The 57671-nt window shown below is 42.2% G+C and carries 51 protein-coding genes, 1 other RNA gene and 1 pseudogene (1 of these 53 running past the window's edge); 8 read left to right on the forward strand and 45 right to left on the reverse strand.

Annotated features, from left to right (window positions below):
• The 3 genes from LI162_RS09965 to LI162_RS09975 form a co-directional block, all read right to left on the reverse strand.
• Positions 1-257 (reverse strand): zinc-ribbon domain-containing protein (locus LI162_RS09965; RefSeq protein ID WP_227156450.1); only part of this gene is annotated, 257 nt, incomplete at its 3' end.
• Positions 258-368: 111 nt separating this feature from the next.
• Positions 369-3122, reverse strand: coding sequence for a translation factor GTPase family protein (locus LI162_RS09970; RefSeq protein ID WP_020436090.1), 2754 nt, complete (start codon positions 3120-3122; stop codon positions 369-371).
• A 178-nt stretch (positions 3123-3300) separates the two neighbouring features.
• Positions 3301-4356, reverse strand: coding sequence for a polysaccharide deacetylase family protein (locus LI162_RS09975; protein WP_020436091.1), 1056 nt, complete (start codon positions 4354-4356; stop codon positions 3301-3303).
• 255 nt (positions 4357-4611) lie between these two features.
• Between LI162_RS09975 and LI162_RS09980 the strand changes: the two genes are divergently transcribed.
• Positions 4612-5190, forward strand: a complete 579-nt coding sequence (locus LI162_RS09980; RefSeq protein ID WP_020436092.1) for a TetR/AcrR family transcriptional regulator — start codon at positions 4612-4614, stop codon at positions 5188-5190.
• A 164-nt stretch (positions 5191-5354) separates the two neighbouring features.
• On the opposite strand, the gene LI162_RS09985 is transcribed toward LI162_RS09980, so the two are convergent.
• The 15 genes from LI162_RS09985 to tadA all read right to left on the reverse strand — a co-directional run bounded on the left by LI162_RS09985 (position 5355) and on the right by tadA (position 19472).
• Complete coding sequence (locus LI162_RS09985; RefSeq protein ID WP_020436093.1) at positions 5355-6017, reverse strand: V-type ATP synthase subunit D; 663 nt, start codon at positions 6015-6017, stop codon at positions 5355-5357.
• A 43-nt stretch (positions 6018-6060) separates the two neighbouring features.
• Positions 6061-7434: a V-type ATP synthase subunit B gene (locus tag LI162_RS09990; RefSeq protein ID WP_117860742.1), complete on the reverse strand. Its 1374-nt coding sequence runs from the start codon at positions 7432-7434 to the stop codon at positions 6061-6063.
• The gene (locus LI162_RS09995) at positions 7435-9201 is read right to left on the reverse strand and encodes a V-type ATP synthase subunit A (protein ID WP_015527970.1); all 1767 of its coding nucleotides are present in this window, start codon (positions 9199-9201) and stop codon (positions 7435-7437) included.
• Positions 9198-9524: a V-type ATP synthase subunit F gene (locus LI162_RS10000; protein ID WP_226871333.1), complete on the reverse strand. Its 327-nt coding sequence runs from the start codon at positions 9522-9524 to the stop codon at positions 9198-9200. The genes LI162_RS09995 and LI162_RS10000 overlap by 4 nt, the downstream gene beginning before the upstream one ends.
• Positions 9517-10491, reverse strand: coding sequence for a V0D/AC39 family V-type ATPase subunit (locus LI162_RS10005; protein ID WP_020436095.1), 975 nt, complete (start codon positions 10489-10491; stop codon positions 9517-9519). The genes LI162_RS10000 and LI162_RS10005 overlap by 8 nt, the downstream gene beginning before the upstream one ends.
• Before the next feature lie 18 nt (positions 10492-10509).
• The gene (locus LI162_RS10010; protein ID WP_055148626.1) at positions 10510-11112 is read right to left on the reverse strand and encodes a V-type ATP synthase subunit E; all 603 of its coding nucleotides are present in this window, start codon (positions 11110-11112) and stop codon (positions 10510-10512) included.
• Positions 11113-11139: 27 nt separating this feature from the next.
• A complete protein-coding gene (locus LI162_RS10015) occupies positions 11140-11625 on the reverse strand; it encodes a V-type ATP synthase subunit K (protein ID WP_015527973.1) in 486 nt (161 codons plus the stop codon).
• Positions 11622-13652, reverse strand: a complete 2031-nt coding sequence (locus tag LI162_RS10020; RefSeq protein ID WP_227156452.1) for a V-type ATP synthase subunit I — start codon at positions 13650-13652, stop codon at positions 11622-11624. The genes LI162_RS10015 and LI162_RS10020 overlap by 4 nt, the downstream gene beginning before the upstream one ends.
• 36 nt (positions 13653-13688) lie before the next feature.
• Positions 13689-13997 (reverse strand): hypothetical protein, encoded by a 309-nt coding sequence (locus tag LI162_RS10025; protein ID WP_195942363.1) that lies wholly within the window; start codon positions 13995-13997, stop codon positions 13689-13691.
• 404 nt (positions 13998-14401) lie between these two features.
• Positions 14402-14896 carry a tRNA (cytidine(34)-2'-O)-methyltransferase gene (locus LI162_RS10030; protein WP_055173076.1) on the reverse strand — a complete coding sequence of 165 codons (495 nt, stop codon included), beginning with the start codon at positions 14894-14896 and terminating at the stop codon, positions 14402-14404.
• Between the two features lie 22 nt (positions 14897-14918).
• Positions 14919-15914, reverse strand: coding sequence for an AIR synthase-related protein (locus LI162_RS10035; protein ID WP_227156454.1), 996 nt, complete (start codon positions 15912-15914; stop codon positions 14919-14921).
• A 177-nt stretch (positions 15915-16091) separates the two neighbouring features.
• Entirely contained in the window at positions 16092-17834 is a 1743-nt protein-coding gene (locus LI162_RS10040; protein ID WP_055173140.1) for a B12-binding domain-containing radical SAM protein, read from the reverse strand.
• A gap of 207 nt (positions 17835-18041) precedes the next feature.
• Positions 18042-18527, reverse strand: coding sequence for a DUF2798 domain-containing protein (locus tag LI162_RS10045; protein WP_055148618.1), 486 nt, complete (start codon positions 18525-18527; stop codon positions 18042-18044).
• Positions 18528-18631: 104 nt separating this feature from the next.
• Positions 18632-18893: signal recognition particle sRNA large type (ffs, locus tag LI162_RS10050), an RNA gene on the reverse strand.
• Positions 18894-18980: 87 nt separating this feature from the next.
• Positions 18981-19472, reverse strand: coding sequence for a tRNA adenosine(34) deaminase TadA (gene tadA, locus LI162_RS10055; protein ID WP_015527980.1), 492 nt, complete (start codon positions 19470-19472; stop codon positions 18981-18983).
• Positions 19473-19571: 99 nt separating this feature from the next.
• Here tadA and LI162_RS10060 point away from each other — a divergent pair, with 99 nt between their 5' ends.
• Complete coding sequence (locus tag LI162_RS10060) at positions 19572-20453, forward strand: hypothetical protein (RefSeq protein WP_117499263.1); 882 nt, start codon at positions 19572-19574, stop codon at positions 20451-20453.
• A 78-nt stretch (positions 20454-20531) separates the two neighbouring features.
• Here the strand turns inward: LI162_RS10060 and LI162_RS10065 are convergent, their stop codons facing one another.
• The 24 genes and pseudogenes from LI162_RS10065 to garD all read right to left on the reverse strand — a co-directional run bounded on the left by LI162_RS10065 (position 20532) and on the right by garD (position 46826).
• Positions 20532-21419, reverse strand: a complete 888-nt coding sequence (locus LI162_RS10065; RefSeq protein ID WP_227156455.1) for a hypothetical protein — start codon at positions 21417-21419, stop codon at positions 20532-20534.
• 65 nt (positions 21420-21484) lie between these two features.
• Positions 21485-22294, reverse strand: coding sequence for a M15 family metallopeptidase (locus LI162_RS10070; RefSeq protein ID WP_055160752.1), 810 nt, complete (start codon positions 22292-22294; stop codon positions 21485-21487).
• A gap of 89 nt (positions 22295-22383) precedes the next feature.
• The gene (locus tag LI162_RS10075; RefSeq protein WP_055160481.1) at positions 22384-24003 is read right to left on the reverse strand and encodes a bifunctional diguanylate cyclase/phosphodiesterase; all 1620 of its coding nucleotides are present in this window, start codon (positions 24001-24003) and stop codon (positions 22384-22386) included.
• A gap of 217 nt (positions 24004-24220) precedes the next feature.
• On the reverse strand, positions 24221-24637 hold the full coding sequence (gene atpC, locus LI162_RS10080) for an ATP synthase F1 subunit epsilon (RefSeq protein ID WP_227156462.1): 417 nt from the start codon (positions 24635-24637) through the stop codon (positions 24221-24223).
• A gap of 24 nt (positions 24638-24661) precedes the next feature.
• A complete protein-coding gene (atpD, locus tag LI162_RS10085) occupies positions 24662-26056 on the reverse strand; it encodes a F0F1 ATP synthase subunit beta (RefSeq protein ID WP_015527987.1) in 1395 nt (464 codons plus the stop codon).
• 73 nt (positions 26057-26129) lie between these two features.
• Complete coding sequence (gene atpG / locus LI162_RS10090; protein ID WP_015527988.1) at positions 26130-27020, reverse strand: ATP synthase F1 subunit gamma; 891 nt, start codon at positions 27018-27020, stop codon at positions 26130-26132.
• Between the two features lies 1 nt (position 27021).
• Complete coding sequence (gene atpA, locus LI162_RS10095) at positions 27022-28530, reverse strand: F0F1 ATP synthase subunit alpha (protein WP_181984662.1); 1509 nt, start codon at positions 28528-28530, stop codon at positions 27022-27024.
• A 5-nt stretch (positions 28531-28535) separates the two neighbouring features.
• Positions 28536-29072, reverse strand: coding sequence for an ATP synthase F1 subunit delta (gene atpH, locus LI162_RS10100; protein ID WP_055160490.1), 537 nt, complete (start codon positions 29070-29072; stop codon positions 28536-28538).
• The gene (atpF, locus tag LI162_RS10105; protein ID WP_054753251.1) at positions 29053-29538 is read right to left on the reverse strand and encodes a F0F1 ATP synthase subunit B; all 486 of its coding nucleotides are present in this window, start codon (positions 29536-29538) and stop codon (positions 29053-29055) included. The genes atpH and atpF overlap by 20 nt, the downstream gene beginning before the upstream one ends.
• Positions 29539-29599: 61 nt before the next feature.
• The gene (atpE, locus tag LI162_RS10110) at positions 29600-29824 is read right to left on the reverse strand and encodes an ATP synthase F0 subunit C (protein WP_015527990.1); all 225 of its coding nucleotides are present in this window, start codon (positions 29822-29824) and stop codon (positions 29600-29602) included.
• Positions 29825-29866: 42 nt separating this feature from the next.
• Positions 29867-30526, reverse strand: coding sequence for a F0F1 ATP synthase subunit A (locus tag LI162_RS10115; protein ID WP_055148644.1), 660 nt, complete (start codon positions 30524-30526; stop codon positions 29867-29869).
• 772 nt (positions 30527-31298) lie between these two features.
• Positions 31299-31889 carry a Maf family protein gene (locus tag LI162_RS10120; RefSeq protein ID WP_020436123.1) on the reverse strand — a complete coding sequence of 197 codons (591 nt, stop codon included), beginning with the start codon at positions 31887-31889 and terminating at the stop codon, positions 31299-31301.
• 302 nt (positions 31890-32191) lie between these two features.
• Positions 32192-32593 (reverse strand): DUF5300 domain-containing protein, encoded by a 402-nt coding sequence (locus LI162_RS10125; RefSeq protein ID WP_020436124.1) that lies wholly within the window; start codon positions 32591-32593, stop codon positions 32192-32194.
• 232 nt (positions 32594-32825) lie between these two features.
• Entirely contained in the window at positions 32826-33683 is an 858-nt protein-coding gene (locus LI162_RS10130; protein ID WP_227156464.1) for an aldo/keto reductase, read from the reverse strand.
• Positions 33676-34902: an NAD(P)-dependent oxidoreductase gene (locus tag LI162_RS10135; protein WP_020436126.1), complete on the reverse strand. Its 1227-nt coding sequence runs from the start codon at positions 34900-34902 to the stop codon at positions 33676-33678. The genes LI162_RS10130 and LI162_RS10135 overlap by 8 nt, the downstream gene beginning before the upstream one ends.
• A 94-nt stretch (positions 34903-34996) precedes the next feature.
• Entirely contained in the window at positions 34997-35887 is an 891-nt protein-coding gene (gene garR, locus LI162_RS10140; RefSeq protein WP_020436127.1) for a 2-hydroxy-3-oxopropionate reductase, read from the reverse strand.
• Between the two features lie 18 nt (positions 35888-35905).
• Positions 35906-36994 carry an iron-containing alcohol dehydrogenase family protein gene (locus LI162_RS10145; protein WP_227156472.1) on the reverse strand — a complete coding sequence of 363 codons (1089 nt, stop codon included), beginning with the start codon at positions 36992-36994 and terminating at the stop codon, positions 35906-35908.
• A 31-nt stretch (positions 36995-37025) separates the two neighbouring features.
• The gene (locus LI162_RS10150; RefSeq protein ID WP_117915926.1) at positions 37026-37976 is read right to left on the reverse strand and encodes a hydroxyacid dehydrogenase; all 951 of its coding nucleotides are present in this window, start codon (positions 37974-37976) and stop codon (positions 37026-37028) included.
• 18 nt (positions 37977-37994) lie between these two features.
• Positions 37995-39320, reverse strand: coding sequence for an enolase C-terminal domain-like protein (locus LI162_RS10155; RefSeq protein WP_055148596.1), 1326 nt, complete (start codon positions 39318-39320; stop codon positions 37995-37997).
• Between the two features lie 158 nt (positions 39321-39478).
• The gene (locus LI162_RS10160) at positions 39479-40366 is read right to left on the reverse strand and encodes a dihydrodipicolinate synthase family protein (RefSeq protein ID WP_015528000.1); all 888 of its coding nucleotides are present in this window, start codon (positions 40364-40366) and stop codon (positions 39479-39481) included.
• Positions 40367-40386: 20 nt separating this feature from the next.
• Positions 40387-41799 (reverse strand): GntP family permease, encoded by a 1413-nt coding sequence (locus LI162_RS10165; RefSeq protein ID WP_118110509.1) that lies wholly within the window; start codon positions 41797-41799, stop codon positions 40387-40389.
• A 14-nt stretch (positions 41800-41813) separates the two neighbouring features.
• Positions 41814-42713 (reverse strand): annotated as a pseudogene (gene garR / locus LI162_RS10170) (2-hydroxy-3-oxopropionate reductase); the annotation flags it as partial.
• Between the two features lie 449 nt (positions 42714-43162).
• Positions 43163-45088, reverse strand: coding sequence for a sigma 54-interacting transcriptional regulator (locus LI162_RS10175; RefSeq protein WP_117915922.1), 1926 nt, complete (start codon positions 45086-45088; stop codon positions 43163-43165).
• 220 nt (positions 45089-45308) lie between these two features.
• Positions 45309-46826, reverse strand: a complete 1518-nt coding sequence (gene garD, locus LI162_RS10180; RefSeq protein WP_118142476.1) for a galactarate dehydratase — start codon at positions 46824-46826, stop codon at positions 45309-45311.
• A gap of 219 nt (positions 46827-47045) precedes the next feature.
• Here garD and LI162_RS10185 point away from each other — a divergent pair, with 219 nt between their 5' ends.
• The 3 genes from LI162_RS10185 to LI162_RS10195 all read left to right on the forward strand — a co-directional run bounded on the left by LI162_RS10185 (position 47046) and on the right by LI162_RS10195 (position 50774).
• Positions 47046-47960 (forward strand): LysR family transcriptional regulator, encoded by a 915-nt coding sequence (locus LI162_RS10185; RefSeq protein WP_196020516.1) that lies wholly within the window; start codon positions 47046-47048, stop codon positions 47958-47960.
• Between the two features lie 76 nt (positions 47961-48036).
• Positions 48037-50142: a M28 family peptidase gene (locus tag LI162_RS10190; protein ID WP_227156474.1), complete on the forward strand. Its 2106-nt coding sequence runs from the start codon at positions 48037-48039 to the stop codon at positions 50140-50142.
• Positions 50139-50774, forward strand: a complete 636-nt coding sequence (locus LI162_RS10195; RefSeq protein WP_118174250.1) for a GNAT family N-acetyltransferase — start codon at positions 50139-50141, stop codon at positions 50772-50774. The genes LI162_RS10190 and LI162_RS10195 overlap by 4 nt, the downstream gene beginning before the upstream one ends.
• On the opposite strand, the gene LI162_RS10200 is transcribed toward LI162_RS10195, so the two are convergent.
• Entirely contained in the window at positions 50761-51897 is a 1137-nt protein-coding gene (locus tag LI162_RS10200; protein ID WP_227156476.1) for a glycerate kinase family protein, read from the reverse strand. The genes LI162_RS10195 and LI162_RS10200 overlap by 14 nt on opposite strands.
• A 312-nt stretch (positions 51898-52209) precedes the next feature.
• On the opposite strand from LI162_RS10200, the gene LI162_RS10205 reads away from it, so the two are divergent.
• On the forward strand, positions 52210-53292 hold the full coding sequence (locus tag LI162_RS10205; RefSeq protein ID WP_055173115.1) for a CdaR family transcriptional regulator: 1083 nt from the start codon (positions 52210-52212) through the stop codon (positions 53290-53292).
• Positions 53293-53382: 90 nt separating this feature from the next.
• On the opposite strand, the gene LI162_RS10210 is transcribed toward LI162_RS10205, so the two are convergent.
• Complete coding sequence (locus tag LI162_RS10210) at positions 53383-53802, reverse strand: hypothetical protein (protein WP_226865731.1); 420 nt, start codon at positions 53800-53802, stop codon at positions 53383-53385.
• 352 nt (positions 53803-54154) lie between these two features.
• Here LI162_RS10210 and LI162_RS10215 point away from each other — a divergent pair, with 352 nt between their 5' ends.
• Together LI162_RS10215 and LI162_RS10220 are read left to right on the forward strand one after the other, a co-directional pair.
• Positions 54155-55207, forward strand: a complete 1053-nt coding sequence (locus LI162_RS10215; protein ID WP_015528011.1) for a D-alanine--D-alanine ligase family protein — start codon at positions 54155-54157, stop codon at positions 55205-55207.
• On the forward strand, positions 55207-56592 hold the full coding sequence (locus LI162_RS10220; protein ID WP_226901077.1) for a UDP-N-acetylmuramoyl-tripeptide--D-alanyl-D-alanine ligase: 1386 nt from the start codon (positions 55207-55209) through the stop codon (positions 56590-56592). Before LI162_RS10215 ends, LI162_RS10220 begins: the two co-directional genes overlap by 1 nt.
• A gap of 134 nt (positions 56593-56726) precedes the next feature.
• On the opposite strand, the gene LI162_RS10225 is transcribed toward LI162_RS10220, so the two are convergent.
• Positions 56727-57671: the 3' portion of an NUDIX domain-containing protein gene (locus tag LI162_RS10225; RefSeq protein ID WP_226901076.1), read on the reverse strand. The gene runs 75 nt beyond the window's last position; the window shows 945 of its 1020 coding nt (coding positions 76-1020); its start codon lies off the right edge, out of view — the gene reads right to left on this strand; the stop codon is at positions 56727-56729.

Genomic DNA, 57671 nt, shown 5'->3' on the forward strand with positions numbered 1-57671 from the left:
GGCTGCACATCTTCTTCTGGCTGCACTTTTTCTGCCGGCTGCACATCTTCTTCTGACTGCACTTTTTCTGTCGGCTGCTGTACCTCTGCTGTATCTTCTGTTATGTTATCTATTGTCTCTTCCTTTACCTGTGATACAGGTTCCATCTTCTGTACCGGCTGCTTCGCCCCGCAATTCGGGCAAAACTTACAACTATCCGGTATCTCCTGATAACAGTTCATACATCTCATCATCTCTACCTCGCTTTCATAAGTCACAATTCTCACTTTCCCAGAGCACTGACCAATTTGCTCACTTGTTCGTTTTGCGACTTTATTTCTTATATCATAACATTAATATCACCAAAAAACTTGTATCTTCATTAAAAATTAACACTTTTCTTTTCCCAAACGGATTTCTTCCATCTGTTTTGCAGTTTCCTCATCAAGATAATCCAGAAGATAATTTTTCAGATTTACCTGCCTGCCCAGATGCTCTCCTCTGAGTTCTTTTAATGCCAACTCAACCTCTTCTTTCAGACCTGGCGCAGACATTCTGTGAGCCCCCTGCCCCATGATGATCACCTGCTCAAGTCCATCTGATGTGGCTACTGTTACATCTGCATTCTTCGCAATCCTGCGGACTGTCTTCTCAATATATTGATCTGCTGTTTCTGCTTCTTTCGTATAGACGATATAAATGTTATGATATTTCATCACTTCACCCGGATTCCCCTCTACTTTATAAGCATCATACACAAGGATCAGGGTACATTTGCGGAATCCCTGATAGTTACTTAGAATATCTGCAAGCTTTCCTCTTGCTGCACCAATATCTCTTTCTGAAAGTTCTTTCAGTTCTTCCCATGAAAAAATTATATTATAACCATCTACCAAAAGGTATTCTTCTGTTCCGGCTTTCGCTCTCCGGCGCGCTTCCCACTTCGGATCCTGATAAGCGCTTCCCGGCTCTATTGTCTTTTCCTTTGCCCGGACAGTTACAGGACCTGTAGAACGATTCTTCTTCGGATCCGGTGTACGGACATAGATCGCATCCAACTCTTCCTGTGTCAGTTCAATACTGGAGTGCCTGCGTTTTGGAAGTGTCACCTCCATTACATCCATTTCATCATCATTTCCTGATTCCAATGTATGTTCCATATGCATATATTCTTCAACTTCATCCCAATCTACAACAAATCCTGCTCCATGTGCACAGAATACAGAACCTGTCGGATTCGCCAGATCTGCCTCCGAATCATAGGTTGACGCTGCCAGAACTTCTTCCTGATTATGACAAATATCATAACCTTTCAACGAAACTGCCATTCTTCCACGTCCACCTGTATAGGCTGTGAATTCTTTCTGATATCCACGCATCAGGGACACCGGTGCACTTCCTGTCAGCACGGTTGTCTCTTCTTCTATCATCGGTGTTCCGAATTTGCCGGACATATTTTGGATATCCGTCATAGCTCGTCCTACATTTTCTGATGGAAGTTCCATTCGGAATTCATAATATGGCTCCAGAAGAATACTGTCTGCTTTCTTTAATCCCTGACGCACTGCACGATAAGTTGCCTGACGAAAATCTCCGCCTTCCGTATGTTTCTGATGTGCACGTCCGGAAGTCAGCGTAATCTTCATATCCGTGATTGGTGAACCTGTCAGCACACCTTTGTGTTCCTTCTCTTCCAGATGTGTCAGAACAAGCCGCTGCCAGTTTCTGTCCAGAATATCTTCACTGCACTCTGCTGCAAACTGCATTCCGGATCCACGTTCTCCCGGTTCTATGCGCAGATGCACTTCTGCATAATGACGTAATGGTTCAAAGTGTCCCACACCTTCTACCGGTGCTGTGATTGTCTCTTTGTAAACAATACTCCCTTCACCGAATTCTACCAGCACACCAAAACGTTCCTTTATCATCCGCTGTAAAATCTCAATCTGCACATCTCCCATCAGCTGTACATGAATCTCAGAAGTCTGTTCTTCCCATACAATATGAAGTTCTGGTTCTTCTTCCTCTAAAATCTTTAGGTTCAAAAGCATCTTATGTACATCACAGTCATCCGGAAGAAGGATCTGGTATGTCAACACCGGCTCTAATACCGGTAAATCTGACTCTTCTTCTGCTCCGATTCCCTGCCCGGGTCTTGTATTTTCCAATCCTGTCACTGCACATACTCTTCCGGCTTCTACTTCCTGGACAGCCTCAAATTTCTCACCGGAGTAGATCCGGATCTGATTGATCTTTTCATTCAGTCCTTCCACTACATCTTTTACTTTCAGTCTTCCACCTGTCACTTTCAGATAGGTCAGACGGTTTCCCTGATTATCCCTTGCAATCTTATAAACCTTTGCCCCAAACTCTGCCGGATAAGTCTTATCTTTTATATACAGATCAAGTCCATCCAAAAGTTCTTCCACACCTTGAGAATGTAGTGCCGAACCAAAATAACATGGAAACACCTGACGGTCTGCAACTGCTTTTTGTACTTTATCCAGAGAGATTCTTCCCTCTTCCAGATATTCTTCCATCATATCATCTTCACAGACAGCCAGCTCTTCCAGCACCTCTTCCACTGCGCTCTCTTTCGTATGTAAATATACTTTTCCACCCGGACAGTCGGATTCTGTCATGATATCCACAAATGGAACGACATTTTCCCCAAAACGCTTGCGGAGTTCTTTCAGAAGTTTTTCACCATCCGTTCCTTCCTGATCCATTTTATTCACAAAAAGAAAGGTCGGAATGTGATATCTTTTTAATAACTTCCATAATGTCTGTGTATGTCCCTGCACACCATCTGCTCCACTGACAACAAGCACCGCGCAATCCAGAACCTGCAGAACGCGTTCCATCTCCGCAGAAAAGTCCACATGTCCCGGTGTATCAAGAAGTGTGATCGTGCGATCCTTCCACCGGAATACTGCCTGCTTGGAAAAAATAGTGATCCCACGTTCTCTTTCCATCTGATCTGTATCTAGAAACGCATCTTTATGATCCACTCTGCCAAGCTTCCTGATTGCTCCGGCATGATAGAGCATGCTTTCTGACAATGTCGTCTTTCCGGCATCCACATGCGCTACAATACCTATATTTATATATCTGTCCGGCTTATTTTCTGAGTTATTCCCCATAAAATCTGCCCCTTTCATTGTTTTTTCGGTGTTCGGCGTGTCAATAAGTATAAATTGCTTATTTGTGCGAGCACAAACGCAATTTATACTTTTGACACTTACATCATATCATAAGAAAGAAAAGGAGTCGACTGCTCTTCTTTACAGCCAACTCCTGCTTTTCTTTCTCTGTTATCTTCTAATTATTCACTGAATGATGCACGACCAGACTATCCCTGTCAATTGCCTTGAAAGAATACCCCAGATTCTTATAATATTCCATCACTGTCGGAAGTGCCTGAATGGTAGACTCCTTCGCCTCTGTGTCATGGAACAGGAGCATCACTTTGGTATACTCATCCGTCTCTGACTGTGCGATGATCTGATCTGCCGTAACCGTTCCTCCGTCTCCACTGCTCACATTCCAGTCATAATACTGGTATCCCTTATCCAGCACCTGCTGTGTCAGCTGTGTCATAATTCCTGCCGAATATTTTTTTGAAATAGAATTCGATGCGCCTCCTGGAAAACGGATAAAGCATGGAACAAATCCAAGCTGTTCCTTTGCCACCTCTCCTATTTTCTCAAGATCATCAAAATAAGCATCCACAGATGCATAGACCTGATCATATTCATGCGTATAGCTGTGAAGTCCAACTGTATGTCCCTCATCATAAACCTTCTTGATCATAGGAAAATAATCCGGCTGCTGGGCAGTAATGAAAAAGGTAGCTTTCGCATCATACTGATCCAGAATATCAAGCACACGCTGCGTATTTGCAGACGGACCATCATCAAATGTCAGATAAACGACTTTCTCATCATCCTGCGGATCCATGGTTCCAACTGCAACTCCCGGCTGAAGAGACATGGACTTATCTCTTTCTGCCTTTGCTGCCTCTTCTGCTTTTTTCGCCTCTTCTTCGGCTTTTTTCTTCTCTTGTGCTTCTTTCTCTTTCTGTATTTCTACCTGACGTAAAGCTGCTGCTTCCCGCGCATTTGCCACCATACATACACCTGTTCCGACAATCGCAAAAAACACAAGACCTACCAGTATGTTGAAATAAATATTGTTCTCCTGACGCATTCTTTTATAACTATGCCAGACACTCACCAGTACATCTTTTATCTTTATCAACATTTCCTTTATCTTTTGCTGCATTCTCTCTCCCAATCCCTCTGCGTTACTGTAAACAACGCTCTTTTTCTTACGGATATTACTGACATCACTATTTCCAGCATCTTTCGCATACAATATCCGTATAATTATATATATTATAAACCATACTTCTTAAATATGTAGTAATGATTCATTAAGAATTATTCGAAAAATGTTACATTTCTGTTACTCACTATCCTGCACTACTTTTCACACTACATGAGACCAGCAATGCATCCCCATCCATCCGTATTTGACCATTTTCTTTACAGGTGTTAAAATAACTTTACAGATAAGCAATCACCGCATTCGTATGATCTGCCACAGAACACAGAAAGGAGAATATCCGCAATGGAAGATAAGCGTATCACCAAAACAAAACGTGCTTTAAAGTCTGCTCTTTTGGAGCTTTTAACCACACAGGCTTTTGATGTAATTTCAATCACGGAATTATGTAAGATTGCCAATGTCAGCCGGATCACTTTCTACACACATTATAAAGATAAATTTGCTCTCCTTGACGACATTTTCAATGATATGCTGATTATTGGAAAAGAAGGATACCATCGCAGACAAGAGGAAAACAATCCTGAAAACAATCTCACACAGGGATATCTGAACGTTTTGGACAGTATTTTGTCTCTTTACTATGAACGTTATGATTTTTTCCGGCATGTCGTACCGGAGACAAATCCTTACCTGGCTTTTCGATTTTATCGGATCCTTTTAGACACGGTAGAATCTCATACAGATAAGCTGAAAGCTTCTTATTCTTTAAAATATTCTGCAAGACAGATTGCCGGATTCATCTGCTTTGGTCTGTTCGGATTTATCAGTGAGTCTTATACATCAAAAGTACCGTTAGAACAGGTTCAGGCCGGAGCAAGACAACTTTTAACAGATCTTCTGCAATCCAAAATTCTTGTATAATGTTTTGCATTTGTAACTGTTCAGAGCCAAGCAAAATTTCAAAAAAAGATGTAAAATGCATGCATTTTTAGATTTAAACATGAAAAAGAACATGCCCCACAGTTTCAAGACTTCTTAAACAGAAGCTTTTATTCTCTGGTCATGTTCTTTTTTATTTTTAATAGTTACGCCTCTTTTTCTTTGTAATGATGCGCCTCTTCAAGCATCATATCTTTCACTTTCATCAGTCGGATCTGTGTACTACGCTCATTCTCATCCAGTTTCATCGTAATGTATTTGATACTTTCCTCTGTCTCTGGAATGATAACATGCTCCAGTGCATTTACACGACGTCTTGTCTTCTCAATCTCTGCCGCCATCAGCTGACATGCTTTTTCACATTCTGCAAGTCGGATCATATCTGGGAGGATATCTGATAAAGACTTCACTGCTCCATCAAGATCACTGGAAGTAAATGCAAATCCATAAGAATAGATATCATTTTCATCCGCTGTTCTTGTTTTGGATGTGAAGGTCGGAATCTCAACGCTCATAACATTCTTCTCATCAACTATAAGTCCAACTTCCTGCTTCGGAGCCATCAATGCAGTATTCAGTGCTGCCTCTGACATTCCGGCCCGGGCAATAACAAAATTACGGTTCGCAGAGAGAATTCCTTCTTCTACACGAAGTCTCACTTCCATATTTTCTCGGACAAGATCCAGATACTGGCGCATCAGCTCATCACGCTTATCTTTCAAAAGCTTGTGACCACGAATGGCTGTAATCCGCTTTTTCTTCAAACGGGTTAGTTCCATACGGGTTGGATTCACTTGTTTCGCAGCCAATACCGCCACCTCCTCTTTCTATCTTCGATTATTCTGTCTGTTCTTACTCTTTGTCGTAATATTCATCCAGATATTTATCGTCAATTCGTTTGAGTTCGGTACGCGGCAGCATGCGAAGCAGCTTCCATCCGATATTCAATGTTTCCTCAATGCTTCGGTCTGTCTGATATCCCTGAGATACATATTCTTTCTCAAATGCATCTGCGAAACGTGCATATTTCAGATCAATTTCTGTCAGTGCGGCCTCTCCCAGGATAACCATCAGCTCTTTTGCATCTTTACCACGCGCATAAGCAGCAAACAACTGATTCATTGTATTGGAATGATCTGCTCTTGTCTTACCTGCTCCGATTCCTTTATCTTTCAGACGGGACAGAGATGGAAGAACATCAATTGGAGGTGTTACTCCTTTTCTGTAAAGCTCACGACTTAAGATGATCTGTCCTTCCGTGATATATCCTGTCAGGTCAGGGATTGGATGAGTCTTGTCATCCTCAGGCATTGTCAGGATCGGGATCATTGTGATACTTCCCTTCTTGCCATTCTGACGCCCTGCTCTTTCATACAGTGTTGCAAGGTCTGTATACAGATATCCCGGATATCCACGACGTCCAGGAACTTCCTTTCTGGCTGCGGATACCTCACGCAATGCATCTGCGTAGTTTGTGATATCTGTCAGAATAACAAGGACATGCATATCCTTTTCAAATGCAAGATACTCCGCTGCTGTCAGCGCCATACGTGGTGTTGCGATACGCTCGATTGCCGGGTCATTCGCAAGGTTTACAAACAATACTGTTCTGTCGAGTGCTCCTGTCTCACGGAAGCTTTCGATAAAGAAGTTAGACTCCTCGAAAGTAATACCCATAGCAGCAAATACAACCGCAAAGTTTTCATTTGTTCCAAGTACCTTTGCCTGACGGGCAATCTGTGCTGCCAACTGTGCATGCGGCAGACCAGATGCTGAGAAGATTGGAAGCTTCTGTCCACGAACCAGTGTATTCAATCCATCAATTGCAGATACTCCTGTCTGGATAAACTCCTCCGGGTAGCATCTGGCCGCCGGATTCATCGGAAGACCATTGATATCCATTCTGGCATCCGGAAGGATCTGCGGACCCTCATCAATCGGATTACCAAGTCCATCAAAGACACGTCCAAGCATATCTTCTGATACGCCAAGTTCCATGCTTCGTCCAAGAAATCGGACTTTGCTGTTGGAGAGGTTAATACCTGTTGAACTTTCAAACAGCTGCACAAGGACATCGCTTCCGTTCACTTCCAGAACTTTACATCTTCTAGTCTCTCCGCTCGCCAGCTCGATTTCTCCAAGCTCATCATATGTTACGCCTTCTACTCCATGCACCAGCATCAGAGGTCCGGCCACTTCCTGAATGGTTCTATATTCTTTTGGCATTTAACCTTCCTCCTTTACAAATGCTGCTGCGATTTGAGCGCTTAATGTCTCATCAACCTGTTTAAATTCTTCGTCAAGCTTATCTTCTGTCACATATTTAAAACGTCCGATCTGCTCTCTGACCGGCATTGAGATCAGCTTCTGAAGTGATGCACCATCTTTTAATGCATCGGTTGCTCTGTCAAAGAATTCGTTAACGAGAACCATCATCATGTGCTGTTTCTTCAATGACGTATACGTATCTACTTCATGGAAAGAGTTCTGATGCAGGAAGTCCTCACGAATCGATCTTGCAGCTTCCATCTTCAGACGGTCGGACGGTGAAAGTGCGTCCATACCTACCATCTTAACGATCTCTTCCAGTTCTGCTTCTTCCTGAAGCAGTGTCATCATCTTCTGACGGCCTTCCATCCAGTCTTCGGCAACCTGTCCGTTAAACCATTTTTCCATATCATCCAGATACAGGGAGTAACTCTTCAACCAGTTGATTGCCGGGAAATGTCTCTTGTATGCCAGGGAAGCATCCAGTCCCCAGAACACTTTGACGATACGAAGTGTAGCCTGAGATACCGGCTCAGATGTATCACCACCCGGAGGAGATACTGCTCCGATAACGGAAAGTGCTCCTTCTCTTCCTTCTTTTCCAAGAGAAACTACATGTCCGGCACGCTCATAAAACTGAGCCAGACGACTTCCAAGATAAGCCGGATATCCTTCTTCACCAGGCATCTCTTCCAGACGTCCTGACATCTCACGAAGTGCCTCAGCCCAACGGGATGTTGAATCTGCCATAAGTGCTACAGAATATCCCATATCACGGAAATACTCTGCTATTGTAATTCCTGTGTAAATGGATGCCTCACGAGCTGCAACCGGCATATCCGATGTATTTGCGATCAGAACAGTTCTCTGCATCAAAGGCTGTCCTGTCTTCGGGTCCTTCAGTTCAGGGAACTCGTTCAGAACGTCTGTCATCTCATTTCCACGCTCTCCACATCCGATGTAGACAACAATATCTGCCTCAGCCCATTTTGCAAGCTGATGCTGGATTACTGTCTTTCCACTTCCGAAAGGTCCCGGAACGGCCGCAACACCGCCCTTGGCGATTGGGAAGAATGTATCGATAACACGCTGTCCTGTTACAAGTGGCATCTCCGGTGGAAGTTTCTTCTTATACGGACGACCGCGACGAACCGGCCACTTCTGCATCATAGTTAATTCTTTTTCGCCTTTTTCTGTTTCAACAACTGCTACAATATCTTCTACTGTAAATGTTCCTTCTTTGATTTCCTTGATTGTTCCTTTAATTCCGTAAGGAACCATGATCTTCTGCTGTACAAGAACTGTTTCCTGAACTGTACCGATCACATCTCCTGTCTCTACTTCATCTCCAACCTTTACAGTAGGAACAAACTCCCATTTCAGATTTCTCTTAAGAGACGGAACTTCAACTCCTCTTTTCAGGTTGTTTCCGGAAATCTTCATAATATCATCCAGTGGTCTCTGGATTCCGTCATAAATACTTGCGATCAGACCAGGTCCTAATTCTACAGACATTGGAACATCCATAGATTCAACCGGTTCTCCAGGTCCGAGACCTGATGTCTCTTCATATACCTGGATGGATGCCTCGTCACCGTGCATCTCAATGATTTCTCCGATCAGACGCTGTTCCGATACACGGACAACGTCAAACATATTCGCATCACGCATTCCCTCTGCGATAACAAGAGGTCCTGCGACTTTTTTAATCACTCCTGTGCTCATTCGCTTACTCCTCCAAACAGAATATCTGATCCGACGGCCTGCTCAACTGTCTTCTTCACGCCTTCAACTCCGGCTCCTGTATTCCCCGACACACCCGGGATCTGAATAATCGCCGGAAATGTCTGCTCACCGTACTTGTTGATTTCTGACGAAATCTGTGCAGCCACAGCCTCTGTAATATAGATAATGCCGTAATTTCCTTCTGCAAGCTGGCGAAGCTTTGTCTTCGCCTCATCCCGGTCCTTCACAGGGCAGATGCTAAGACCGAGGGTGGCAAATCCATAGATACTGTCATAATCGCCCATTACTGCAATCTTATACATACATCTCCCTTATCCTTTCCCGGATTGCTTCATCCGGAAATTCATTCTGCTTTCCGGTCAGTATAATCCGTACTGTCTTGATCTCATTTTGTCTGGCTAACAGATACGCCAGAAGCGGTCCAACGGAAAATGATTCATATTTCTGTGACCTCATAGAATCTGTCATTTTATTATCACACCAGCGTTCAAATGCAGACGGTGATATACGCAGTGCATCGGCACCTTCACGATAAGATGTTCCTTCCAGATACTGTGCGATCTCCTCCGCACCGGCCAATGCTGCCTGTGTCAGCTGATCCACATTGATCTCGGAACAATTTACCATTGCTTTCTTCATAAATTCTGCATTTTTTCCTGTCTTCTGAGATCTTACTGCAATCTTAATATCAGCGATTGCAACTGCTGTCTGTGCATACTCTTCAATGATCTTCTCACCTGATTTTTTCCCTGCTTCCAGCATAGCTTCCAGTGTTGCGTGATCAATAATAAGATCGCACAGCTGTCCGTCTCTTGTGTGAAGCAGAGTGTCAAATGCTTCTCTTGCTGTTGCTGGCATATTACCCGGCAGCTTATCAAATTCTTTGTTCTGGACAAGTGCAAACATCTCTTCTCCAGGAATCTCACAGTCATCGTAAAAAATGTTTTTATTCTCTACTTCCGTACACACTTCTTTGATCGCTGCTTTCAGATTATGATAAAGTTTTGGAAGTGACAGAACATCGAATACATGCATATCCGGTGCCACCTCACGGATTGTCTGCCACATCTTCTCTTCTTCCTTATTCAGAACTTCATCTGCATCCAACGTTCCTGCTGTCAGATCTCCCCAGCCCTTTTCAACCAGAAGCTGTAGAGCCTGTTCTGCACTCTTGCACGCAAGAAGCTGTTCGATCACTGCATTCGTTAAAAGAGAGACTTCCAGTGCACGGATTCTGGCAACCGCATAGGTATATTTTGTCTTACTCAAGATTATCCCTCCTTGCGGCTACACTGCTGTAAACAGCTGCCGGTTCACTTTATCTGATAACTCTTCTCTTCTTGCATCAAACAACGCTTTGATCGTACAATTTTCTTCGATGCCGCCATAGGTCAGGATAAATCCCCCATCCATTCCGTCCGGCACTGTCTCTGTAAGTTCCAGGCTTCCGCCTTTCTTCTTCGCTGTTTCATATACTTTTTCCATATACCCTTGAGGCATACGTTTTCTGTCTTTCTCTGTAAAGCAGATGGTTCCTTCTTCCGGAAGTACATACTTCTCAAGAACCTTTTCAAGCATTGCAAAATAAGCTGCATCATCAAGCTCTCCGACTGCTTTGTAAGCATCTTCAAGAACTTCACTGATCACTTCCTGTTTCGCCTCAAGTACTGCCTTGCGCTTTCTCATATCTGATGAAGAGGCCAGGCGTTTCACAGAATCTTCTGCTCTGGCTTCTGCCTGTGCGACAATCTTCCGTGCATCTTTCTCTGCCTGTGCTTTTGCTTCCCCAATTATAGAATCCGCCTGTGCGTGTGCCTGTGCGAGTATCTCTTTTGCATTGTCCTGCGCCTCTGCGATTATCTGCGCTTTCATTTTGTCAAGTCCACTCATCTCCACGCTCTCCTTTTTATTTATTTCTTACAGCTGGATACCACTTACTGCGAGGAAGGAAATCAGAAGAGCCAGGATCGCATATGTCTCAACCATTGCCGGGAACAGCATTGCTTTACCAAACTGCTCTGGCTTCTTTGCTACGATTCCGATAGAAGCCGCTGCTGTCTTGCCCTGTGCAATACCTGAAATCAATCCAACAATACCGATTGGGAGACAAGCTGCAAGGATCATAAGTCCTGACTGAACGCTAACTTCTACTCCACCACCGCCGAGAATACCAATTTTAGAAAGTGTAATAAATCCAACAAGCAGTCCATACAGTCCCTGTGTACCTGGGAGCAGCTGCATAATAAGTACTTTAGCGAATTTGCTCGGGTCTTCTGTTACAACACCTGATGCTGCCTGTCCTGCGATACCTACACCTAACGCAGATCCTGCACCTGCGAATAATACTGCGATTGCTGCGCCTAATAATCCATATACAACTCCAAGTTCACCTGCTATATTCATAATGTTGTTTCCTCCTTAACATCAACATATTTCGTATTTTCTTTAAAAGGCTCGAATGCTTTTCCGCCGCCTTCATAAAATTTTCCGAAGAATTCCACAAACTGTAAACGGTTTGTGTGTACATAAGCTCCCAGCAGATTGATCGCCAGGTTCAATACGTGTCCCACAATGAAGATCACAATGAAAAGAATCACACCGATCACATTGTTTGGAAGCATCGCTCCCATCTGATTGATAACGGATGCGATAACTCCTGTTGCAAGTCCAAGTGCAAGAAGTCTTGAATAGGACAATGCGTCACTGAGCCATCCTGTCACGTTATACAAATCATACGCTCCAAGCGCAAGCCGAAGCGCCGGATTCTTGTTTGCTCTTCCTGACATCAGCACAATACCGATTGCTCCACCCGCAGCCATCACTTTTGCAGCAGTGTTCAAAGCTGCCGGGAACACGATCGTAGTCTGTGCGATCGATGCGAAAATGTCACTTGGAAGCAGCATCAGGATCAACCCAATCAGCATCACAAACCAAAGTACAACGTCACAGATAAAATCTACAACCTTACCATCTTTTAAACACAGATAACCTTTAATTCCAAGTCCTACGAACAAATGAATTGTTCCAAATAACAAAGAATAAACCAGAAGTTTCATTGGATCATTCAATGGAACAAACCAAAGTGCCGGAACTGTTACCGTATGTCCGAAGAATTTTTCTGAAACAATGTCTACGATATTTCCAAAATATCCTCCAAATAGAACGCCCCATACAAGTGTAGATACTCCACAGTAGAAGAACAGTTTCAAAGATTTTGCCATGCTCTGTGACATTCTTGGATATTTCTTCACAAGAATCGCACACACAATTGCAACAACTGCTCCATACGCTGCATCTGACAACATCATTCCGAAGAAAAATACGTAGAAGAATGACATGATCGTTGTCGGATCGATTTCTCCGGCATGCGGTAATCCGTAAGATTCTACAATACCTTCCATGTTTGTAGAGAATGGGTTATTCTTTAAAATAACCGGTGCTTCTTCACCTTCTTCAATGTCTTCAATATCTACCATACAGTTATATTTCTCTGTCAAAGATTTCTCTACCGGACCTGACTCACATGCCGGTATATATCCACTTATCACAAATGTACGCTTTGACTGAAGAAGATCTCCGAGAACTGCATACTTATCTGCTCGGACTCTGTAATAATCTGCTACGGCCTGAAGTTCTTTTCTTTTGGAAGCCAGGCTCTTAAGTTCTGCCTCGCACTGCGTCATCCGCTCTCTTGACGCTGCTATCTCTGTTTCCAGTACTTCCTTCTGCTCTTTTGGTGTCTTGCTCCATTTCTGGGACGGTCTTGCAAATCCTGCACTCCGAAGTGCTTCTTCCACTGTCTGGAGTTGTTCTTTCAAACAGATGACTGCAATGCAGATCATATTAGATTCTGCTGAAACTAAATGTACATCGACCCCTGTTTTCTCCATCACTTCCGGAGTCTTCTCAAGTAGAATGGAATAAATGTTCTCAAGAGTAAGTTCTCCCGGCATTGTTCCCAGGATCAAAGCAGTCCTTTTTGTCTTCCCTTCCTGAAGCGGAACATCTAATGCCATCCACGGCATCAGACTTTCAATCTGATTCTCAATCTTTGCTATGCCTGCTCTAAGCTCAGCATACTCGCGATCAAGATCATAAATTCCGCGGGCTGTCTTGATCAGTTCTGGTCCAGATATCTGAACCTTTTCTTCCAACTCGCGATCGATCAGTTCTTTTCCTTCCAGCGAAGAAAGTAATGACTTTTTCTCCGGAGCGTAAGCATCCAGAATCCCCAGTGCCTGATCTGCTGCCGTTGCCGCTTTTTCAAATTTCATCCGCTGTCCGGTTGTGTCCATCTTTTGGAAGAATGCATCCTCTTCTTTTTCCCTGTCAACTTCAAGAACTCCAAGATGCTGTAACTGTTCCAGGATTGCTTTTCGATCTTTCTTCAGGGCACAGATGCTGATTTTCTGCATCTTAAGTACCGCCATAATCTTATCCCTCCTTTTTTGTTACGACCACATGGATCAGATTAATTCAGAAAGAACTAGCTGCACTGCTGCATCCTTTTTCTCTCTTGCAGAAACCTTCAGCTCTTCGATCACATCTTTGAGCTTCTCTGCTTCTTTATCTTCCTGATTTTTCGCCTCTTCTCTGGCTTTCTCATCCAGTCCACCGGCAGTTCTTTTCGCCTCTTCTACAACTTCTTCATGAATCTGCTTTGCCTGAAGAGATGCATCTTTCAGAATCTGTTCTTTTTGTTCCTGCGCTTTTACAAGAATCTCTTCTGCCTGCTGTTCTGCTTCTTTAATTGACCGGATTGTCTCATCCACCATAGTATCTACACCACCTTTCCTGTCTCCCCCTTTTTATTGTTCTTATGTGATTTTGAACAATAAGATCTCTTCGCTGTATGTTGTTACTGCACATTAATATCTAAGGATTACGCTGTTCGCAGCACGTATCAATATATTATTACCATACTTTTCTTTCCTATTCTCTTTCTGTTTGTAACTTTCGCACAACGATGTTATTTTAAACATAGCATATTTTGTCGTAATAATCAAACTTTTTATTAGATTTTTATGAAAATTTTTTAGATTACTAAATATTTCATCTATTTTTTGTAGTTTATTAAACGTTTTTTGTGTATTTGTATAAATATCTGATTATTTACCATTCAAAAAAGGAACAAAATCAAACCTTTTTACAAATGATTTGACCCTGTTCCTTTTTCACTTTATTTCCAATGAAGTTCATGCAGTTCTCCACTTAAATTCATTCCTGCAAATCCATTCTGTCGCAGTGCTTCATACAACACAATTGCCACCGAATTACCAAGATTCAATGAGCGGATATCTCCGTTCATCGGGATTCTCATACAGTCTTCCTCATGCTCTACAAGAATCTCTTCCGGGATTCCCGCGCTCTCTTTTCCAAACATAATATAGCAATCCGGCTCATATTCTACTTCTGTGTAGACTTTATGCGCTTTTGTCGTTGCCATATAGATTTTAGCTCCCGGATTCTTTTCAAGAAAATCCTGATAATCAATATAAGTTGTCACATCAAGATCTTTCCAGTAATCCATGCCTGCGCGCTTTAATGATTTCTCATTCAGCTTAAATCCCAATGGCTCGATCAAATGAAGCCTTGTCCCTGTTGCTACACAGGTTCTTCCGATATTCCCTGTATTTGCCGGAATTTCCGGCTCATAAAGTACAATGTTTAACATAATTATCGCCTCTTCTATCTTCTTATTCTTCTGATTCTTTTCGTTCTTTCCACCAACGGCTCAGTTCATCCGGTGCCGGACGATCCAGATAACGGGTTTCTTCTCCATTTACAAGTGTTCTTGCATTCTGTTCTTTTACAAATCCGATCCTTACTGCCGGAACACCTGCATTCTTCAAGATTTCCAATGTCTCTTCTCCATGCTCTGTCAGCACAAGATAACTTCCGGCCGATGTAAGAAGATATGGATTCAGCTGAAAGAATTCACAGATTTCCACCGTTTCCTGCTTAAGTGCAAGTTTTGAAAAATTAATCTCAAACCCTATCTTTTCTGCCTCTGCAAGTTCCCATAATCCGCAGAGTACACCTCCATCCCCACACTGTCTGCTCTTCGCTTCTTCCGGAAGCTTTAAAATCTGTTTCGGAAGTATCAGTGATTCCTTGCAACGCTTTGTTTTTTCTATAAAAGATGGTGTAAATCTTGTACGAAGATCTGCCTCTGCCTCTTCAACCAATCGCAACGTTCCTTCTAATCCCGTATAACCGCAAAGAATGATTTCCGTTCCCGAAACCCATTTTTTCATCTGCTGTTTTGAGTTTTCTTTCACGCCGACAGCAGTAATCTGAATCACTGTCTGCAAAACATACTCTGCACTTTCAGCCTGTACACAGGTAATGGAAAGTCCTGTCTCCTCACAAATCTCTGTCAGGATTCTCATAATATCTTTTAATTCCTGCTCGTCAGAACTTTCAGGAAACAAAATCTGTACTGAAACCGCTGTTGGTCTGACTCTCTTTGCCGCAAGATCTCCTGCTGATTTAATTACTGCATATTTCACCTGTGCCGGTGCTTTTCCGCTTACTGAAGTGCTGCTCCAGACAAAATCCTTTTCGTCAGATATCAGTTCGGAACTACTTTCTTCCCACGCAGTTTTTCCTGTTGAATTCCTGTTTACTTTTTGGATCTGTTTCTTTACAGAACGATTCCAGATCGTCTGCGTTACTCTCCCTGTCCGCATCACACTCTCCTTAGACCAGATATGGAATCACCATCGTTGCAACCATTGCAACAATAACCACCAAAATAATAATTGACACCAAACGTCTTACTTTTTTATCATAAAAATTCATCTTTTTTCTCCATTTCCATTAACAAAACCATATGCAAATATCTTTCTAATATCTGCAACGCTATACTAGTCCTCTATTATATAAATCGCCGCATCCTGATTCAGCTTATTTCTATGTCTGTAATCAAAAAGATGCAACTTTCCATTCAATCGCTCCAGATGAGTCATCTTTCGCAGTTGGCGGCTGTCGTATCCTTCATAATCCTTCAGATACTTGTGCTCTTCTGCCTCTTTCTTATAAAATTCAGACGCTACATCTTTTTCTACTTTGCTCTCTCCAAGAAATGCCGGACGATTCTTCACATTATCTCTCAGGTAAAGATCTAAAGTCATGCTTTCAAGCACCTTCTCTTTAAAATCCTCTTCTTTCTTCTGCATTTTCTCCGAACATGTGAATTCTGCTAATTCTGATTCTACAAAGTCCCACAATATCTCATAGCGAGTAAGTCTTGAATGATTCAACCCAAACAAGCCTTTCTTCTCATAATAATTGCCCATTTTCTCATACATGGAAAATGCGGATGGAAACAATTCCACAAGAAGTCTCATCGTATGACTAAACTGAAAACTGTTATAGTAAACTTCCACCATCTCTTCTACTTTCTTCAGACGGATCACATCACTGTATGGAAGCCATTTTGTTGAAAGCACTTCATACGGCGGACGATTCTGGCAAAGCAGCTCATACTCTTTCATCTTCTCATGCATCACAGATCCATGCAGTACTTTCAGAAATCCAAGCTGAAACTGATCCGGTTCCATAGCATAAACTTCATTAAAAGAATGAGCAAAACTATCATAATTCTCATATGGAAGACCTGCGATCAAATCTAAATGCTGATGCACATTTCCCTTCTCATGAATCCTTGCTACCTTATCACGTACTTTTTCCAGATTCATGGAACGGTTGATCTCTTTGATCGTCTGTTTATTCGTTGACTGAATTCCAATTTCCAGCTGAATGAGTCCTGGACGCAAACTTCGGATCAACTCAATCTCTTCCTCATTCAGAAGATCTGCTGCCACTTCAAAATGAAAATTTGTAATCCCTTTATCATGCTCTTTGATATAATTCCAGATTGCCATCGCATGATCATGCTTACAGTTAAATGTTCTGTCAACAAACTTAACCTGTGGCACTTCATGATCAATAAAGAACTGCAGTTCTTTCTTCACAAGTTCCAGGTTACGGAATCGAAGACATTTATCAATTGAAGAAAGACAATAACTACAAGAAAACGGACATCCTCTGCTCGTCTCATAATAAATGATACGGTTCTTGAAATTCTCAATATCACCATAGACAAACGGTACTTTGCTCAGATCCATAATCTGTCGAGACGGTGTCGCAGCAATCTGTTTTTCCTCTTCCCGAAATGTAATTCCATGAATGTTGATCAATTCAGCCGCACCACGGCCTTCATAATATGCCACAAGTTCTGCAAAAGTCTCTTCACCCTCTCCGCGCATGATACCTTCTGTCATTGGATATTTTTCCAGAACTTCTCTTGCATTATAAGAAACTTCCGGACCTCCAAGCCAGATCTTCGTATCCGGCAGAATCTTTGGAATCTCCTGTATCAATTGTCCTACTTCTGTCACATTCCATAAATAACAGGAAAGGCAGAGAACATCTGGTGCCTGCTTATAAATATCCATCAAAATCTCATCAAATGGCTGATTGATCGTATATTCAGAAATTGTAATATTGCTAGCCGGATGCTGCTCTTTTGCATATGCGCGCAGGCAATAGACCGCAAGATTTGAGTGGATGTACTTTGCATTCACCGCTGCAAGCAAAATCTTCATCTTTTTATAAACCTCTTTTCCTGTCAATAATGTATATTTGTAAACATTTTCCTTTTTAGGTCTTACCTTTCTATTCTGAATGAAGATGTGAGAAATGTCAAGATATGTGAAGTTGTGTATATAACAAAAAAGGGAAAGCTATCGTTTACGATAACAACACAAATTGTGTCAGATTATCGTATGATAGCTTTCCCTTATTTTGCAGCTTTAATCAAAAGCCACCTCTTCTTTCTGCTCCTCACGGAAAATAACCCCAAATACTTTTCTGACAATCGGTCCTGCGAAGCACAACTGCCAGAAGAATGCCATTGGGAAATTGAATACTGTTGTCTGGAACCACACAGCAATCATCTGATTTCCTGCATCCTTAAAGAGCAGTGTTGCTGCAAGGCTCATCAGCGGGCACATTCCAATGATGGATAAAACGGATATCGCCAGCACGATCATAAACGGATTATCTTTCTGTGGGTTCACGATCATAAATGCTTTCTTCTTTGCAATCGGTCCTACGAGAAAGAAATCCAGAATGAAAGCAATCGGTCCCATGATGATAAGTTCATGGAATGCTGCCAGAAAGACCTCATTACTCATTCCTCCCATATTCAGGGAGATGTTGTAGCAGATCATTGCATAAACCATGACAAAAACCATCATGATTGTGAAAATTACTTCTTGAAACTTATTTTTTGGCATAAAAAAATCCTCCTATCATGATAAGCGTAACAGATTGTGTTGTTCGTTCATCATTCCGGAGGGAATGTATCGTTTCCAATATAAATACCATTCTATTCTTTTTTACGTGCATTGCGCTTCGAACTTGGCCCACAAGCGTTACCCCGGTAGTTAACTCAGCCCAGGCACCCTCACGGCACCCGAGAGGTTCTGCTTAGTGCTGCTCCGTTCCCGACCTGACACGGTTCACAGAGTCCCGTCGCGTGAGACCCAGACGTCAACGTCACTTTCCGGGGGCAGCCCTGCAGACTGTCGCCCTCTGCGCAATATCACCCCTGCTATAGCGGATTGCAGGTTCAAGGTACCGCTACCACCCCGGCTGCACGGATTATTATTTTACATGATAAATGAATGCTTGTCAAGTATGCTGCTCTTTCTTTTGCACAAGATTCCACATGATTTTATACCTCTGTGTTACAGACTCTGTGCTTCTGCTTTTTTCTTCATCTTCCTGGCTTCCCTGAGTTCTCTGAAAAACTGCTTCATCAACTGGCTGCATTCTTCTTCCAATACGCCTGTTGTAAGATCTGCCTGATGGTTAAATGCCTGGATATCCAGTAGATTCAGAATGGAACCTGTACATCCTGCTTTCGGATTCATACACCCGACAACCACTCTTGGTATACGGGACTGGACAATTGCACCTGCACACATCTGACATGGCTCTAATGTCACATACAATGTACATTCTTCCAGACGCCAGTCACCAAGCTTTTTGCTTGCTTTCTTGATTGCTGCGACCTCAGCATGTGCCAGTGGATTCTTGTCTGTATTCCGTCGGTTATAACCGCGTGCAATAATCTTATCTTCATGAACGATCACGCAACCAATCGGGGTTTCTCCCAGATTATACGCTTTCTCTGCCTGTTTTAAGGCCGCACGCATATATTTTTCATCCGTTGTCATCCTCATTTTGTTTCCTTTCGGTTATTGTATAAAAATAGCATTAATATTCCTTTTCATTCTGAATAAACTATATAGAAAAATTCTTTTCAGGGGCTTGCTATGAATCCGGGAAGTTATTATTTATATGAGTACGAATCCTGCTGCCGCCGCAGAAATCTTGGTTTTCTACAAATTTCATCACATAATTATTCTTATCTCTTAACACTTCATGTTAAAAATCTTCCGATTGTCCCTGGAGAACAGTTGGAAGTCCATGCATTTATTCTCGAAAATCAAACACTTATAGGTTCTCCGGTTGCACTTCTTCAGTGCTCTGGTCAGAACTTATCCACACAACTGGTCATTTCCGGGGAACGTTTTCCACATAAAAGAACTCTTAAACACATTGATGGGTTCATTATTTTCTCCATCACCCAGAATCGATCACAGCATTGGATTGCCTCCGCTGTACCTCTGCCGGATTTTTATTCTTTTTCTGATTGCTCTTTATCAACAGAAGAGAGTTTATCCTCTGAACCTGAGAATCCATCCCTTTCGGAAGAATCCCTCATAACAGAAGACACTGTATCTGAGACTGTATCCGAAGCAGCATTATCTGACGCTTCTATTGATGCTGCTTCAACTGAAGAGGTACCAACTGAGGTGACACCAACTGAGGTGACTGCAATTCAGGACACTTCAATTCAAGCCAGAAAAATCACACACGCAGAGATTTCCACACTTCCGCGCAGATTCTGGCCACTTGCCAACAATAGTTTTCTTCTGCATGGCTGTCATAATTATCATCACCTTCTCCTAATCAAAGAAAAGGATCATCTTTGGCTTGGCGTTCCCGGTCTTTACGATCCCAGAGAAGCACATATGGCTAACTTGTTCGGCTTTCCTCAATTTACCAGTTCTTACATCTCTATTCTGGAACTTACCGAAGATGAATGTGAAAACTCTGAATCTTTCGGTCACTGGTGTCGATACTTAATGTGATTCTTAAAAAGAAAGGAAAAAGATAGAGAAAGGAAGCGTTCACAGCGGATGCACTTCTTTTCTCTATCAATTTTAATTTTAATCCAGATAAATTGGCGGTTCGTAATCCTCTCCAAGAAGTACTTTCTTGCGTTCCTGATATCCGAGGAATGCCCATTCTGTCATATCTGTCCATTTATGATTTGCACGGTCATAAACCTGCACATATCCAATTCTTTTCGGATGCATACGTACGCTGTTGGATTCATATTCTCTTCCCGTATGTGGATTAATGTCTCCAACTTCTTCCTGTACAGGCTCTTCGTATGTTGCCTCTTCCTGCACCGGCTCTACCGGCTGTGTCTCATAGGATGTAACTTCTGCTTCTTCATATGGTTCTGCTTCTTCCTCTGCCGGCTGATCATAATCTTCCGTATAGGAAACTTCTGGTTCCACAGAGTTTTCTTCTTCCTGATCTGATTCCGGCACTTCCTGAAGCTCTTCCTTATATTCCTCTTCTTCTGTCTGAAGATCTTCTCTGACATCTTCAGTTGGCTCTGCTTCTACTGCATTCTTTTCAAGTTCAGCAAGTTCTTCATGCATATCATAAATCTCACCGATCGTCATGTCACGTTCTTCACCTGTAAGCTGCTGTTCTTCCTTCTCTGTCTCCACCGTTTCCTCTGAAAAGCTCTCTTCCGGCTGTTCCTGTTCATTCCATTTTACTTCCTGCTTCCTGATACGTCCGGCTGCGCTCTCTGTAATCTCTCCCGACATGATACTCAGCTGAAACGGACAGCCCAAAATAGATGCGATCAATCTCATATCCTGTTCCTGAAAATTATCCCTTCCAAGACGCTGTGTTAAATTCTGGCGGGACATCTTCTTTCCTGTCTCTTTCTCAATCGTCTCCGCCAGTTCTTTGATTGTCATTCCTTTTCTTCCCAGGACGATTTTCACCTGTTCTCCAAATGTTAAATCTTCCATTTACTTCTCCTCCTTATGTATTATTTATACTTCTCTCTTATCTGTCGATCAGAACAGTTTTTCACTTAATTTGCAGAATCATATTCTTCCAAAGTAAGTCCATTCTCTGTCATCTCTTTTGCAGCATCTACTCCCACATAACGATAATGCCACGGCTCATATACAATTCCTGTAATATCAGATTTATCCTGCGGAAACCGAAGAACAAAACCATACTCTGAACAATGTTCCATCAACCACTTTTGCTCTTCTGTATCTCCCTGTTTCTCATCAAGCTCCCCGTACTTTGTCGACATAATGTCAACCGCAAGACCAGTTGCATGCTCGCTTGTTCCTGGAATTGCAACTGATTTTTTTGTCTCATCATACGCATTTAACGGTGTATATCCCTGATTGATCCAGTCCTGCATCGTCGTATTAAAGACATCTCTCTGCTTCTCATAAGAACGATATCCTGATGTCACATACATGCTGAGTCCTGCCTTCTTCGCATCATCCAGCATCTTATTCAGACTGTCTGCCATCCTGGAATCTACCTGTTTTCCACCACTTATCTCCGTCAGCTTCGCCGGCACATAAGAAGTATCCAATGGATGCTTCTCATTCACAAGTGCAAGACACCACCGGTCATCATCACTTGCCAGCAACTCTGCAGTATTTTCTGTTACTTCTTCTCTGTCTAACTCTGCCTGCAGTTCTTCGTTCTTCTTTGTCTGCTCCTGTAATTTTGCATTGCTGATTTCCAACTTCTTTTCAGCTTTTTTCAATGTAATTGAGGAGATTCCTGAAGTAATTGCCACTCCTGCAATTACTCCTGCCAAAGCACCTGTAAGCATTAGTTTCTTTGCTCTGTCTCTGAACAATACTTTATTCATCTTATTTAATTTCAACTCCATCTGTATTTTTCATCTTATCCTCTGTAATATTTAGAATCTTTTCCGTTTCATCCCCCCGGCAGATCATCCTATTCCTTCAGATATCGCACTTCAAATGTCTCCACTTTGATCGGTTTATTAAATAATGTTCCCTGTGCATAATCGCATCCTAATTCCTGAAGAACATTCAGCTGATCCTGTGTTTCAACACTCTCCGCAAGAACAGAACATCCCAATTGATGACAAATATCAATTACGGCCTTTGCTACCACTCTGCTTCTTCTGTTTCCAACCAGATTTGTAATCAGGCTCTCATCCAGCTTCAATCCATCAAAATCCATAATGGACAGAATCGAAAAGCTGGAATTCTTAGCTCCGAAATGATCCAATACTACGCGAACATTCGCTTTTCTGATCTTACTGCATGATGCCGCCAGCATCTCCTGATTCGTATCTGTATAAGATTCGGATACTTCTACTTCCAAATATTCGCATAATACCTGATATTTTTCAATCAGCGTACTCATCTGATCCGCAATGTTCTCCTGCCTCAATGTTTCACCTGCAAAGTTTACTGAAATCGGCACCATCTGGATTCCTTCTGTCTCCCACTTATGAAGGATCTGACATACCTGTTCAAATATATAGAGATCGAGATAATGTGACAACCTTGTCTCTTCCAGAAGATTAATATATCTTCCCGGATCCATAATTCCAAGATCCTTATGATGATATCTGACAATCGCTTCAGCACCTGCAATTTCTCCGGTCTGCACATCAATCTTCGGTACCAGACATACAATAAAATTCTTCTGTTCAATATCCTCCAGAAGATCCTTTTTGATGATTGGCTCATGATGACCTTTACGCAGATTTTTATAATACTTCTTTTTCTCTTCCCGCATCATATTCTCTGCACTGATCACAAGACCATTCACATCTATGTCTACTTTTCCCCAGGCATACCCTACTGAAACCAGTCCCAGACTTATGTTCTCAAGCTTTGTATATGCACTATGTACCTGTTGTGTGAAATCTTCATATGAAGCGTTCTCTACAAGAACCAGATACTCATCTCCTGTCATTCTGTATACATTACCATTATGGAAATACTCCGAAAGCACTTCACCAACTCTGGTGACAACTTCATCTCCATAATCTCTGCCAAATTCTTTATTAAAATTCTTCAGTCCATTAATGTCTACAGAAAGAGCTCCCAATGTCTTCAATTCTTCCGGTTCCACATGATCCAGATATGCAACAAAACTATTTCTGTTAAGTACTCCTGTCAGATTATCATGATAACTGAGATACTCCTGTTGTTTCTGGAGTTTATGAAGAGTGATTGCCTGCGGTATATACGGAATCACCGTACGAAGCAATCCAACATCACATCCGCCCCGGTGAACTCCAACTGCTGCAAGAATTGCTACTGTATTCTCATCCAGCTGCAAACTCACACTGTAATCGGCCTCTGTTGAATTTGTAATCTCCTGCTTCATCCACTTTGGCTGCTGTTCTTCCGGAAGCATCTTTATCTTATCTCTCTGCCATGGAACATTCTCTGCACACCACTCAAAGATAGTCTCAATATCCCCATACTCTTTCTCAATATAGTACACGTATTCTGAATCATAATAATCACGTACCGCACGAAGTACATCATTTACGATTTCTGAAAGAGATCGTGGCTTTTTTCTATCACTCATATCGTTTTTCCTCTGTCTTTCTATAATTTTAGACACTCAGATAAGATTATTGTATTATACTACGAATTAAAATGCAATACAAAAAAGTTTCGCAATTCACTTTTAAATGTAAAAAAGAGGGGGATTTCCCATTCTGGAAAATCTGTCCCTCTTCTATAATTAAATGATATATCCTGCAGGTACTTCTGATCCCTGCACATCTACATGCTCTCGAAATCTATAAATTCCACTTTTTATCCTGTGAAACACGAAGTCGGTTCATCGCTCTTGCCAGAGATGCCTGCGTATGATAATACTGCTGGATACTCTGCTGCTGACGTAACCTTTCCTCTGCACGCTCTTTCTGCTCCTGTGCTCGTCGCACATCGATGTCTTCTGGTTTCTCGGCTGTATCAACAATCAGTGTAACTCGGTTGTTTACGATTTCAACAAATCCCACGCCCACTGCAATGTCTTTCCAATCTTCGCCGTCCAGACTCATATGTGCAACTCCGACATTCACAGCGATTGCCATATTCTCATGATTTGCAAGAATTCCCTTTTCTCCATCCGGAGCCGGAATGATCAGCTTCTTACAACGACCTTCGTAGAATACACCATCACTTGCTATGATTTTCAGACCAAATGTATCCATATGCACATTCTCCTATTTCAACAATTACTCTTCTTCCATCTCTTTTGCCTTGGCAATTACATCATCAATTGTTCCGACATTGAAGAAAGCGTTTTCCGGATAAGCATCCATCTCTCCATCGATGATCATCTTAAATCCACGGATTGTCTCTTTTAATGGTACATATTTTCCAGGAATTCCTGTAAATGTCTCTGCTACGAAGAATGGCTGGGACAGGAATTTCTGAATCTTTCTTGCACGCATAACAGTTGCTTTATCCTCATCTGAAAGCTCTTCCATACCAAGGATTGCAATGATATCCTGCAGTTCTTTATATTTCTGAAGAATTGCGATCACCTTGTTGGCTACTTCGTAATGTTCTTCTCCTACAACGTCTGCTTCCAGGATACGGGAGCTTGACTCCAGCGGATCTACGGCCGGATAAATACCCTGCTCAACGATCTTTCTGGAAAGTACGGTTGTTGCATCCAGGTGGGCAAATGTTGTTGCCGGAGCCGGGTCTGTCAGGTCGTCGGCCGGTACATATACTGCCTGAACCGATGTTACAGAACCGTTCTTTGTAGATGCGATACGCTCCTGAAGTTCACCCATTTCTGTTGCCAGTGTCGGCTGATAACCTACGGCTGAAGGCATACGTCCAAGAAGAGCTGATACCTCAGATCCAGCCTGTGTAAAACGGAAAATATTATCGATAAAGAGAAGCACGTTCTGATGCTGCTCATCACGGAAATATTCTGCCATTGTAAGTCCTGTCTCAGCGACACGCATACGAGCTCCAGGTGGCTCATTCATCTGTCCGAATACCAGGGCCGTTTTCTCCAGTACTCCGGATTCTTTCATCTCTGTCCAGAGGTCGTTACCCTCACGGGAACGCTCTCCAACTCCTGTAAAAATGGAATATCCGCCATGCTCTGTTGCAATGTTACGGATCAATTCCTGAATCAGCACGGTCTTACCTACACCGGCACCACCGAACAGACCAATCTTACCACCTTTTGCATAAGGAGCAAGAAGGTCGATAACTTTAATACCTGTCTCAAGGATCTCTACTACCGGGCTCTGATCCTCGAATGTAGGCGGCTGTCTGTGAATTACCCATTTTTTAGAATCTGTAATCGGCTCTCCGTTATCAATTGTCTCGCCGAGTACATTAAATAATCTTCCAAGTGTCTGCTCGCCGACAGGAACCTGAATACCGGCTCCTGTTGCAGTAACTTCCATATCTTTGCAAAGTCCTTCACTTGCAGCAAGCATCAGGCAGCGCACCTCATTATTTCCAAGGTGCTGTGCAACCTCCATGATGCATTTCTTTCCATTATTATCAACTTCAAGAGCATCTTTGATAAAAGGAAGATCACCGTTTTCAAACACTACGTCAACGACAGGTCCCATAACCTGTACAATTCGTCCTTTATTCATGTTCTCTCTCTCTTTCTATATTTCAGTCATTACAAACTGCAACAACCTGCTGTCTGTAACGCATCTCGACATTTTAACTCTTCTTCTGCTGAGCTCTTGCGCCGGCACAAACCTCTGTGATCTCCTGTGTGATCGCAGCCTGTCTTGCTCTGTTATAGAGGATTGACAGATCTTTGATCAGATCCTGTGCACTGTCTGTTGCTGACTTCATTGCCATCATACGGGCATTATGCTCACTGGCATAAGCCTCAACCAGACATCCGTAGATCATACCGTTGATATAACTTGGTACAATACTGTTCATGACATCCATAGGAGATGGATTTAGTTCGATTTCCTCGCGATACATATTCAAAGGCATCTTCATTTCGCCAAAGTCCCCTCTCTCGAGTGGAAGAAGTTTTAACACTTCTGCCTCTGACTGAACTGCATTTTCCATTCGTGTATATACTACGTAAACTTCATCCAGCTCATGATTGTTAAACTGATCCAGAATAACCGCTGAGATGTCACGGGCACGATGCATGGTCGGCTTCTGAACTGTGTAACGGAAGTTTGTATCAATATCTACATCCTTCTTTGCGAAATAATGACGTCCAAGCTCTCCCACAACAAAAAGCTTATGCTGACCCGGCTTGGAAAGAATCTCTTCCTCAAGCTTCACAATATTGTGATTGTATGCACCGGCCAGTCCCTTGTCCGCCGTGATAACGATCGATCCAATCTTACGTTCCTCTGCCGGAATGTTTTCCCTCTTGTTGAAATAACTATGATGTAATTCTGGTAGATGACGTAAAATACGGCTGATCTCACCCTGCAGTGCATAGAAATATGGCTCTGTATCTGCCAGCTTCTTTCTCGCCTGTGTCAGTTTGGAAGAAGAGATCATATACATTGCATTGGTAATCTTCATTGTGTCTTTGACACTGTTGATTCTGCTCTGTATCTCTCTGATATTTGCCATATTAACACCTGCTCTTCTTGAATTCCTTCGCTGTCTCTACGATCTTGTCGATCAGTTCCTCTGTCAGGACTTTCTTCTCTTCGATTTCCTGACCGATTTCCGGATGCTCTGTCTCGAACATCTGAAGCATATCATACTGGAACTGTTTGATTTTTGTCTTCTCAACACCTAAGAGTACTTTATGTGTTGCTGCACACAGTGTAATTACTTTCTCATGCAAGGAAAGTGGATGATACAGTGGCTGTTTCAGAAGTTCCATCAGACCACTTCCATATTCCAGTTCTTCCTTCGTAGCTGCATCAAGATCTGAACTGAACTGTGTGAAGACTTCCATCTCACGATACTGCGCCAGATCGATACGAATACTTCCTGATGCTTTCTTCATTGCTTTTGTCTGAGCTGCACCACCAACACGGGATACGGAAAGTCCAACGTTGACCGCCGGTCTCATTCCTGATGCGAAAAGTCCACTCTCTAGGAAGATCTGTCCATCTGTAATGGAAATAACATTTGTCGGAATATATGCTGATACATCTCCTGCCTGTGTTTCAATGATTGGAAGTGCTGTGATAGAACCTCCGCCCATCTCATCACTCAAACGGCTGGATCTCTCCAGAAGTCTTGAATGCAGGTAGAATACGTCTCCAGGATATGCCTCACGTCCCGGAGAACGTCCAAGCAGAAGAGAAAGTGCACGGTATGCAACCGCATGCTTGGAAAGATCATCATAAATGATCAGTGCATCTTTTCCCTTGTGCATAAAGTACTCTGCCATAGCAGTTCCTGCATATGGTGCAATATACTGAAGCGGAGCACAGTCACTTGCTGTGGAAGATACGATGATCGTATAATCCATTGCTCCGTGTGTCTGTAATGTGTTAACAACTTTGGCTACTGTAGATGCTTTCTGTCCGATTGCAACATAAACACAGATCACATCTTTGCCTTTCTGATTCAGGATTGTATCCAGTGCAATGGATGTCTTTCCTGTCTGACGGTCTCCGATGATCAGCTCACGCTGTCCACGGCCGATTGGGAACATTGCATCGATGGAAAGGATACCTGTCTCAAGCGGAACGCTTACTGACTTACGATCAACAATTCCAGGTGCCTCATTCTCGATTGGGCGATAGTCGTCAGATTTGATCTCACCTTTTCCGTCAATCGCCTCACCAATGGCGTTGACAACTCTTCCTACATAAGCGTCTCCAACCGGAACGCCTGCTTTCTTTCCTGTACGGGCTACCTTTGTGCCTTCACGGATTCCTGTGTCACTTCCAAGAAGGATACATCCGATCTCATTCTTACGAATATCCTGTACCATTCCCTTAAGGCCGTTTTCAAAAGTAACGATTTCCCCGTACATGGCGTGATCAATCCCGTAGATTGTGGCGATACCATCGCCGACAGTAACAACAGTACCTACTTCACTGTCCTTACTCATTGTATCAAAATTCTCTATTTCTTCTTTCAGGATAGAAATAATTTCATCTGAATTGATTGAACTCACCTTGTTCACCTCCAGGTCAATCTTTGTTCTAATCTGTTCAGGCGTCCTTTCATACTCCAGTCATACTCATCACTGCCAACCCGGAGAATAAATCCTCCAAGCAGTGCTTTGTCCTGGCGAACTTCGATTTTAGCACGATTTGCGCCATATTTCTTGCAAAGGAACGCCTCCATTCCTTTTTTCTGTTCCTCCGTCGGAGGCTGAATACATGTCAGAACTGCGTTCAGAACCTGATTCTGTTCATCACAGTATCTGTCATATGCTGTGAAGATATCTTCGATCAGATCCATTCTCTGATATCTGCACGCTACTTTAAGGAAATTTTTTATCTCCTTTGGAAATACTCTGTCTACCACATTCATTTTTTTCTGAAGTTCAATGGTAGGATTCGCGAAAATCTCGTGAAGCTGCGGTACTTCCTCAAAAATCTCACGTGTTTTCTGTACAGCTTCTTTTGGGACACCTACTTCATACAGGACACGTGCATATCTGATTGCTGCCATTGGGCAGTAAATCTGACTCTTACTTGTCTGTGTCTTCATCTGTCCCACCTACTTCTCCCAAAAACTGGTCATAAATGTTCTGCTCTTTGTCTCCCACGATCTTCTCAGCGGATGCCATAGCCAGTCCTGCAATCTGAGTCTGAAGATCTTTCATTGTCTTCTCACGCTCAATACGTACATTCTCTTTTGCAGCTTCCAGAAGATCTCCGGCCTTGCTTCCTGCTTCACTTACGATGCGGTCATACTCTGTCTTAGCCTCTGAGCGTGCCTTCTCAACAATCGCTGCTGATTCAAGCTTTGCTCCCTTTAAAGCATCTTCATATTCCTGTTTCATCTTCTGCGCATCACTCTGTGCATCCTGTGCACCCTGAAGACCATCTGCGATCATCTGTCTGCGCTTCTCCATGATATCACTCACCGGTTTGATCAGAAAATGTCTCAACAGGAGGAAGAGAACAATAAGGTTGATAATGGTATAGACAAGGTTCATATTTAACTGAAGCACCTTTTACACCTGCCTTTCCTGTTATCTGCTTCCATCATTTTCATAAGATTCTTTTCGTTTCTTATTTCAGGAAGAAGATGATCAGGATACCAATGATGAAACCGTAGATAGCTGTTGCCTCTGCAAGAGCACATCCAAGGATAAGGTTCTTACTGATCTTGCTTTCTGCCTCTGGCTGTCTTGCAATAGCTTCTACTGCTTTACCTGTTGCATGTCCGATACCGATACCTGCTCCGATACCTGTGAATACTGCGATAGCTGCTCCAATAGCAATAAGTGTTGACATAATTTTAATCTCCTTTTCTTTTCAATAGAATGTGTTAAGTTCTTACTCCATCTCTTCATTCATAAACAGAGATGTCAGGAATACAAATACGTATGCCTGAAGTAGGCCGTCGAAAATATCAAAGTAAAAACTGATTGGAATCGGAATGATCAGTGGAACGATTGCTTTCAAAAGTTCCATGACTACGAATCCCGCCAGCATGTTACCAAAGAGTCGCATACAAAGCGACAACGGCCGGATGACGATTTCCAGAATCATGATCGGTGCTACAATTGGAATCGGCTGTGCAAAATGCTTTGCCCAATGTCCGAATCCATTCTTGCGGATACCTGAGAATTCAATGAGACACATACTCATGATTGCCAGGGCTGCCGTCACGTTCAGGTCTTTCGTCGGAGGCTTAAAGCCAAACAATGGTGCAATTGTGTTTGAACAGGCGAGATATAACAGAACCGTAATCAGATACGGTACATAGCCCTTGTTCTCTTTCCCAAGTACTCCGACAAAGAAGTCCTCAGCGGCGCCGATACCGGCTTCGAGAGCCAACTGCACTTTTCCGGGATTCTCAACCTTTAAGTTTCTTACCAGGATAATGGATGCTATCACAAGCACTGCCATGATGATCCAGGTAACTACTACAGATTCATTGATCCCGCCAAGAACCGGAAGTGTGAACACTTTCTCACAATTCAGTTCTTCCATAAGATTGTCTGCCAGATTTCCCGTATTGCTCCCTCCCTTTCTACCTAATGTATATTGCTGTATTTTGTCACTTTTCGTATACAGCATGGCAAATGTTACTGCTTATAATCGCATTAAAACGTCATGTTCTCCGAAAAGTTGACTAAATATTACTCCCATGTTTTCTCTTTGTCAACGTTCCACTTCAACAAGTTAAATTCATAAAAAAAACTCTTTTTTTATTTCAATTTGCTCTTTTTTTATTCTACGTTTTGTCTATTTTTTATTACTTTTTTAACCGTTTTTCGCTCTTATTTTAGAATCCGCTCTTTTTTTATGCGCATTTTCCACAATAAAATTGTTTTTATTTCTGTACATTTGTACGATTCAAAAAAAATTTCATAGACACTTTGTCTTAATTTGTATATTAATGATAATTTTTCTCCTGTTTTTCGTATCCTTTTCAGAATAATAGCAAAAACAGATGTTACATTTTTGTTACGATTTTGTTTTCTCAAAAGAAAAGCACCCATTTTCAAACCATAGCATATGGTGTGATAAATAAAATTTTATTTTTCAACATATACTTGTTTTGGCTACGATTATGTGCTATAGTAATTGCAGCTAAGAAAAGAGATGAATATGACATATTCACACAAAAATGACCCCTCATGAGCCGCCAACTCATGAGGGGTCTTCTCTTTTTTGATGGTTGAGCATCCATTCAGGCTAATTGTCGCTGTCATCTCCGTCTAGCTATTTGCAAACTAATTACAAATGTAACAATATATGTTTAGTGTTTTTTCAATTGCTGGTAAACATATGATACCGGCAGTCCAACCACATTATAGTAGTCCCCTTCGATTCCATCTATATACGCCGCAAAGCTTCCCTGGATTCCATAAGCTCCCGCCTTATCCATCGGATCTCCGGTTGCGATATACGCACGGATTTCTTCTTCGTTCATCTCATGCACATGAACCTTTGTCTCTACCGCATGGTTAATGATTTCTTTCTCGCCTGCATTATTATAGGAAAGAATTGCAACACCTGTATAGACTTCATGTGCTCTTCCCTGAAGGCTTAGAAGAATCTCATATGCATGATCTTCATTCTTTGGCTTGCCAAGGATTTCTTCGTCACGTACAACGATTGTATCTGCTCCGATCACAATTGTATTTTTCAATTCTACTCCCTCTGCCTGAAGATCAGATGCAACATTTTCTGCTTTCATCAATGCAAGTTCTTCTACAATCTTCTGTGGTTTTGTACTTGTATAGACTTCCTCTTTATTACTTACCTTTACCTCAAATTCTAAACCGATTTGCGCAAGCAGCTCTCGTCTGCGCGGAGATGCTGATGCAAGAATGATTTTCTGATTCATTATCATTATCCTTTTCTATTATTATAATATAATTTTCACCGATGTCATTTCTTTCTTCATAATAGCATAACTGTTCAGAGCCAACCTCCAAAATGCTACGCATTTCGTCGGTGTGGCGTATCCGCCAAATAAAATTTAAAAAACAGTCTTAAAAATGCAAGCATTTTATACCTGTTTTTTTAATTTTGCTTGGCTCTGAACAATTACATAATATCATAAAAAGAGTGGACAGCAAAACTAATTTCTGCTGTCCACTCTCTTCATATTATGAAAGACTTTGAAATTTATAAGTCTTGTTCTCTTCAATCATCTATCACATTCGATGAAACTCCAAGTGTCATATCTTCTTCAAGATAAATCACAGCTTCTGTTCCGTCTGTGATTCTTCCGCTGAAATGTCCGGCGAATTTTCCGGCCAGATCAGATATTCCGCTCACCTGGACTGTAACTGCCGGTTTTGCTTCTTCCGGAATCTCAATCACTCTTTTCTCTCCAGACTGCATTGCCCCGATTGTTACTGTTTCTGCTCCGTTGAACTTAACCTGAACATTTTCCAGTTCAAGCGGTGAAGTGTTACGGATTGTTATGTTACTTGTATACTGTCCACTTGCTTCCACATATTCTGATTTTCTATATAAAAACATGCCTGTAAACAAAAAGATAACTGTAAATGCGATGATCAGATTCTGCAAAACTCTTCTCATTCCCCTGCCTCCTATAAACTCTCTTTAAAATTTCTATTCTTATTTTCCTTTATTACACTAACAGAATAGCATTCAGAGATTTCTTTTTCTAGAGACAGATTCACTTAATTTTTTTCTGTTTTTCATCGTTTTGTCATTGATTTCGTTGACAAACATTGTTTATTTCAAGACAATGTAATCGTTTCCACACGTTTTTGTTATATTTTCACAATACTTCTTCTCACAGCTTATTCTATACAATATCCAAATAGGTCTTATGCTCCGGTGCAGGAAATGCACGGTCAAGAGCAGCGTATTCTTCGTCTGTAAGGATAACATCTTTTACTGCCCAGTTCTGAAGTACATGCTCTGTTCTGCCGCTTCTTGGAATTGCAATCACCTGGTCTTTCTGAAGAACAAATGCGAGAAGTACCTGCATCGGTGTAATGCCACGAGCTTTTGCTATTTTCTGCACTTCTTTGTTCTTTAACAAGCTTCTTTGCAGGCTTCCAGCCTGTGCAAGTGGGCAATACGCCATAATCGGTGTCTGATGTTCTTCCAGCCAGGGCATCAGATCATACTCTATCCCACGGGATCCCAGATGATACAATACCTGATCCACCTGACAGTGATCTCCATTGGGAACTGAAAACAGTTCTTTCATATCTGATGTATCCAGATTGGATACGCCCCAGCTTCTGATCTTGCCTTTTTTCACCAGTTCTTCCATTGCATCCACTGTTTCTTCCAACGGAATACTTCCGCGCCAATGCAACAGATACATATCCAGATAATCTGTTTTAAGATTATGCAATGTCTGGTCAATACTGTCATAAATCTGCGGACGTCCTGCATTGTGCGGATATACCTTTGAAACAAGAAAGAGTTTTTCTCGAGAATATCCCTGGATCGTATCCCCGATTAATTTCTCTGAAAGTCCATTTCCATACATTTCAGCTATATCTATTAAAGTAAATCCTGCATCAAGCCCTGCCTGAAGCGCCTTCTTTTCCTGCTGGTAGATTGACAGATGTTCACCAAGCATCCAGGTTCCCATACCAAGACGCGGCATTTTCATTCCATTTTTTAATGTAAGATATAAATCACTCATTTTCTTCCCTTTCCATATATCGAATCATCCCTTCAGCAGCCCGTTTTGCTTCCTCTACAGCATGAACCACCGTATTCGCTCCCTGTACAACATCTCCTGCCGCAAAAACACCTTCATGTGTTGTCATGCAGTTCTCATCTGTCAGAAGAAGTCCCTTCTCTGTCGTTTTTAACTGATCCGTTGTAAGTACCAGCTTATTCTTTGGTGCCTGGCTCACGCAAATGATTACAGAGTCTGCTTCTACCTGATCTAATTTTTCTTCATATCCGATCACTTTATTGTTTTCATCAAATATACTTGTTTTAAACATCGGACCGGCTTCATTGATCGACTCTATTGCCTTTCCAAACACAAAGTCTGCGCCCTCCAGTTTTGTATAAGACACCTCTTGAGAGCTTGCGGAAATGCGTTTTCCTCTTGCATACAGTGTAACCTCTTTTGCACCATGACGCAATGCAGTTCTGGCTACATCCATCGCAACATTTCCCATACCGATAACAGCTACTTTCTCTCCCAATTGATGTGCCTCCGGTCTTCTGAGGTAATCAATCCCAAAGTATGCATTTCCAAGACTCTCTCCTTTAATTCCGATTGCCTTCGGTCTCCATACTCCTGTTCCTACAAAGACACTGCTGTATCCGTCGCGGAACAGATTATCGATCACGATTGCACTTCCGATCACGGTATTCGGGCGAATCCGGATTCCCAATTCTTCCATTTTCTTTTTGTATCGGTCGATCATAGATTTTGAAAGACGGAATTCTGGAATTCCATACTGCAACATACCGCCGATTTTGCTTCGTTCTTCAAAAATCGTTACTTTATAACCTGCTAATGCAAGCTTGATAGCAACTGTAATTCCTGCCGGTCCTGAACCGATCACCGCTACTTTCTTTCCGTTTTTCTCTATTTTCGGCACTTCCATCCTGTCAAGATAAGAATCTGAAATGAAATTCTCAATACTGCTAAAATGGATTGGACTGCTCTTTCTTCCTAAAACACAATGGCCTTCACATTGATTTTCATGGTTACATACGGTGGAGCAGACAGCGGACATTGGATTATTTGCAAAAAGGATTTCACCGGCTTCCATCAAACGGTTTTCAAGTAATAATTGAGTGATTTGTGGGATAGGTGTATGAATCGGACACCCTTGCTGACAAAGTGGTTTTTTACATTTCAGGCAACGTTCTGCCTCGTCGATAATATGTAATTTCATTCTGTTCTTCCTCCTGACCTTTTATTCAGATAGAAAATGCCGACCACAGTTTCCCATGACCGGCAATAACTTATATTCTTACAAATGGTTAATCTTAGTTTTCTCTTTCTACAGACACATTAGATACTTTTTCGTAGTATTTTACAATTGCACTGTGGTCATCTTTTTCATTTCCGTCAGCCTTTAAGGACTGCATGATCTCCATGATCTCTGCTGTAAGCGGAAGAGATGCATTTACTGCATGTGCAGCGTTCAGCGCATTGTTCAGATCTTTGATGTGAAGTTCAATACGGAATCCCGGCTTGAAGTTGTGATCCATCATCATCGGTGCCTTTGCATCAAGAACTGTAGAACCTGCAAGACCTCCACGGATTGCCTGATATACAAGCTCCGGATCTGTCCCGGCTTTCTTTGCCAGTGTAAGTGCTTCAGATACTGCTGCGATATTCAGTGCAACGATTACCTGATTTGCAAGTTTTGCAACATTTCCTGATCCAAGTTCTCCAACATATACAACAGAACCTGCCATCTGCATCAACAGTTCATAATATTTGTCAAATGTCTCTTTCTTTCCACCAACCATAACAGAAAGTGTTCCGTCGATTGCCTTCGGCTCTCCGCCACTTACCGGTGCGTCCATCAGCTCAATTCCTTTTTCTGCAAGCTCAGCACCAATCTTTTTAGATTCTACCGGATCAATAGAGCTCATATCAATTACAACTGTTCCCGGTTTTGCTGCCTCTGCAATTCCACCTTCACCAAGACATGCTGCACGTACATGTGGTGAGTTTGGAACCATTGTGATGATTGTGTCACACTCTGCTGCTACTTCAGCTCCGCTTTTTACTCCCTTTGCACCTGCTGCAACAACCTCTGCAACTGCTGTCTCATTAAAATCAAATACAACGAGCTCATTTCCTGCTTTTAACAGGTTCATGCTCATCGGTTTTCCCATAATTCCAAGTCCAATAAATCCTACTTTCATTTTATTATTTCCTTTCTTTTAACACATCTGTTTCATTGCTTCATGCAGCAGCTTAAAGCTCTCTTCTGACTGCTCTACATAAGGAGAATCAATCAGATACGCTTCCAGAATATCAAGATTCTTCTGCGTCGGCTCGATTCCAAGCTCCTGCAAAGTTAATGGCATGTCCATCCCTTTCATGAACAGACGAAGTGCCTCTTTATCTTCACTTAATTTATTGTAATAAAGTTGTGTAAACAGTGCCACTGCCACGATTTCTCCATGCAGCGCATGCTCTGCTTCCTTTGTAAAATAGGTTCTCACGCCGTCATACATCATATGACCAAGTGCTGACTGTGAGAAGCTTTTCGTGATGTTCGCGATCACACCGGTTACTGCTATGTTGATAAATGTAATATCTTCTACTGCTTTTGTCAGTCTCTTATGACGAATATCTTCAATTGCCTGTGCACCATACTCTACAAGCACCTCGTAAGTATACTCTGCCATCTTGTAGGCACTGAACAGATCAATTTTATTTTCACTGAGATACATCTTCGGCTTGCCGTTCTGTATCTCAATTTTTTTTGCCATTGCATCAAGAATTCCGGCCGCCGCATAGCGGATTGGGCATTCTGCGATCACCTGCAGATCTACAAGAACTGCATCGACTTCATGTTCGAATCTCCAACAGTCCTTCTTCGCGCCTTCCGGTGTATACATAACACTCATTGTTGTAAATGCGGCACATGTTGCAATTGATGTTGGAATGTTGACAACTCCGGTGTCTGCATATTCACCGACTGCTTTTGCAAAATCCATAACAAGTCCGCCACCGATTCCAACTACCTCATCACAGTTTTCTACTTTGCATTTTTCAGCATATTCCCTGGCAGCTTCATAAGAACACTTTCCACTATACAGGTGCAATTCATACTCAATTCCTGCCGTCTCAAATCCCGGAATCATCCGTTCTTTCACTGCATCCCATGCTCTCTTTCCGGCAATGATAAATGCTCTCTTTCCAAAACGTGAAATTTCTTTTCCACACTCTTCAAGTAAATTCTTTTCCTGTCTGTACCTCCCGGCTCCGAATTTAATTGCCGGATCTAAAGTCACTTTTTCCATTTTCCCGCTGCCTTTCCTCTTCTGTCATAATCTATCTTTTAATTGGATGTTTTGGATTCTTTCCGGAAAGGACAAGATGCACATCCTCCGCTACATCCAGTGCGATCCGATCCATACATTCCACCGTGTTGGAACCAATATGCGGTGTCAGGATCACTTGTTCCAGTTTCAATAATGGATTGTCTTTTTGGGGTGGTTCTTCTGAGAACACATCCACTGCCGCACCTCTGATCTGACCATTCCTGATTGCTTCTGCTAACGCCTCTTCATCAACAACGCCGCCTCTGGAAACTTGAATCAGGGAAGCGGATTTCTTCATCATGGCAAACTCTTTTTTTGAAATAATTCCCTGGTTCTTTTCTCCTCCCGGCACATGCAGACTGATATAATCCGATGTTTGCAAAAGTTCTTCCCAGGATACGATTTCTATATACCCTGGAATTTCTTTTCCTTCTGGACGCGGCACATAAGAAATGACTCTCATATCCAGCCCCAGCGCTGCCTTTCTTGCTACCTCTTTTCCAATCTTTCCAAAACCGATGATCCCGAGTGTCTTTCCTGCTACATCGGTCCCTTTCAGTGAAAATTTCTTCTGAAAATCCCCATTCCTTACAAGTTCTTCGGATTCTTTCAGACGTTTTGCAAGATTTAAAATCACCGTTATAGTGAATTCTGCAACAGATAAGGTCGTCGTGTCCGGTGAATAAGTCGTATAAATCCCTAACTCATTCGCAGCCTTCCAGTCAAGATTGTCATATCCTGCCCCATGTCTGGCTATGATTTTCAGGTTCTTTCCTGCTTCAAGTATCTCCTTGTCTACTTTTGCAGTTCGCTGAATCATTGCATCACATACTGCAATATCATTTTTTATTGATTCTTTGTCTGTCTTTCCGCTGCCGCGGACTATCTCATAGCCTTTTTCTATGAGATAGTCCTCTCCCGCTGCAGCGATTGGCTGAGGAATGTAAATCTTCTGTTTCATTTTCTACTGTCGTTCTCCTTATCTTACAAGACAAGGTTTCTTTGGATCGAATTTCCATCCCGGGATCAGATACTGCATTCCTACTGCATCATCTCTTCCTCCAAGACAGTTATCAAGGTACAGCTGATGTGCTTTCTTCACCTGCTCAAGATCCACTTCAATACCAAGTCCTGGTTTCTTTGGAACTTCTACGCATCCGTCTACGATCTGAAGTGGCTCTTTTGTCAGTCTTTCAAGACCTTCCTGCCAGATCCAGTGTGTATCCAGTGCATTGTACTCTCCCGGAACTGCTGCTCCAACCTGTGTAAACATTGCAAGGGAGATATCAAAATGGTTATTTGAATGAGATCCCCATGTATAGCCAAAATCATGGCACATCTGAGCTACACGTACAGAACCACTCATTGTCCAGAAATGTGGGTCTGCAAGGATGATGTCAACTGCCTGAGATTCCAGAGAGTGTCCAACCTGTCTCCAGTCTGTAGCGATCATGTTTGTTGCTGTCGGGAAACCTGTACGTCTGCGGAATTCACTCATAATCTCTCTTCCTGAATAAACACCTTCTGCTCCGCATGGATCTTCACAGTATGTAAGGATTCCTTCCATTCCCTTTACATATTCAACTGCTTCTTCAAGAAGCCATCCACCATTTGGATCAAGGTCGATTCTTGCGTCCGGAAGTGCTTTCTTCATTGCACGGATCACATCCATCTCTTCGTTTCCTGCAAGAACTCCTCCTTTCAGTTTAAAATCTTTAAAACCGTATTTCTCTTTTGTAGCAAGTGCCATCTCTACAATCTTATCTGCTGTAAGTGCTTCTTCGTGACGCAGACGGTACCATGCACAATCTGAATCCGGCTCTGAATCATACGGAAGATCTGTCTTGTTACGGTCTCCTACAAAGAAGAGATATCCAAGCATTCTTACTTTATCTCTCTGCTGTCCGTCTCCGAGAAGTTCACAAACCGGAACACCAAGCTGCTTTCCAAGGAGATCAAGACATGGAGCCTCGATTGCTGTAATTACATGAACTCCTGTACGAAGGTCAAATGTCTGGTTTCCTCTGACATCTTCCTCACCCTTAGAATCAAGATGTGCTTTCACTTTAAGCAGTGTGCTCTTATACTCAGCAACCCTTGTTCCTTCAACAAGCGGGATACATTCCTCAAGTGCTTTTGTGATCTTCTCTCCTCCCGGAACTTCTCCAACTCCTGTCTCTCCATTCTCATCATAAAGAACAACAATATTTCTTGTGAAGTACGGTGCGTGTGCTCCACTTAAATTCAGTTCCATACAGTCTTTTCCGGCTACTGGATATACTTCCATTTTTACGATTCTAGACATAACAATTTCTCCTTTTATACACGAACTTTTTCTCTATCTGTTTCTATTCTACTTTTATTTTTACTTCAGTGATCGGACCGGAGATTGACTTGCAGTCCGACCACCGAAATCATGGCAGCAAATTTTAGTTTATTAACATTTTTTAATAACTTCTTGTTTTAAACAAGGTTCATATCTGCAAGTACTTTATGCAGCTTCTCTTTCTCTTCTGGTGTCAGTTCGCCGATCGGATCTAAGCATTTTCCTACCGGAATTCCTTCCTGAACAAGACCTTCCTTGATTGCTGCCGGGAATGTTCCCATACCGCATGCAATACGGAACGGAGCCAATGTAAACTGTGCTTCCAGAGCTCCTTCAAGATCTCCTGCAACGTATTTATCATAGATATCCGCTGCAATTCTCGGTGCTACATTTGCACAGGATGCGATTGCTCCTGTTGCTCCGTAGCAAAGTGCTGCGTAGATCAAAGTATCTCTTCCCATCAGTACAGAGAAATCTTTTCCTCTTGTCAGACGGATATACTCTGCAGCATTTGTCATATCACCTGTACTGTCTTTTACAGCAACAATATTTTCAATATCAGCAAGTTTTGCAACTGTTGCCGGTGTGATTGTCACATTTGTCTTTGGTTTATTGTTATACATGATGATTGGAAGTGTTGTATTTTCTGCGATTGTCTTATAGTAGTTGTACAACTCATCCTGTGTCTGGGATACAAACATCGGTGTCAGTACGGAAACTGCATCAACTCCGACCTCCTCACAGATCTTTACCAGTCTGATAACTCCTCTTGTTGTAATGTGGCTTGCTCCGCCGTAGACCGGAACACGTCCTGCTGTCTCATCAACGACTGTCTCAAGGATCTTTCTGTATGTATCATCATCGAATGCGTAGAATTCTCCGGTTGTTCCAAGTGGAAACAAACCGTGAACTCCGTTGTCGATCAGGTGATTTACCATCTGTCTTAATACCGGATAGTTTACTTCACCCTCGTCTGTTAATGGTGTAATAATTGGAGGGATAATTCCCTTTGGTACGAATGTCATAATAAAAAACTCCTTTCAATTTATAGCACAAACTGTAATAACAGTAATTCTATAATTCCAACGCCTGCCATGATCAATGACACTGCTGTTTTACATCTTACCTGATCTTTTAATTCTGTCAGACCGAACATTCCATTGAATACCCAGAATCCGCTATCATTGAAGTAGGAGAATGAAATTGCTCCTACACAACAGGAAGCTGCGAGCAGGATTGGGGATACACTGATTGATGCCATCAGTGGTGCTGTCAGGGATGCTGCTGTTGTGATTGCTACTGTTGCAGATCCAAGCGCGATTCTCATCAGTGCTGCAATGATAAATGGAATCAGGATTGCCGGAAGCGGAAGTCCTACAACTGTCTCTCCAAGAACATTTCCGATACCGCTGACTTTGATTACATTTCCAAGAGAACCGCCGGCTCCTGTGATCAGCATGATAATACCTGTATCTTTGATTGCTGTATCCATGATACCGATAACTTTTTTATTATCTTCTTTTCTTACCAGTCCATAGATTGCAATGATTGTTCCAACACCAAGTGCGAAGATTGGTTCACCTACAAGACTGATGATTGTGTTTGCCACTCCTTCACCTGTTCCAAACAGTCCCCAGAATGTTTTAACAAAAATCAAAACAATCGGAATGATAATCGGAAGAATAGATGCTGTGAATGACGGGAGATTCTTCTCTCCTACCAGTTTTTCAACTTCTTCCATGGATTTGATATATTCTTTTTTGAATTCTTTTCTTTCATATCCATGTCCATCTTCATTTGGAATCTGATAGATTTTCTTTCCAATATATTTACAGTAGAATACTACAACGATCAGCATCGGAATAGAAATTCCTGCTCCGATCATAATCATCTGTCCAACATCAACTCCAAGCATTCCGGCTGCTGTCAGCGGTCCCGGTGTCGGCGGCACCAGACAGTGTGTCAGCTGAAGGCCGCAGGCCAGTGACAGTGCAAGTCCTACAACAGAGATTCCTGTTACGGAAGACATTGCTTTTACAAGTGGTGCAAAAATAACGATTGCAGAATCTGCGAATACCGGGATAGATACAACCCATCCTGTGATTGCCAGTGCCCATTCTTCTTTTCTCTTACCGATTACACGGATGAAAGTAAATGCAAGCTGTTCCGCTGCTCCTGAAACTTCAAGGATTCCTCCCATCATAACTCCAAGTCCGATTATGATACCGGTACTTTTCAATGTGTTTCCAAATCCGTCTTTGATAGCGGTCATAACGCCGACTGTCGTTTCTCCGGCTGCATTTGTAATATCTGCGACCGGCATGCCCCCGATCAATCCTGTAATCAATGCTGCGAGCAATAATGCAATAAATGTATGTACCTTTGTCTTCATAACCAGGACGATCATTATCGCTATTCCGATCACCAGCCCCAGCATCATTCTGGTTGATTCACTCATAGTTCTTACCTCTCTTAATTCTTTTTCTCAACAGATGTATCAGAAATCTTCTCGTAATATTTTACGATTGCACTGTGATCATCTTTTTCATTTCCGTCTGCCTTAAGTGACTGCATGATCTCCATTACCTGTGAAGTAAGTGGAAGTGCTGCATTTACTGCATGACCTGCATTCAGTGCGTTATTCAGGTCTTTGATATGGAGTTCAATACGGAATCCCGGTTTGAAATTGTGAGCCATCATCATTGGTGCTTTTGCATCAAGCACTGTAGATCCTGCAAGACCTCCGCGGATAGCTTTATATACAAGCTCCGGATCTGCATCATTTTTCACTGCAAGTGTCAGTGCCTCAGACACTGCCGCAATATTCAATGCTACAATCACCTGATTTGCGAGCTTTGCTACATTTCCGGATCCAAGTTCTCCGACATACACTACAGATCCTGCCATCGCCATTAATAAATCATAGTACTTATCAAAGTTCTCTTTGCTTCCTCCGACCATAACAGAAATTGTTCCGTCGATCGCCTTTGGCTCTCCACCGCTGACCGGTGCATCCATTAAGTCAATTCCCTTTTTGTTCAGCTCTGCTCCGATTTCTTTCGACTGTACCGGATCGATCGAACTCATATCGATCACGATCGTTCCTTCTTTTGCTGCGGAAGCGATTCCGTTTTCTCCTAAACAGACTTCTCTGACCTGAGGAGAATTCGGAAGCATTGTGATGATCACCTGACAGTTCTCTGCCACCTCTGCCGGGCTTCCTGCTGCCTGTGCTCCCTCCGCTGCCAATTCTTCTACGCTTGCCTTGCTTCTGTTATATACAACAGCTTCATATCCTGCTTTCATAAGGTTTCTGCACATTGGTTTTCCCATAATTCCAAGTCCGATAAATCCAACTTTCATTGTTCTTCTCCTCTCAGATTTCTGATATTTTGTATTACTGCTATTTCAACTTGTTCCTAATCGTCTTTGATAATTCGCGCGCTTCTTGTTTCCTGCCTTGCCTTTGGTCAGGTAACTTATCTATCTGACATGCATATTGTACAAAACTGAGTACAAAGATTCCATTGACAGATTGTTCAATGGAGTGTGCTCTGATTTATGTAGATTTCATAAGTTTTCATTTTTTGAATTATGTATTTCATTTTTATTTCATTATGTTTCGCTTCTGTTTTTTCTTATTTGTTTCAATTTCAATTTCTTTCCATTCATTTCATCATATGTAATCATTTTTTCATTTTTTGAAACATTATGAATTCTGCACAAATTCTCACTTCATTTTTATACATAACAAAATACAGTTTTTCACATCAAAAAAGGAGACAGTTTTAAACTATCTCCCTGTATACATTTACCTGTTCCTATAGTAATTCATTTCCACCATAATTGGCTTCTATTCCATACTTTTTCATTCTTCTCCAGAGAGTTGTCGTGCTGATACCGAGCTCTTCTGCCACCAGTTTCCGGTTTCCGTGGAAACGTTCAAGCAGCTCCTCAAGTTCATCTGTCTCCTGAGAACGATACACAAGAATCCTCTTCTCTCCATGAGATTCTTCCACATGTGGAAACAGTTCGTCATATAAATTTTGAAGAACGACTTCATCAATCATGCGTTTTTTGGCTGTAAGAACAAGTCGTTCACAAAATGACCGTAGCTGGATCCCATTCCCTGTCCACCTCAGTTCCTGCAGCTTCTTATATGCTCCTTCTGTTACGCTAAGCGGACGGTTGTATTTTTCCTTATATATCTTCAATTCTTTATCAAAACAATTTCTCAGATCCTCCGGGCGTTCATTCAATGAAGGAATCTCAAGTACCAGGCTCTGCAGCATATAATATAATTCCTCGCTAAACTCTCCCTTTTCCACCAGATGTTTCAGATTTATCTTTGATGATCCTATGATTCTTACATCCAACGTGTCAAGTGGCTGTGCATCTGTTCTCATCTGCGCCCTGCTTAACATTGTACGCAAAATCTGATGCTGTACACGCAAAGTCAGATGCTCGATTCCTTTAATAAATAAGGTTCCGTGATTTGCCTTTATCATTGCACCCTTTGCACCAAAAGTTGAAACTGTATCTCCGGCTTCTCTTCGGAAAAGCTCTTCCATCTGATGTTCTTTATCCATTCCCCGCATATTAATGCTGACATATGGACCCACTTTGCGGATACTATTATTGTGAATTGCTTCTGCCAAAAGATAATCCTCTGTACCTGCCTGCCCATAAATCATAACTGCGTGTTCAGACAAGGCATACATTTTCGCAGTTTCAAGCATTTTTCGCATCTGTGCATTCTCTGTCTGAATATCTTCAAATTTGGTCTGCGCCGCAAATCCATGCAGCAGCATATCTCCCTGGATATCCTTGGTCTTTTTTGAATTGTCTGCCAGCTTCTGAAGAGACAAAATTGCTCCTGTAATCTGATTGTCATACTGGATTGGTGCAATCATTGCCATCCAGGTCTTTTTCCTGACAGAAACAGAAGTGGAATAGCTTTCGCTCTTTCCGCTTAAAATATTCTCGATCAAGAGCGAATCGATTCCGGGGAGAATCTCCGTCAGGCTCTTTCCAACCAGATCTTCACTATTCTTTCCTAACAAATTTTCAACCAGTTTATTGACTACAATCACTCTTCCTTCTGCGTTCACCTTGATAATTCCATTAAAGGACGTATCCAGTACTGTTTCAAACTGCGCAGTATTACGCTTCTCACTTTCAGCTGCATAGGACGCATTCTTCGCTGCAAGAAGGGCTTCTTTTAGCGATTCTTCCGTTGATTGATAAAACAGTGTCGAATATCCCATCGTTTCTGCTGCTCTGCAGGTTCCTTCTCCACCAATGATCAGATCCGGTCTTTCCTCAAAATCTGCAATAATGCTTTCAGCCTCTTCAATACGTTTTAGATAAATCACATCCAGTCGTATATCAAACAGCTGCTCCATATACGACATATCACAGAGCATATTTTCAAATGCGATCAATGCAATATGTGGATGCTCTTTCTTAAGAATCGTCTTTGCTTTCTGAATGAGCAGACCAATCTCCTGTGCATGAAAACGAATCTCAACAACAGGAATATTTGTATATTCTTTAATTAACTTCGCCTGATATCCTCTGGCAACCAGAATATGGGCTCCGGCCTCCACTGCAATTCTTGCTTTATTCACTGCATCTACTGTATGCACAGCCTCAAGATAGACCACATCCAGATGATTTTCTTCTATAATTTTTCTCGCCGGTTCGACCATCCGCTCTTCCGGGAGAAACATTCCTATTTTAACCATAATAAATGCCTCCGACCATAATTCACTTTCTTTTACCTTATCACGCACTTCACTATTTTATCAACAAATTTATTCCCTACAATTATAAAAAGAAAAAGAATCTTCTCCGCAGCATTTGGGACAAGATTCTTTTTCTGTTCGTGTATTTGCCGGCCGCAGCACGCTCTGCGGCCAGCTCTATATTCTTTTTAGGAGACTAAGAATTTTTCAAAAACATATCTTAGGTAATCGGTGCCGGATTAAAGATGCACAGATCATTGTGGAGTTTATATTTTTCTGCAAAACTCTGATCTTTTCCGCTTGCAACCGCAATAATTTTATTAAATAATTCTGTACCGATATCTGAGATCTGTGCTTCACCCGTAGCAACCGGACCTGCGTTGATATCGATCAGATCCTGCCACATCTCTTTCATCTCATTTCTGGAACAGACTTTAATAACCGGTGCTGCTGCAAGTCCATAAGGTGTTCCTCTTCCGGTCATAAATACCTGTAGTGTAATACCGGATGCAAGCTGGCAAGGTCCACAGACAATATCACTGGCCGGTGTTGCTGCATAGATAAGACCTTTCTTTGACGGGCGCTCTGCCGGAGATAATACTTCTACGATCGGTGAGCTTCCTGATTTAGCAATTGATCCCATTGCTTTTTCTACAATATTACAAAGTCCACCTTTCTTATTTCCCGGAGTTGGATTAGCGCTTCTGTCAACATTTCCCTCTTCCAGATAGTGGTCGTACCATTTCATCTCTGCCGCAAGCTTGTCGCAGACTTCTTTGCTCACACAGCGTTCTGCGATATAATGTACGCCGTCCCTTACTTCTGTAACTTCTGAAAACATTACGGTTGCACCTGCATTTACAAGCATATCTGCTGCGTATCCGGCAGATGGGTTTGCGCTGACGCCTGAAAATGCATCACTTCCGCCACACTGCATACCGATGCAAAGATCGGAAAGCGGTAATGTTTCTCTTCTTCTCTGATTAAGAATTGCAAGTTTTTTATCTGCCATCTCCATAATGGCATTTACCATGGCATCGAAACCTTTCTGTTCCTGAAGAACAATTACATTTTCCGGGGAAATATCTGCCTCGTCCAGCAATTTTTCCACTGTTAATTTCTCACATCCAAGCGCAACAACCATCACCTGTCCGCCAAAATTCGGATGATGTACAAGATTGCGTAAAGCACGGATCGGCACTTTCGCCTCCGGTGCATTGATTGCGACACCACATCCATACGCATGATTGATTGGAACTACGTCATCCACATGCGGATATTTTGGAAGCAGTTCTTCTTTGATTCTCTTCACCGCCACATTAAGTACACCAGTTACACACTGAACCGTTGTGCTGATTCCAAGAATGTTTCTCGTTCCTGCGTATCCACCATTTGGATTCCTATATCCTTCGAATGTTGTTACCGGCGGTGTCGGAAGATCTGTTACAATCTTTTTTCCATACTCCATATCATCAACAGATGGTGGTGTCGGAAGCTCCAACATAAATTCATTGATCCAGTCTCCCTTTTCAATATCTTCCAGAGCATACCCCAGAATAACACCGTAACGAATCACTGGCTGTCCCTTTGGGATTCTCTCAAGCGCTACTTTATGAGCCTGTGGAATATCCTGACGGGTAACCAGATCTTCTGAAACCTGTGTTCCGGCTTTGATTTCTTTCACTGCAATTGCAACATTGTCTGCTTCATTCACTTTTACAAGAAGTCGCTTTGCCATGAATGATTCCTCCTTTTCACTTAGCAAGAAATGTTTCGTTTTTCTTTACTATTCTTTATGGTTTTATCATACGCTCTTACTGTTAATAAGTAAAATTCATTGTTTTTCTACTTCTCTTAATTTTTTTAATAGTTTTTCTTGTCAGTCCATATCGATCGAATTATACTGAAAATAGAAATGTAAAGGCTCATTCACAGAATCAGTAGAAAGGTTATTCCTATGGATTTAAAACAGATTGAATATATTTTAAAAATTGCAGAAGAACAAAATATTACCCATGCAGCCGAAAAGCTATTCATCACCCAGTCTGCCCTCAACCAGCAGCTTCTCAAGCTGGAAAAAGAGCTCGGCACTCCGCTATTCTACCGTTCCCGGACTGACTGGCACCCAACCCCTGCCGGCGAAATCTATCTCAACGCAGCAAAAGACATTCTTCTTATAAAGAAGAATGCCTACAATCAGATTCACGATCTCTGCGAAGCACAGAAAGGTCATATCACTCTCGGATTCACTCCCGGCCGCGGAATTGCCATGTTCACCAATGTTTATCCAAAGTTCCACAATATTTATCCATGTATAGAAGTGGAACCGATTGAACGTAGCGTTCGCGATCAGCATCCACTTCTCTTATCCGGTGAACTTGACCTTGGTTTTATGACTCTGACCAGGTCGCAGAAGAAATCAGGAATCATTTATGAAACGCTTGCTTCGGAAGAAATGGTTCTTGCTGTTCCTACAAAACTTGTAACTGCCTTAGATATGAAGAACGGTGATCTGGCTCTGCTCAAAGAAGAGCCTTTTGTCCTCACACAGAAAACTTCTACCATCCGGGAGATCGTTGATTCCGTTTTTAAAAATGCCGGATTTACCCCTAATGTTCTGTTCGAAACTTCAAATAACCATGCGATCATCTCTATGATCCATGAAAATATCTGCTGTGGAATTTTACCGATGTATTATATGGATCTGGAAGATAAGGCAATTACCTATTTTCAATTACCTGACCATCCTTCCTGGGAGATTGTTGCTGCATATCGCAAGGGACATTATATCAGCAAGCCGGCGCGGACACTGATCGAGCTTGCGGGAAATTATTTCTACTCTTGTAACACTTCGCTTGCAGTGCTAAAATAAGCGCAGAATAGATAGATGCCGTCATGGCGATATCTCAAACACATACAACAGGCTCAGACTTTCAGAGGTGATATAAATGGAATCAAAGATAGAAAACAGAATCAACGAATGCATTTCACATCTAGACATTACTTACTCTTATCAGCTGGCAAAGCAGATGGAGACTCACAAAACCAATCCGGTACTCGGTTTCCGAACCGCCGGTTCTGATGCGGAACATAAGACAGGGGATTTTTTATATGAAGAAATGAAACGCATCGGACTTCAGCATGTGACGAAGGATGAATTTTGGCTGGATTCCTGGACCTTTGAACGTGCCGTGCTTCGTTTCCGGGATCAACATGGAGAACTGCATACTTGTCAGATGGGTGCTTATCAGACGAATTTTGAGACAGATGGATTCGAGACTTATGATCTTGTCTATGTCGGCCGTGGAACCGCATCGGACTATGAAGGGCTCAATGTCCGTGGAAAGCTCGTTCTTGCTGATATCAACCAGCGTGATGAATGGTGGATCAACTATCCGGTCTATCAGGCATATTTGAAAGGGGCTGTTGGATTGATTGCTGTCCAGACACAAGGCTATGCTGAAATTGATCCGCAAGCACTCAATGCTCAGGATATCGCCGGACCGGAATATGCCCCTGCATTCTCTCTTTCGAGACTGGATGCTTCTTATTTAAAAGAACTTCTCTGTCCCGAAGATCCTGCAGTATCTCATCCGTCCTCTGTCGCAGTTGAACTCAACGCCTCTTCCTGGGTTGAACGTAACCGCCCGGCTTATAACATTACCGGATATCTTCCGGGAACTGCCGCTTCTGAAGGGGACGACCGGATGATTCTGCTTTCCGCACACTACGATTCCTATTTTGACGGATTTCAGGATGACAATTGTGCGGTCTCTATGACATTTGGAATCATAAAGGCTCTGATTGACAGTGGCTATCAACCGCGCTATACAATCGCAGTATGTGCCCTTGCTGCCGAAGAGTGGGGTGTCTGTGATTCTAAATTCGACTGGTCAACCGGAGCCTGGAACCAGGTATTCCGTGTTCACCCGGAATGGCAGGGCCGCGTGATCGCTGATCTCAACTTTGAACTTCCGGCTCACGCCCATAACACACAGGATGCAATCCGCTCTACTTATGAGTCTGCTGATTTTCTGAAACATTTTTGCGAAAATATAACTGTTCCGAAGGAGGCTTACCCTGATGGACTGACAGTACTTGCACCAATCGAGACATGGTCGGATGATTTTTCCATCGCCATCTCCGGTATTCCATCTACCGTAAATGATTTCAGCGCAGGACCGTTTATGGAAACGCATTACCACTCCCAATATGACAATGAAGAGTTCTATCAGGAAGCAGTTTACCGTTTCCACCATGAGCTCTATACAAGGCTTTTAGTTACACTGGATCAGCTGACACTTCCGCCACTTGACTTTTCCAGACATTTTCTGGCAATGAAAAGTTCCGTCGCCGACTGTCTTGCAGCACAGTCCAATGCCCCGGCAGAAGTATTGGAAGAAATTCCGGCGCTTCTGGAAAGTATTTCAAAGGTATGTGAATCTGCCGATTTATTATATGAAAAGATTCAGGAAATCAACAACCATACTGTTTCCGCTGACTTCCCAATGGTGTCCGGACTTTCTTCTAAACTGCTGCACATTTTCCGGAAGATGCAGGACTACTTCGTCCGCCTCGACTGGCAGGACGCAGTCTGCTTCCCTCATGCTGCTGCCAGTCAGAACCTCTGTCACCTGGAGCAGGCAGTCCATGCACTGGAAAGCCAGAACATCACCGCCGCACTGGAGGCACTCTATGAAGTTGATAATAACTGCTACGCATTTTTATTCGATGAAGAAGTCTATTATCACTTTACGGAATATATTTTACATCAGCCAAAAGACCGTCTGATGTGGGGCGCCGGACGCATTCTTCACCATGAGAATCTCTACGGCCTTGTCCAGCGTCTGAAAGAACTGGATCAGATGGCAATCCCAGGTTCTCTTGATGTTGAGATCAGAAGACTTGAAGCCGCTATCCGCCGCCAGCAGGCCTACTTAAAAGATGATTTACATTATATGAAACAATCTGTTGATAAAATCCAGGCTTTGATAAACGATTGCCTTGAAACATCATCACATTATAATAAAGAAAAGAATGGAGAAAACCAATGAATAGCGATAAGCTCTACAAAGTACAGGAACAGGATCTTGACCGCCTTAAAGAAATACTGACCGTCTGCTTTCAGAACGACCCGCTCTACAGCACTCTGATCGAAGATGAAGCAACAAAAGAACGTCTGCTGCCACATCTTCTTGAGTGCGACGTAACTGAATTATTTGAAACCTGTGAAGTCTTTGCTGACAGCCCTGAATTGAAGGGAGTCCTGATCCTTTCTGACGAATCCGATCACCGTCATGCATTTTATAATTATTTTGTCAGCCTGAAAGAAAGCCTCATCACAGACGGCTGGCTGCTCCACGAGGATCCGACTATGAAGACATTTTTCAACTTTGTCCTCGGAAAAGATTACCTCAACTCCGCTTGGACAGCACAGCTTCATGAAACGCGAAGACTTCATGTCATCTACCTCGCCGTTGATCCGAAATTTCAGCATCACGGTCTCGCAGAAATGATGATGAATGAAGTCATTGCCTGCGCCGACCGCAATGATATGATGATCTCTCTTGAGACACATAATCCGAACAATGTGCCATTTTATGAGCATCTTGGATTCAAGACATTCGGAATCGTGGAGAAACCTCATTTTCAGTTAAAACAATATTGTATGATCAAAGAATTGTAAATGTTCTGTACACCTGTTCCGCAGTATCTGCCAGGTTTCTCTTAGCATTTTCATTCTTCATTGCCTCTTCCAGCGTAACCACACCACGCAGGATAGGGAAAAATGCATCAATACCGTGTTCATTACATTTTCTGGCATCTCTTTCGACTGCGCCTGCAAATGCAAGTACCGGCTTGCCGTATTTCTTTGCAAGTGCAGCCACTCCAACCGGAGCTTTTCCCATTGCTGTCTGACCATCCATCCGGCCTTCCCCCGTGATGACAAGATCTGCATCCTTTACATACTCTTCTAACTGTGTCTCTTCCAACACGATTTTAATTCCTGATTCCAACACAGCATCTGTAAATGTGAGAAATGCGAATCCAAGGCCTCCTGCTGCTCCTGTTCCTTCCTGCTTTGCATCTGCCTTTGGGAATTTTTCTTTCGCCAATGCTGCATAATATCCTAGCCACTGATCCATCTGACAGATCATCTCCGGTGTTGCACCTTTCTGAGGACCAAATACTGCACTGCATCCCTGTTCTCCGCAAAGAGCATTTGTTACATCACACGCAATCTTAAACTTACACTCTTTTAATTCCGGAAGCACATAAGTATCTGTGATTTGCTCCAAAACCTTCAACCCCTTTGCACCAAATGGAACCTGATTTCCGTCTTTGTCAAGGAAACCGTAACCTAATGCCTGAAGCATCCCGACTCCCCCGTCATTTGTCGCACTTCCGCCGATTCCGACGAGAAAACGTCTGCATCCCTTGTCAATCGCATCACGAATTACTTCTCCCACGCCATATGTTGTTGTATTCAGCGGATTTCTCTCTTCATCAGAAACCAATGTAATTCCTGCTGCCCCCGCCATCTCGATCACAGCTGTTTTTGTGCTTTCAATGATACCATACTCACAGATCACCGGTTCGCCAAGTGGTCCTGTCACCTGTACTTTCTGTAATGTTCCGTTCATTCCGGATACAAGAGCCTCTACTGTACCTTCCCCTCCGTCAGCTAACGGTCTTACAATCACTTCTGCATCCACATCCACTCTTTGGATTCCCTCTGCCACTGCCTGTCCTGCTTCCATAGAAGTCATACTTCCTTTAAATGAATCAATCGCTGTTACTATTTTCATAATGAACTCCTTTCCATGTCTGTTCTGTGTTTTATTAATATTAGGATACCAAATTTCTTGTTTCTCAAATATGTTATAGGTAACATTATTTTAAATTAATTTTATTATTATTTGTTATATATAACATTTTATAGTAAAATGGTAACTGTTCAGAGCCAAGCAAAATTTCATAAAACAGATGTAAAATGCTTGCATTTTTAAGACTGTTTTTGAAATTTTATTTGGCGGATACGCCACACCGACGAAATGCGTAGCATTTTGGAGGTTGGCTCTGAACAGTTATGTCAAAAGAAAGGATATAATAAAAAATCTATGATAACTAAAATTGACCGCGAACTCGCAGAACAAATCGTAAATACAATCAAAGATGTCTGTGATCATGACATCAACTTTATTGCTCCATCCGGTATCATTCTCGCCAGCACAGACTCATCCCGTGTCGGAACCTTTCACGAGATTGGACAACAGGTCGCTGCTTCCGGTTCTGTACTGGAAGTAACAGAAGACAACAATTTTTCTGGCACAAAACAGGGAATCAATCTTCCGCTTTATCATAATGAACATCTGTTGGCCGTCATCGGAATTACCGGTATACCTGATAAAGTCCGCAGTTATGCTTATCTCGCAGAACGCATCACCAATCTTCTGATCCGGGAGCAAGAACTAAATCAGTACAGCCGCAGACAGGCCGATAAAAAACATTTTGTCATTCAGTCTTTGATCAGAAATGAAACCGACAATCAGGAATACCTCACCTCCTGTCTACATGAATTTAAGATTGATCTCAACACAAAGAAAAGAATTGTTCTTATTCGCACAAATAAACAAAATCCAATTACAAACCGCTCTATTTTAGAACAGAAAATTCAACAAATGTTTGCACAGGCACATGTCTGTCTTCACACATTTAATTATCCGGGGGATTTTATTGCTTTGATTGAAGAAACTGATTTTGAAAAACAGAATTATATTTTTAAACTCTTTGCAAAAGAACATTTCGATATTTTAGATATTGCAGTTGGAAAACCGACATCACTCTTCCAGCTCCATATCTCCTATCGATCTGCTGAAACTGCTTTGCACAGCCTTATAATTTCATCTGAACACTATGTTATTTTTGATGATTTGACACTTGAACTGATTCTTTCTACGATCACACCGGAAAATCAGAAAGAATTTTTAGCCAAGACAATCGCCCCGCTCAATGAACAAGAACTGCACCTGCTGGAAGTTTATTTTTCTGAAGAAATGTCCCTTGCCGCCACAAGCGAACGACTCTTTCTCCATAAAAATACATTGCAGTATAAATTGAATGCGATTCAAAAGAAATGTTCACTGAATCCGAGGAAATTTCAGGATGCGGTGCTGCTTTATCTGGCTGGGAAGATTAAATAACCGTACAACTTGATTTTAGCAGGGGTAAAAATATACCCCTGCGCAATCTTGCGCTTTCATCTCGGTAATTGAATTGCCGAGGATTCCCGCTTATTGTCCTAAAATAATGGTTTTTGTTTTCGGATAGGGGAAATAGCATATATCAGGGACATTTTGAGTAGTTAAAGGAGAGTCTATTTTTAGAGGATTCTCTCCATTGGAGTATTCTGCATTATATTCTTTTAGTGACAAAAAATTATTATCTGTTGGTTGTGCAGAGTATGTTTTGTTATAACTTGGAATTGATAGGTAATCTTGAGAATTTGTTTTTAGAGGATTTTCTCCATTGGAGTATTCTGTATTATATTCTTTTAGTGACAAAAAATTATTATCCGTTGGGTGTGCAGAGTATGTTTCGTTATAACTTGGAATTGATAGGTAATCTTGAGAGTCTGTTTCGTGTACATATATTGTCATGGCAGATGATAAAAGTAATAAAAATGCGGAAAATAAACATATAACCTTTTTCATATAATTTCCCCTTTCAATAAAAAATTTGATTTGATTTTTTATGACTTCCAGTGGAATTACCTCTCTTTTAACAATAAAATATTGATTTGCACAATTAAAAACTGTTTATATATATAATAATAGTAGTATTTTCTGTGAATTGTCAATGGGATTTAATACATTGAATCTATCAAAAATAATATAGCAAGGGGAGAAAGAATCCCTCCATTAAATCTTTATTCCTCCTGTTTTACTTTCTGCCAACATGTGCTATAATCGTAAAAGCATGAATGTTGCTTATCATTATCTATACGCAGCAGACAAATAAGAAAAAGAACTAGAACAGAATAAATCATTTAAGGAGTATAAAATTATGAAAATCATTGTATTAGCAGGAGGCTTAAGCACAGAACGTGACGTATCACTTTCTTCTGCTGCCGGAATCTGTCGTACATTAGTTGAAAAAGGACATGATGCATTTCTTCTGGATGTATTCATGGGATTAGAGAATGCGCCGGAGAATCTGGAGGATGTCTTTACTCTTCCGGATCACGGACTTGAGATTGTGAAGAATATCAGCACGGAGGAACCGGATCTTGAAGCTGTCAAGGCTTCCCGTCCGGATCAGTCAGACTGCTTCTTTGGTCCGAATGTAATCGAACTTTGCCGTCTGGCTGACATTACTTTCCTCGGTCTTCACGGTGGAGAAGGTGAGAACGGAAAGCTTCAGGCATCTTTCGATCTGCTTGGTATTAAATATACAGGACCTGACTCTCTTGGATGTGCGGTTGCAATGCACAAAGGTGTTGCAAAGCAGATTTTCCTTGAGTCTGGCGTAGACACTCCGGGAGGTGGAACGATTTATAAGAACTCTGAAGATCAGTCTTACCAGTCACTTGGTCTGACACTTCCTGTTGTTGTTAAACCTTGCTCAGGTGGTTCCAGTATCGGAGTATATATTGTAAATACAGATGAAGAATATGCAGAAGCTCTGAAGAAGTCCTTCCGCTACGAAGATGAACTTGTTGTTGAGCCATACATTAAGGGGCGTGAGTTTGCATGCGGTATCATTGACGGAACAGCACTTCCTCCGATCGAGATCATCCCGAAGACAGGATTCTTTGATTATGCGAATAAATATCAGGACGGAGCTACTTCTGAAGTATGCCCGGCTGATATTCCGGAAGAAGTTGCAGAGCGCATGAAGGAACTTACTGTAAAAGCGTTCAATGCACTGAAACTTAATGTTTACAGCCGTGCAGACTTCCTGCTTGACGCAGAGGGTAATCTGTTCTGCCTGGAGATGAATACCCTTCCTGGAATGACTTCCGCAAGCCTTCTCCCGAAGGAAGCTAAGGTTTATGGAATCGAATACGGCGATCTTTGCGAACTGATCATTAAGAAGTCCATGGAGGCAAGATATTAATGAAACATATGACATTATCTGAAATCACAGATGCCTGCTGCGGAATTTATTGCGGTGATCCTGCATTCTTAGACTGTGAGGTCTCAAGTGTTGCGATCGACAGCCGTAAAGTAATAAAAGATACTCTTTTCGTTGCGATCAAAGGTGCCCGTGTTGACGGACACAGTTTTATTCCGCAGGTCATGGAAGCAGGTGCACTCTGTTCCCTCTCTGAGCAGGATCTTGGTGACGTTGATTATCCTTATATCCGCGTTTCATCCTGCACAGAAGCATTGAAAGACTTAGCTGAACACTATCGCCGTTCCCTCGATATCAAAGTTGTAGGTATCACTGGAAGTGTTGGAAAGACAAGCACAAAAGAAATGATCGCATCTGTACTTTCCGAGAAATATAATGTACTGAAAACAGAAGGAAACTTCAACAATGAGATCGGACTTCCTCTGACCGTATTCAATATCCGTGAGGAACATGAAGTTGCAGTTCTTGAGATGGGAATCAGCCACTTTGGAGATATGAAACCACTGGCTAAGATTGCCCGCCCGGATGTGTGCGTGATCACTAATATCGGATATGCACATCTTGAAAATCTTGGAACAAGAGACGGAATCCTAAAGGAAAAGAGTTCCATGACAGACTACATGAATCCGAAAGGTTCTGTTATCTTCAACGGGGATGATGATAAGCTGAAAAGCTACACTTCCCGTGATGGAAGAACTCCTGTTTACTTCGGTCTTACCTCTTCCTGCCCGTTCCATGTGGAAAATATTGAACGTAAAGGATTAAAAGGAACGTACGCTGAGTTTGTTACTCCAACATCCCGTTTCCATGCACATATCTCAATCCCGGGAGATCATATGATCTATAACGCTTTAGCCGGAGTTGCTGTCGGATATGCACTTGGCATGAATAATGATGAGATTGCACGCGGAATTGAAAAGCTCGTTCCGATTGCCGGACGTAACAACCTGATCGAAGCAAAACATTACACGATCATTGATGACTGCTACAATGCCAATCCGGCATCTATGAAGTCCTCTCTTGACGTACTTGCATATGCAGACACAAGAAAGGTCGCTATCCTTGGCGATATGGGCGAACTTGGTGCCGATGAGCTTGCGATGCACCGCGAAGTCGGAGCATATGCAGCATTTAAAAACACTGATGTTTTGGTCTGCATCGGAGCACTTTCTAAAGATATGGCAGAAGCTGCAAAGGAAACTGTTCTTGCAACAGAGAAGAACATGAAAGTTTTCCATTTTGACACAAAAGAAGACTTTTACCAGAACATGGGACAGATTCTCAAAGAAAATGATACGATTCTGGTCAAAGCTTCCCACTTTATGGAATTCCCTGAGATTGTGAAGATACTATCAGAAGAAGCATAAGCTGAAACCACACTGAAAATATAAGTCAGTCTTAAAAAAGAGTTGAAACTTCTGTCCGGACCATTCTACTGTCCCGGACAAGCAAGGTTCAACTCTTTTTTTCTCACGCTTGTTCTATCTTCTATTCCGTTTTCTTACTCTATCCCGAGTGCTTTTCCTACCATCTGGAACTCTCCTTCATAAATGCAGTTCGGCAGGGTACCATCCACAATACCCCTCCTGCATTCTTCGAAATCCATCCAGATCACTTCTTCCACTTCAGATTCCTGTAATTTCAAATTTTTAATGTCCACTGGTTCTCTATAAAGGTATACGATACTGCGTTCATTGTCACGGAATGGTTTTCCATGAAATTCAGCTTCAAACTGTCCTCTGTGTGTTCCGATAAACTGAAGCTGATCTTCTCTTGCATGAATTCCAAGTTCTTCTTTCATCTCACGCAATGCACTTTCCATCAGTTCATCCCCGGCACTGACATGCCCTGCGGAAGAAATGTCATACGCTCCCGGGTTCGAATCTTTACATTCACTTCGTTTCTGAAGGAGTACATCATAACCACTCTCCTGATTCGGACGTACAATCCAGATGTGTACCGTTGCATGCAATGTGCCATCTCTATGTGCAACACCGCGTTCTTTCACCTGTCCGGTTTTATTTCCATCTTCATCAATCACATCAAAAAGTTCCATCGTCTTTCCGTTGAGTGCCACATACTCAAGCACATCAGATTTATTATACACAAGCTTTAAAGAGAAAAATTCCTCTTCTTCGTCCATCAGACGGAAGAAAATCTTGTCTCCCTCCCATAGATTCAGGTCTTTTATCTTTTCTTTCTCCACCCATTCAAGAATCCCCTCGTCACATTCGATCGGATCACCTGTAAATCCGTCTGCTGTATACAGTGACATATATTCCACCACATCTTCTCCATATACAAATGTCACGATTCCTCTGTATTTCCAGGAAGTCAATGTATAACCGGTCTCCTCCTTCACTTCACGCAGAAGGCATTCCTCCGGACTCTCTGCATATTCAAAATGTCCGCCAACGCCGATCCATTTATCTTTATTCACATCATT

The sequence above is a fragment of the Mediterraneibacter sp. 210702-DFI.3.120 genome, assembly GCF_020561005.1.
In the GTDB taxonomy this organism is placed as follows: Bacteria; Bacillota; Clostridia; order Lachnospirales; family Lachnospiraceae; genus Mediterraneibacter; species Mediterraneibacter faecis.

Coding starts and splice junctions, on each gene's coding strand:
- LI162_RS09970 (WP_020436090.1), bottom strand. CDS start 3,122: ATGGGGAATAACTCAGAAAATAAGCCGGACAGATATATAAATATAGGT.
- LI162_RS09980 (WP_020436092.1), top strand. CDS start 4,612: ATGGAAGATAAGCGTATCACCAAAACAAAACGTGCTTTAAAGTCTGCT.
- LI162_RS09990 (WP_117860742.1), bottom strand. CDS start 7,434: ATGCCAAAAGAATATAGAACCATTCAGGAAGTGGCCGGACCTCTGATG.
- LI162_RS09995 (WP_015527970.1), bottom strand. CDS start 9,201: ATGAGCACAGGAGTGATTAAAAAAGTCGCAGGACCTCTTGTTATCGCA.
- LI162_RS10000 (WP_226871333.1), bottom strand. CDS start 9,524: ATGTATAAGATTGCAGTAATGGGCGATTATGACAGTATCTATGGATTT.
- LI162_RS10010 (WP_055148626.1), bottom strand. CDS start 11,112: ATGAGTGGACTTGACAAAATGAAAGCGCAGATAATCGCAGAGGCGCAG.
- LI162_RS10015 (WP_015527973.1), bottom strand. CDS start 11,625: ATGAATATAGCAGGTGAACTTGGAGTTGTATATGGATTATTAGGCGCA.
- LI162_RS10020 (WP_227156452.1), bottom strand. CDS start 13,652: ATGGCGGTACTTAAGATGCAGAAAATCAGCATCTGTGCCCTGAAGAAA.
- LI162_RS10025 (WP_195942363.1), bottom strand. CDS start 13,997: ATGGTGGATGAGACAATCCGGTCAATTAAAGAAGCAGAACAGCAGGCA.
- LI162_RS10030 (WP_055173076.1), bottom strand. CDS start 14,896: ATGTTAAACATTGTACTTTATGAGCCGGAAATTCCGGCAAATACAGGG.
- LI162_RS10035 (WP_227156454.1), bottom strand. CDS start 15,914: ATGCGGACAGGGAGAGTAACGCAGACGATCTGGAATCGTTCTGTAAAG.
- LI162_RS10040 (WP_055173140.1), bottom strand. CDS start 17,834: ATGAAGATTTTGCTTGCAGCGGTGAATGCAAAGTACATCCACTCAAAT.
- LI162_RS10045 (WP_055148618.1), bottom strand. CDS start 18,527: ATGCCAAAAAATAAGTTTCAAGAAGTAATTTTCACAATCATGATGGTT.
- tadA (WP_015527980.1), bottom strand. CDS start 19,472: ATGACAACGGATGAAAAATATATGCGTGCGGCCTTAAAACAGGCAGAG.
- LI162_RS10060 (WP_117499263.1), top strand. CDS start 19,572: ATGAATCCGGGAAGTTATTATTTATATGAGTACGAATCCTGCTGCCGC.
- LI162_RS10065 (WP_227156455.1), bottom strand. CDS start 21,419: ATGGAAGATTTAACATTTGGAGAACAGGTGAAAATCGTCCTGGGAAGA.
- LI162_RS10070 (WP_055160752.1), bottom strand. CDS start 22,294: ATGAATAAAGTATTGTTCAGAGACAGAGCAAAGAAACTAATGCTTACA.
- LI162_RS10075 (WP_055160481.1), bottom strand. CDS start 24,003: ATGAGTGATAGAAAAAAGCCACGATCTCTTTCAGAAATCGTAAATGAT.
- atpC (WP_227156462.1), bottom strand. CDS start 24,637: ATGGATACATTTGGTCTGAAAATCATAGCAAGTGATGGTGTATTCTAC.
- atpD (WP_015527987.1), bottom strand. CDS start 26,056: ATGAATAAAGGACGAATTGTACAGGTTATGGGACCTGTCGTTGACGTA.
- atpG (WP_015527988.1), bottom strand. CDS start 27,020: ATGGCAAATATCAGAGAGATACAGAGCAGAATCAACAGTGTCAAAGAC.
- atpH (WP_055160490.1), bottom strand. CDS start 29,072: ATGAAGACACAGACAAGTAAGAGTCAGATTTACTGCCCAATGGCAGCA.
- atpE (WP_015527990.1), bottom strand. CDS start 29,824: ATGTCAACACTTATTGCTATTGGAGCAGCTATCGCAGTATTCACAGGT.
- LI162_RS10115 (WP_055148644.1), bottom strand. CDS start 30,526: ATGGAAGAACTGAATTGTGAGAAAGTGTTCACACTTCCGGTTCTTGGC.
- LI162_RS10120 (WP_020436123.1), bottom strand. CDS start 31,889: ATGAATCAGAAAATCATTCTTGCATCAGCATCTCCGCGCAGACGAGAG.
- LI162_RS10125 (WP_020436124.1), bottom strand. CDS start 32,593: ATGAGAAGAGTTTTGCAGAATCTGATCATCGCATTTACAGTTATCTTT.
- LI162_RS10130 (WP_227156464.1), bottom strand. CDS start 33,683: ATGAGTGATTTATATCTTACATTAAAAAATGGAATGAAAATGCCGCGT.
- LI162_RS10135 (WP_020436126.1), bottom strand. CDS start 34,902: ATGAAATTACATATTATCGACGAGGCAGAACGTTGCCTGAAATGTAAA.
- garR (WP_020436127.1), bottom strand. CDS start 35,887: ATGAAAGTAGGATTTATTGGACTTGGAATTATGGGAAAACCGATGAGC.
- LI162_RS10145 (WP_227156472.1), bottom strand. CDS start 36,994: ATGGAAAAAGTGACTTTAGATCCGGCAATTAAATTCGGAGCCGGGAGG.
- LI162_RS10150 (WP_117915926.1), bottom strand. CDS start 37,976: ATGAAACAGAAGATTTACATTCCTCAGCCAATCGCTGCAGCGGGAGAG.
- LI162_RS10155 (WP_055148596.1), bottom strand. CDS start 39,320: ATGTCTAGAATCGTAAAAATGGAAGTATATCCAGTAGCCGGAAAAGAC.
- LI162_RS10160 (WP_015528000.1), bottom strand. CDS start 40,366: ATGACATTCGTACCAAAGGGAATTATCCCTCCAATTATTACACCATTA.
- LI162_RS10165 (WP_118110509.1), bottom strand. CDS start 41,799: ATGAGTGAATCAACCAGAATGATGCTGGGGCTGGTGATCGGAATAGCG.
- LI162_RS10175 (WP_117915922.1), bottom strand. CDS start 45,088: ATGGTTAAAATAGGAATGTTTCTCCCGGAAGAGCGGATGGTCGAACCG.
- garD (WP_118142476.1), bottom strand. CDS start 46,826: ATGGCAAAGCGACTTCTTGTAAAAGTGAATGAAGCAGACAATGTTGCA.
- LI162_RS10185 (WP_196020516.1), top strand. CDS start 47,046: ATGGATTTAAAACAGATTGAATATATTTTAAAAATTGCAGAAGAACAA.
- LI162_RS10190 (WP_227156474.1), top strand. CDS start 48,037: ATGGAATCAAAGATAGAAAACAGAATCAACGAATGCATTTCACATCTA.
- LI162_RS10195 (WP_118174250.1), top strand. CDS start 50,139: ATGAATAGCGATAAGCTCTACAAAGTACAGGAACAGGATCTTGACCGC.
- LI162_RS10200 (WP_227156476.1), bottom strand. CDS start 51,897: ATGAAAATAGTAACAGCGATTGATTCATTTAAAGGAAGTATGACTTCT.
- LI162_RS10205 (WP_055173115.1), top strand. CDS start 52,210: ATGATAACTAAAATTGACCGCGAACTCGCAGAACAAATCGTAAATACA.
- LI162_RS10210 (WP_226865731.1), bottom strand. CDS start 53,802: ATGAAAAAGGTTATATGTTTATTTTCCGCATTTTTATTACTTTTATCA.
- LI162_RS10215 (WP_015528011.1), top strand. CDS start 54,155: ATGAAAATCATTGTATTAGCAGGAGGCTTAAGCACAGAACGTGACGTA.
- LI162_RS10220 (WP_226901077.1), top strand. CDS start 55,207: ATGAAACATATGACATTATCTGAAATCACAGATGCCTGCTGCGGAATT.